The organism is Bacillus sp. 3255, assembly GCF_031456485.1.
Taxonomy (GTDB): Bacteria; Bacillota; Bacilli; order Paenibacillales; family NBRC-103111; genus Paenibacillus_E.
In genome coordinates, this window is record NZ_JAVDUS010000012.1 from 1 (window position 1) to 57,671 (window position 57,671).

Genomic DNA, 57,671 nt, shown 5'->3' on the forward strand with positions numbered 1-57,671 from the left:
GCGGCGGCTTGCCGCCGGGGAACGCCCGCTTAGCACCCGACCGCCCGCCGCCGTGGGCGCCGCCCGCTTGAGCGAGCAGCTGCGCAGCCGCTCCAGAGTGTCCGCGCCTGGCTAACGGACACAGATGCGCTTATTCGGCCGGAATGAGCCGAATTGGCATTCTGACGGACACCAGCGCTGTTATTTGGCTATTTTTGGGGCAGATTGTGCCCCAAAAATAGCCAAATAAGCGCGCCTGTGTCCGTTAGAATGGAGCGGCTGCGGACACGCCGCGAATAGCGTCCGCTGTTTCCGTTAGCAGCGGGAGCGGCGGCTTGCCGCCGGGGAACGCCCGCTTAGCACCCGACCGCCCGCCGCCGTGGGCGCCGCCCGCTTGAGCGAGCAGCTGCGCAGCCGCTCCATAGCCGCACCCAGCGGCCCGCCGCCGAGTACGCTCGCGAGGCAAGCAGCAGCTACTCGCCAACGGGCTCTTTGTTGACGAGCGGGAGCTGCTTCCGCAGCTTGCCGAATAGCACGATCGCAACCGGGTACACGACCCCGATGAGAAGGGCGAGCGGCAGATACGTCTGATTGTCCCACCTCTGCTCATAGGCGTTGCTGGGGTAGACGATGAACGAGATCACGGTAACGATGAGTCCGATCGGTACGGAGAGCGTTTTGTAGTCTCGCATTTGAAGAACATGACCCAGTCCCTTGATTGTGGCATAAAAAAACATCGACATTTTGAAGTAAATCGACACCAGCCACAGAAAGGCGACGACAACCTCGATGCGCTGCAGGAAGTGCCCGATGTTGATATGCTGAGCGAGCGCGTAACTAGGGAATTTTTGCATCGCTGTACTGTCGGCACCCAGCACCAGGATGCTAGACAAGACGAGCAGCACCATCATGATGCCGCTGATGACGACACCTGCGAAATAACCTGCTTTGACTTTGTGAACACTAGTGACTTGATGGATGAGGGGACCGATTGCAATGAATAAGGTGACATAGGTGAAGCTGGTTATTCGAAAAACGGATCTGGCAATAGGGAGGGGAGGTATTTCCCACACAGGCAAAAGATTGTTTAGCTCCATGTTGGGCACATTCATGGTCATGAACAGAATAAACAAGAGCACAATCCAGGGAAAGAAAATTTCTGCGGTCCTTAGAAAGACGACGATACCCGACTTTGCACCCAACACAACGACCGCCATAAACAAGACGTTAATCGCTTGAATCGGCGTCGTCGGCATGATTTGGGTTACAAGGAAATGACCCACATAAAAGACATCCTGCGCACCGAACAACAGGCATAATAGAGATATGCACAATGTTAAGAGCCTTCCCGGCCATTTGCCGAATACCCAATCGTTAATGCCGTATATGGAGGTCGCCGGATACTGTGTGGCAATCCAGGCATATAACGCGACAAGGATACTTCCTGCAGCAATACTGAACAGCTGCGGCATCCAGGCATCCTGCCTGGCGTCCGCAGCCACCGAAGCCGGTATAACCAGAATGGATGTGCCTATTGAAAACAGGATTACAATGATCATAAATTGACGCGGCGTAATCGTTTCTTTGTTCATGACAACACGTCCTTGTCTAGCTGTTATTCGTCATTTTCTTGCGTAAGTAACCGACCCCAATTAATAGCGCGGGATGAATGAAGCCGATACAGGTGGCTAGAGGAATCCACGTAAACTCATCCCAATGATGGCTGTATGCGACATTCGGGTACACCAACAGCGAAAGAACGGTGATGATGAGGCCTGTCGGCGTCGCAAAGGCTTTGTAGTTTTGAAGCCGAAACAGGGAGGCGATGCCTTGAAGCACGGCATTGAAGTACAGGGTCAATTTGAAATAGATCGAAATAAACCATAAGAAGGCAACGGTTACCTCGATCCGCTGCAGGAAGTTGCCGACGCTGATTTTTTTGGCAAGCGCATAGGTCGCATAGATTTGCCGCGAGGACTGATCGGGTCCCATTACGATGATGCTGAACAAAGTGATCAGCACGAGCACTACCCCGCTCGTTATCCCTCCGTAAGTGAATGCTTTGGAAAACCGAACGGGCAATTTCACTTGGTTGGTGATGAGGCAGAGGACAAAGGCAATCGGAAAATAAGAAAACACTACGATATAGTACGAAGAACGAGCGATGGACATCAGGCTTGCTTCGCCAATTGGGAGTAGGTTGATGACATCGGCTTGGGGGGTGACACAAATAAACAATAAAATCAGCAGCAAAACCATCCATGGAAAAAAGATTTCTGCGGTTCTCGCTAAAATAATGACGCCCAGCTTGGCCCCGATAATGACGAATGTAATCATGAGAATATGAATGGATTGGATCGGTGTCGTGGGCATGATTTGCGTGGTCATGAACGCGCCGATGTAGAATAGAACTTGAGCACTGATAACGGCCGCGATAAACACATACAGCAGCGTGAAGGCTTTCCCCAGCCACTTGCCGAAGACGGTTTCATTCATATCGAAAAGCGACTGGGCAGGGAACATCTTCGCCAACCTGACATACATGCGGATGAAAAGCAAGCCGATGGCGACGCCTGCGATGCCGGCGATCCAGGCATCCTGCTTCGATTCCATGGCTAAGAGCGAGGGGACGACGAGAACGGTCGTACCCACCGCAACCAAAAAGACTAAAATCATGAGCTGACGAGCCGTCAACGAATTCTCGTTATTCATGAGGGACTGCCTCCCTATGCCTTGCCTATTTTACTTCGTGATCAACCCGATTTGCAGTAAAAGTTTGGTGATTGGCATCATCAGAAAGGTAACCCAATCAGCCGGGTTGGGCAGTGTTTTATGCATGCCCTTCATGGTAGCAAGCACATTCCCGAGCAGCATGAGTGAGATGTAGATCCAGATCTCTTGCTTGCAGCCTTGCCTCCACAAGCGTGGAATCTCATAGCACGCAATGAGGGCGGTAATGACGAATACACAGATGCCGATTAACATAACCGTTACTCCTTTACATCATTTACAACGGAATCCCCTAATGTCCCCGTACCTCTAACTCTGGCAACGATCTTCAGGTGAGGGGTTAATTGTTTGAATACTTGCTCCCAATTGTCTTTGACCTTGTTCCAGTATCTGTAGTCGGCACGATGCACCGCTTCGCCGAAGCCGTATATATCGGTTCCTAACTGTTGGGTTTTTTTGATGGTGTGTTCCAGATTATCCTCCATCAGTTTCGTGATCTGCTGGTCCAAATACGCGATTGTTTCAACTTTGAGCAGGTCAATTTTGCACTCCACATCGGACACATTCCCTTCAGCCATGAGTTCGATAAATATTTCAGGCTTTTCGTTCGTTACTACAGCATGGACCTTGCTCTTGACCCGCGCGATATCGATGCCGATATTGCCGCCTTCCGGGCAGGGCACATGGATGGAAGAGCGCTTCGCTTGGTCCGTAATGACCGAGTATGCGCGGGACTCCTTCTCATTCAGCCATCCCACCAGCCGATCTCTCTTGAAGATGGCATTGCCGGAGTACTGCAGCCGCACTTTCGGCGTCGTATAGTTGATGTTCGCTTTGCCGGAGCCGGAGCTATACTCGCCGACGATCTGGATGCCGGAGATGACCGGGCTTCTGCCGGGGGTAACGATCGCTTTCGACAGCTGGTCGAGTTTGATCGTTACCGCTGATGTCCATTCCTTTTTGGCGGCTTCCAGAGAGTTGTAAATATAATTGGCAGGCACTTGTTCCAGCGGTGTCATGATGCTTAACAAGTCCTTCGCCGTAGTGTCCCTGGCAATGACAACATCGAAATCGGAGCGGAATTCGCTGCCTCTCATGAGATAGTCCATCGCTTCAACAATGCCTTGCTCAGCCAGCTCTTCCGAGATGGCAAGAATCCGGATGTGAGCGAAATAAATGTTCCGGGAAATGGAGGAGGTCAATCTTTTCACCGCTTCGTTCAAAGTGACGCCTTTGGAAGAATACACAATGATCGGAATGTTCGGGTTTCCCATCGCTTTGGTGACACTGCCCGGATTGACGATTTGAACGGTAAGCTCAAACTGATGATCGGTAATATCGATGCCTACGCCCTCGGCAATCGCAATATCGTTGAGCTCCCTCCGGCTCCAGCAGCCGCTTACCAACAGGACGATGACGAGTAAGCAAGCGATGATTCGCATCCTGGCTATCATTGGGATCGCTGCCCCCCCTTTAAGGTTTGAACCGAGTTCGTTTGGCTTTCTTCACAACGTTGTTAGCGCTGACCGTGCGGACACGGGAGAAAATAGACTGAAACGGCATTCTGAACAGGGCATCCGTTTGCTTATGCAATTCCATCGGCGCGAATGGGCTCAGATAGGGCACTCCGAACGATTGCAAGGAGTTCAGATGCAGGATGAGCCCGAGCAGGCCCGCGAGTATTCCGAAAAAGCCGAACGAAGCGGCCAGTGCCATAAGCGGAAATCGTAAAATGCGGATGGCGTTAGACAAGTCATAAGAAGGAAAGACGAAGCTGGAGATCGCCGTAATGGACACGACGATGACCATCGCGGCCGAAACGATGCCGGCATCGACCGCTGCCTGTCCGATAACCAGCGTTCCGACGAAAGACAGCGCCGACCCGATGCTTCGCGGCATGCGCAGCGCGGCTTCCCGCAGCACCTCGAACGTTATCTCCATCAGGAGAGCTTCGATGAAGGCGGGGAACGGGATACCCTCCCGCTGCGCCGCGAGGGAGATGAGGAGCTGGGTCGGCAGCATTTCCTGGTGAAACGTTGTGATGGCAACATAGAAAGATGGGGCTAATAGGGCAATAAGAAACCCGGCGTAACGAAGCACCCGGATTAAGGTAGAAATGTCCACGCGATGATAATAGTCTTCGGAAGCCTTCAGGAACGTTTCGAACAACGCAGGAGCAATCAGCACGAAGGGGGTTCCGTCGACCAGGATGGCAATTTTGCCTTGAATGAGTTCCAGGGCGACAACATCCGGGCGCTCCGAATTATAAACCGTCGGGAATGGTGTAATAACTTCATCTTGGATCAGTTCTTCGATATTGCTGCTCTCGAATATGCCGTCAATCTGAATTTGATTTAACCGGTTGCGGGCCTCGGCGATGAGGGACTTCGCAGCAATCCCGTTCACATACATCAGCACGACATCGGTCTGGGTCACCTTACCGACCTGAAATGTTTCCACCCACAAATTCGGATCCTTGATCTTTCGGCGAATAAGTGCGGTGTTCGTGCGGATGGACTCGGAGAAAGCCTCCCGCGGACCGCGGACAACCGTTTCTACGTTCGTTTCCGTTACGCCGCGGTCTTTCCAGCCTTTGGTGCTGGCGGCGATACCGCAGTCATAGCCGTTCATCAGAATGACCGAGTCGCCGGATAGAAGGTGATGGAGCAGCTTCTTCATGTCATACACTTGCTGGACTTCACCGATGGTGAGCGTGTGCAGCTCCAACAGCTCGAAGGGGCTCAGCCCAGGATCCGGATCCAGCTGATCGGACATCAATGACCGCATGATGAAATCATTCACGACGTTGCCATCGACAAGGCCGTCGGTATAGACGATGGCCACAGGCTCGGTCACGGCGCCGTAGGAGAACTCGCGGAATACGATATCCGTGCTGTTTCCGAGCGTCTGGCGGACGTAATCGATATTTTCGTGAATCGTCATGAATATTGGCATTGATGCCGGCGGTTCGGCAATTGTTTTGGTTAGCGGAAGCGGCGAATGTTTTTTGGAGCGCAGCCAATGTGCGAACATATGGTTTTTTCCCCAAGCTCTAGGATATTGTTCTAGTATCATTTCCTTAACTTTCCTGAGGTATGCGCGAAAAGTTCGGACGAATTTAACGTTGACGTTAACGTTATAAAGGAATATGATAATCGATGAGAAAGCATTATCCTTAATGAAGAGGAGCATAGAAAGATCATGCAACCTAACACACAGGTCAAATCCAGAGCAAAAATGTTGAATCAACCGAAAGCTGTCTGGGCCGTCGCTTTCGCGAGCATTATCGCCTTCATGGGACTTGGGCTTGTCGATCCAATCCTGCCTGCCATCGCTCATAAACTGAATGCTTCACAGAGCGATGTAACACTGCTCTTCACCAGTTATAATTTGGTCATGGCTGTCGCCATGCTCATAACTGGGGTCATTTCATCCAGACTTGGTTTGAAGGGAACGCTGCTGTTAGGGATTGTCATTATTGCCGTATTTTCCGCGCTTGGCGGAGGCTCCAATGGCATCTGGCAGCTCGTTTGGCTGCGCGGCGGTTGGGGACTTGGCAACGCGCTGTTCGTGGCGACTGCATTATCCGCTATCGTATCTTTATCAAGAACAGGTGTTGCGCAGTCCATTATTTTATTCGAAACGGCCATCGGACTTGGCATTTCCGTCGGACCGCTGCTAGGCGGCGAATTGGGATCGATTTCTTGGCGGGGGCCATTCTTCGGCGTTGCCAGTTTGATGGTCATTGCCTTTCTGTTCATTGCCCTCGTCATGCCGAAGGCAACCCCATCTTCGGCTGCACCAGTTAAGAAAACGTCAATAATGGAGCCTTTCCGCGCTTTGAAGCACCGCCCGCTGCGCATTTTCGGCATTACCGCACTTCTGTATAATTTCGGTTTTTTTACCTTGCTGGCCTATTCGCCGTTTCATATGGGTTTGGAAGAACACGGTTTGGGGTATGTATTTTTAGGATGGGGCTTACTGCTGGCGATCACTTCCATCTTCATGGCACCGAAGCTGCAGAAGCGCTACGGAACGGTTAAATCCATGTGCGTGCAGCTGACGCTGTTCGCGGCCACTTTGATCGCCATGGGGATCTGGACATCGACGAATGAGGTTATTATCGTTGCAGTTATTGCAGCGGGTGCCTTCCTCGGCAACAACAATACGCTGATCACGACGGCGGTTATGAATGCCGCTCCTGTCGAGCGTTCCACGGCATCCGCGGCATACAGCTTCCTTCGCTTCCTTGGGGCTGCGGCAGCACCGTGGCTGGCAGGGAAATTGGCGGAATGGTACAATCCGCACGTTCCATTCATCGTAGGCGGTTGTTTCGTGCTTCTTTCCGTCATTTTCGTGGGCATGAATCATAAGCATGTGAAGCACGTCGATCACGCGGAAGGGCACTAACTCAAAGTTCCCCGTCAATTTGCACTTTATATATAACGTTAACGTGAATGTGAGAATCAAAGGAGGAATCGTGTATGTATACAAACATTCTTGTTCCTATCGACGGTTCACAGCAATCCGACCGGGCGCTTCATCACGCCATCGGGTTAATCAAACAGCTGTCACCGCAGGCCAAATTGACCGTGCTTCATGTGCACCCGCAGATCACATTGAATGATCCGCCGATCAGCGTACCGCTCGTTGATGCGCTTGAAGAAGAAGGCCGGAAAATTATTGGGCTGGCTTCGGCGGCGATAGCGGCCAACGGCTTGGAGTTCGAGTGCGTTACACTGACCGGCGACCCGGCTGCCGTGATCTGCCATAAGGCAGATGGGGATCAGCACGATTTGATCGTGATGGGCAGCCGCGGCGTCGGGCTCGTATCGGAGATTCTTCTCGGCAGCGTGAGCCACAGCGTCATCAAGCATGTGCATTGCCCGGTATTGATTATCAAATAACAAAGGGTGTCCCAAGCCATACATTGGCTGGGACACCCTTTGTTATTTGAAGCGGCTGCGCCGCATTAGTCCGTGCGCGGAGCCTGGGAGGACTGGCGAACGACCAGTCGGGTGTCTACCCGGACCTTGGAGGTGGCCTCCACACCTTGTTCGATCGATTCGATGAGCAGATCGACCGCCAGCTGGGCCATCCTTTGCTTCTCGACATGAACGGTCGTCAGCTCCGGTGAAACGATGCGTGATTCCGAAATATTATCGAAGCCAACGACGGACACCTGCTCCGGAACGCGGATGCCGAGATCGTTCAACGTTTTCAATGCCGAGATGGCAATGTAGTCGCATTCGCAGAAAAAGGCCGTCGGAAGCGGGCGGTTCTCAGCCATGTAAGCTTGCAGCTGGCCTTTCAGATCCTCCTGAGAGGAGAGCATGGTTGGCGCCACGGCAAACGTATGCACAGGGTTGATATCCAATCCGCGCTCCTGCAAGGCTTCAAGAAACCCCGTTTTACGCTCCTCGAAATTTTGGATGCGCACATTGGAGGCGATATAGCCGATCTCCCGATGTCCATTTTCCCACAAATGAGTCCCCGCTTGGTAAGCACCCATGAAATTGTTAATGGCCACGAAATGAACCGGCAGCTTGTCGAAGCAGTTATCGAGCACGACCAGATGGGGTCCCAAGCGATGCGACAAATCTCCGATTTCCTCCGGCGTTAAGTTATTGCCGAGCAAAATGATGCCGTCGGTTTGACGATCCTCCGCCAGCAAACGTACCTCCCGCTCGAGATGTTCCCGGTCGACAGAGGAGAACAGCAGCGAATAGCCTTTCGAACGGCAGCGGTCCTCAATGAAATGAATCAGCTCCCGGAAGAAGGGCTGCTGATAATAAGATTCAAGCACGATTCCCGAGTTGGTGAACACCAAAAAAGATAGGGATTTAAGAGCAGTATCCGCAGCGGCTGCCCGGGGTTTGGGGGAATATCCGCTTTCCCTGGCGATCTCAAGCACGCGCTCACGCGTCTCCGTGCTAATGCCCGATTTGCCGCTAAGCGCAAGCGACACGGCCGATTTGGATACGCCCGCCAGCCTCGCTATATCTTCCATCTTCAAATTGAACAATCCCCATTCACTAAATTAGTTGAGTGAGTTTAGTTTATCGTGAATACGCAGCTCATGCAATAGGTGAATTGTAATTCGACTAAATCGTTTATAAAAAAATAACTAAACTTAATTAAAAAACGGCGTTGACGTCCTATTATAGGCATGTTAGATTAGATTTATTCATAAAATAACTAAACAAGACAAAAAATTAAGTGAAAAGTTTAGTCCTAGTTTTCGTCAATTGGACTAAAAGTTTACCTAAACAAAACAGGAGGCTTCCTCATGAAAAAACTTAAGCTGGGCTACGCGCCTACCCGCAGGTTCGTTTTCAGTGCAGAAGACGCATTTAAGTACAAAGTGCTGATCCGCGAGAAAATTCAGAGTTTCGGACTCGACATCGATATCGTCGATCTCGAAGGGATCAACTCGGAAGGTTTGCTCTATGACGATAATATCAATGCCGATCTGATCATCGACCGGTTCAAGCAGGAAGGTGTCGATGCGGTATTTTTCCCGCACTGCAACTTCGGCACCGAGGATACGGTTGCCCGCGTCGGCAAGGCGCTCGGCAAGCCGGTTCTGCTCTGGGGGCCGCGCGACGAGGCTCCGCTGGAAGACGGCATGCGGCTGCGCGACACGCAGTGCGGACTGTTCGCGACGGGCAAGGTGCTGCGGCGCTTTAACGTGCCTTTCTCTTATGTTACGAATACCCGGGTGAACGATCCCGTTTTTGAGCGCGGCTTCTCAAATTTCATTTCGGCAGCCAATGTCGTTCGCCAGTTCCGTTCGCTGCGTATTTTGCAAATCGGCCCAAGACCCGCATCCTTCTGGACGATGATGTGCAACGAGGGAGAACTGCTGGAACGCTTCGGCATCGAGCTGCATCCGATCACACTCGTTGATATTCAACGCGCTACCAAGCGTATTGAGAACGGCCAATCCTCGGAATTGGCGGAAGCGATCGACTACATCAAGGAGAAGCTGGACTGGTCCGAAGTGACGGAAGCCGATGTAAGGCGGATCGCTGCTTTGAAAGTGGCGATGAGGCAGTATGCGCAGCAGACAGGAAGCACGGCGATTGCGATTCAATGCTGGTCCTCGCTGCAGGATGCGATGGGCATCATGCCATGCTTGGCGAACGCGATCTTGACCGACGAGCAAATTCCGGTGACGTGCGAAACCGATATCCATGGCGCAATCACTTCGGTCATGGTGCAGGCCGCTGCGATGAACGAGGCGCCGACCTTCTTCGCCGATCTGACGGTGCGCCATCCTGACAATGCCAACGGCGAATTGCTGTTTCACTGCGGGAATTTCCCGGTATCTCTTTCCGTCGAGAATAAGCCGAAGCTGCGCAAGCATTTCTTGTTCGACGATCACTCCCCAGGCACGCATGAAGGGGAAATTCGCGGCGGCGGCATGACGCTGGCCCGGTTCGACGGCGATCATGGCGATTATCAGCTGTTTCTGGGGAAAGCCCAGGGCATTCAAGGGCCTTACACCCGCGGTTCGTACGTGTGGGTGGAAGTGAACGATTGGCCGCTATGGGAGGAGAAGCTGGTCAAAGGGCCTTATGTGCACCATTCGGTAGGCATTCATGCTAACGTTATTCCCGCTCTTTATGAGGCTTGTTCGTATATTCCGGGCTTGACCCCCGATCCCGTCGATCCGACAGAAAGCGAAATTCAGGCATGGCTGCGCGGCAAAGGCCTGTAAATAAGGAGGAGCTATGGAGATAAGAGCGCTGCAAGCGAAAGCGACGCAAATCAGGATGGATTTATTGCGAATGATTGCCGGGGCCAAGACCGGACACACGGGCGGCTCGCTCAGCAATACCGATATTTTAACGGCGCTGTACTACCGCGTGATGAACATCGATCCGGCCAACCCTAAAGCGGCGGACAGAGACCGGTTCATTCTAAGCAAGGGACATTCGGTCGAATCGCTCTGGTCGATTCTTGCGGACCGCGGTTTTTTCCCAAGAGAGGAGCTGGCATCGTTCAGCCAATTCGGTACGAAGCTGATCGGACACCCGAACAACAAGGTGCCGGGCATAGAAATGAACACAGGCGCGCTGGGGCATGGCTTGGCGGTGGCCGTGGGCATGGCCCTTGCCGCCAAGAAAGACGGCGCTTCCTACCGCACTTACTGCCTTATGGGTGACGGGGAGCAGGCCGAAGGCTCCGTATGGGAGGCCGCTATGGCGGGAGCTCACTACAAGCTGGATAATCTGATCGGGATTATCGATCGCAACCGCTTGCAGATCAGCGGTTCGACCGAAGAGGTGATGGGACTTGATCCGCTGGAGGACAAGTGGGCCGCATTCGGTTGGCACGTCGTTTCGATAGACGGCAACGACATGCAGGCGCTGGTCAAGACGTTCGAAGCGATTCCGGCCCATAGGGGCAAGCCGACGCTCGTGATGGCGAACACCGTCAAAGGCAAGGGCGTATCCTTTGCCGAGAACGTCCCGCATTGGCACCATCATGTGCCGAACCAAGCCGAGCTGGAGCAAGCGCTGGCCGAGCTCACCGCGCTGCAAAGCAGCTACGATCAGAAAGGACAGGTGAGCTGATATGAACACGATTCCGAATCGGCAGGTCATTTGTGAGACACTGCTGGAGCAAGCGCAGCATGACCGCTCGATTATGGTGCTTGCGAGCGATTCCAGAGGCTCTGCCGCCATGGCTCCATTCGCCAAGGCGTACCCGGAACAGTTCGTCGAGGTGGGCATCGCCGAGCAAAATATCGTCGGCATCTCCGCGGGGCTTGCCCACAGCGGCAAGAAGCCGTTCGTCACTTCGCCGGCGTGCTTTCTCAGCATGCGGAGCATCGAACAGATCAAAGTGGACGTCGCCTACTCGGCAACGAATGTGAAGCTTGTAGGCATTAGCGGGGGAGTCAGCTACGGCGCGCTCGGCATGTCCCATCATTCGGTACAGGATCTGGCCGTTATGCGGGCCATTCCGGGAATCGCCGTGCTGCTCCCGGCGGACCGGCACGAAACGAAGCGGATGACGGAGGCGCTGGTGAACTACGAAGGCGGCGCCTACGTTCGAATCGGCCGCAATGCGGTCGAAGATGTGTATGACTCGGACGATTATGAGTTCGTCATCGGCCAAGCGGTGCGCCTGCGCGAAGGCAGCGAGGTCACGATCATCGCCACAGGCGAGACGGTTCGCGTGGCGTTGGATGCGCATGAAGCCTTGAAGGAGGCGGGGGTGTCCTGCCGTGTGCTCAATATGCATACGATCAAACCGCTCGACGAGGCGGCCATTCTAAGCGCTGCCCGGGAAACCGGCCATCTGATTACCGTCGAAGAACATAGCATTCATGGGGGACTTGGCGCAGCCGTATCGGAAGTCGTCGTACAGCATTGCCCCGTTCCGATGCGGATCATCGGGATTCCGGATGAGCCGGCGATCGCCGGGAAGACGGCCGAAGTGTTCAACCATTACGGCATATCTGCCGGCAATTTGAAGCGCGTTGCGCTTGAGCTGCTGGGCAGGCGGGAGTCATGACGATGGAGAAAGGGTATCTGCTTGCCATCGATCAAAGTACGTCGGGCACGAAAGCGCTCGTGATCGATCGTACCGGGCAGATCGTTGCCCGAAGCTCCGCCGCGCACAGGCAAATATATCCGCGTCCCGGTTGGGTCGAGCATGATCCGGCAGAGATCTATGCCAATGTCAAACGCACTGCACTTGAGGCGATCGCTTCGGCCGGGATTGTTCCGGCCTCGGTTGCCGCGTTAACACTCACGAATCAGCGGGAAACGGCTGTCCTGTGGGACCGCACGACAGGCGATCCCGTGTATAACGCCATCGTGTGGCAGTGCCAGCGCACAGCCGACCTGTGTGCCGGCTACAAGCAGGCCGGCCACGAGGATTCCGTGCGCGCCGCAACGGGGCTGCTGCTGGATCCCTACTTCTCCGCGGCCAAGTGGGGGTGGATGCTGCAGCATGCGGAGGGAGCCGGCGAGAAGCTGGCGGCAGGGGAACTGCTCGCGGGAACGATCGACGCGTGGCTGCTCTGGAAGCTGACCGGCGGCAAAGTACACGCGACCGATTACACCAACGCCAGCCGTACATCGCTCTATAATATTCACACGTTGGAGTGGGATGGCGGGCTGTGCGATCTATTCGGCGTGCCTGCGGAGCTGCTGCCCGAAGTCAAAGCTTCCGATGAAATTTTCGGGTATACGGAAGATCCGGCGCTCTTCGGCGATTGCCGCGTACCGATCACAGGGGTGATCGGCGACTCGCAGGCGGCCTTGTTCGGCAATCAGTGCTATGAGACCGGCATGGCCAAAGCGACTTACGGCACTGGAACATCCGTGCTGATGAATGTAGGGGAGAAGCCGGTGGATTCCGCGAACGGGCTGGTAAGCGCGATCGCTTGGGGCATGGGAGGCAAAGTCACTTACGCGGTGGAAGCCGTTATCCGTACGTCCGGCGACAGCTTGAACTGGGTGCGGGACAATCTGGGCTTGTTCAGCTCGTTCGAGGAGATGGAGCAGCTGCTTGCGGGTATACCGGATAGCGAAGGCGTCTACTTGGTCCCGGCTTTCGTCGGGCTCGGCGCGCCGTATTGGGATTCGTACGCCAGAGCGTCCATCACCGGGATGAACCGGGGAACGACCAAAGCCCATATCATTCGGGCTGCCCTCGAGAGCATCGCTTATCAGGTATATGATGCGGTGAAGCTGATGGAGCGAGAAACCGGTGTCGAGCTCATGGAGCTGCGGGCAGACGGCGGTGCCTCCGGCAATGCGAGCCTGATGCAGTTCCAATCCGACCTGCTCGGCAGGGCGGTCGTGAAGTCCGAGGTGGCGGAGCTGTCCGCCATGGGCTCGGCTTATTTGGGCGGCGTCGGGATCGGCTTCTGGCCGTCACTTGGAAGCATCGGCGCCTCGGGCGGCCGCAGCTACCGGCATTACGTGCCGGCGATGAAAGAAGAAGCGCGGGCTGCTTATTGTGCAGGCTGGCATAAGGCAGTGGCATCTGTATTAGCTGACCCAGCGGAACGGCGTTAAACGGTATTTATTTGGAAATAAGTTCATTAGACACACAGACGACATGAGAATGCCTGCGAGATAAGGAAGCAAATCTTGATAAATCAAGGTTTGTTTCCTTATCTCGCAGGTTTTTTTGTCTTTTTTTTTATGTTCTTCTGCACCTGCTTTACCGGCTGCTCCAGCACGCTTCCGGCGAATGATGAATACGTCGAATATCAATCTCAGACACAATATAACGGCTGTTCGTGCATTCCCAACTGTAAACGCATACATTATGATTTGAATGATAGATCATCTCTTTGATAATAAAACAATGGAAAGGGTGTATCCATGGTGAGAACAATGTGGCCATCGATTTCTGCAGCAATTGCGTTAACGTTAGCCTTAACCGCTTGTACGCCGAATGTCGGAGAGCCTGCTTCTACAGCTGAGCAAACCGCTGCAGCCGGGAAAAAGTTAACCTTATGGGTGTTTGCAGAGCCTCATAAGCGTTTTTTTGAGGCCATCAAGGAAGAATTCAAGAAACGGCAGCCCGAAGTGACCGTGGATATTAATTTGATGGAAGGCACAGCGCTTGTCGATAAATACTTGGTTATTGCCAAGTCGGGCGGGGATGGCGCACCGGATCTTATCGATATCGAACAATCGCAGTTCCCTAAATTTATTCGCGGTGATATCCCCTTCGTGCCTTTGGACGATTATTTGAAAAGCAGCAACCTGACTGATGTGATGTCCAAAGGACGGCAAGCGTTATACACCATTAACGGCCAGCAGTACGGAATCGAGCATGCTGCAACCGCTTCTGCCCTTTATTATCGGAAAGATTTATTCGATAAAGCCGGAATTAACGTAGCGGAGCTAAAGACATGGGATCAATTTACGGAGCAAGCGAAGAAATTGATCGGCGATAAAAAATATATTTTCCCGGGAAACTCAACAACGAAAACCGGAGGGGACCAAACGTATTTCGAGTTGTTCATCAAGCAGGAGGGCGGAGACATCGTTACCAAAGACGGGCAGCCCGGATTTAATACGCCCGAAGGCCAGACCGCTTTGAAACGGATGTATGCATGGAAGAAGGACGGCATTATGGATAAAAATTATTACGACGGTCCGGCTTACTGGGATCAGTTCAAGAAAGGGAATTACATCGCTGCTTTCGGTCCGGATTGGTGGGTCAATCTGCTGGCGGATAACGCACCGGAGCTGGAAGGAAAGTGGGCGGCTGCGCCTATGCCTCTGGGCGGACCCAAGTCGGTTCCGACCACCGTATGGGGCGGAACCGGGTTGATGATTTCCAAGTATTCCCGAAATAAAGAATTGGCCTGGGAGTTTCTGAAGCTCGCCCAACTAACCCCGGAAAACTCGGTCAAACGATTCCAAATCGTTAACTTGTTCCCTGCGCTTCTAACTTCGGTTAACGAGAAGGGACTGCATGAGCAGAGTAAGTATACGAAGTACTTCAACGGTCAGGATCTGGGAGAGCTGTACGGGAAGCTGGTCGCTGTAGCTCCGAACCAGAACCAGGCGTGGTGGCGGACTTTGTTCGCGGATGCGTGGAATAAGTACCGGTATTTCGTCCTTTTTTCATTCACTTCTTCGTGTTTAGCTTGTATCCCACGCTGTATGGCTTCTGGCTCAGCCTATACCAGGGTGTCAGCAAGTTGACCTATGCAGGCTTCAAAAATTATACGCTCGTAATGAATGATGATGTTTTCTGGAAATCGATGTGGAACGGACTGAAGGCGACGGGGGGCAGCGTCTTTATCATCCTGCCGATTGCGCTGCTGGTTGCGCTGTTAATCAACCAGCCTTTCGTAGAACGGAAGAAGGGATGGTTTGCAACCTTCTTTTTTACGCCCAACATTACATCGGCTGTTGCGGTGGCGATCATTTTCGGATTTATTTTCAACAAATCCTTCGGCTTCCTGAATACACTGCTTGCTTTTGTCGGCATCAACCCGATCGGTTGGCTGGAAAACCCGAAGTGGACGCTGCCCGCTTTGATCATTTTGTTGACATGGCGGTATATGGGCATTAACATCCTCTACTTTCTGGCCGGCCTTCAAAACATTCCCCGGGAGCTTATCGAGGCAGCCAAAATTGACGGAGCCAATGCTTGCCAAAGAGTGTGTTATGTGACATTGCCGCTATTGCGACCTATCCTGACTTTTATCGTCTTTCAGGCAATTATCGGTTCGTTCACGATGTTCGCCGAGCCGTTCGTGCTGGCCGGACCCGGCCAGTCCGGGCCGGAGCAATCGCTGCTATTTCCGACCATGTACATATATCAGCAAGCCTTCCGGCTGCAAAGCTTCGGCTATTCGTCTGCCGTTGGGTATGTATTTACCGTTGTATTACTCATTGTTGGGCTTATTCAAATCAAGTTGTTTCAAGAAAAAAAGTAAAGGGGAGACCGCATTGACAGCAAACCGCATTCACCGCATCGTTGTGTACACTGCTTTGACTGCATTGAGCTTATTATTCAGTCTCCCTTTTCTCTATATGATCGGAATGTCGTTCAAAACCTATGATGATATCGTTGCTTCCCCGTTGAATCCGATTCCGTTCCATCCGACGCTAGACAACTTTATACTGCTGTTTGATAAAATTCCGTTCTGGACGCAATTTTTCAACGGCGTTTTTATTGCTGCAGCGGTTTCTGTTCTCTCTATGATAGGTAATGCATTGGTTGCATATGGCTTTTCCAGGTATGAGTTTAAAGGGAAACATATACTGTTTACGATCGTGATAGCAACAATTCTGATTCCGTCGCAGATGACACTGGTTCCGAGCTTCATTATGTTCAGACAGTGGGGCTGGTTGGATACGTTCTTTCCTCTCATTTTACCGGGGGCCATATCGGCGATTCATATTTTTCTCATCCGCCAAGTGATGACGGCAATCCCCTCCGAGCTGTATGAGAGCGCACGGGTGGACGGTTCTACGGAATGGCGGACGTTCCTGAGCATTGCAATTCCTTTGTCCATGAGCGGTATCGGCATTGTAGGGCTTCTCAACTTCATGAACTCGTGGAACGATTATTTGAGCCCGCTGATCTTTCTAACTTCCGAGCACAAAATGACCCTTTCAGTCGGCATCTCGACGATGAACAATCCTTATAAAGAGGATTATGCTACGCCGATTACGGGAGCATTTCTAATGGCGGTTCCCGTATTGGTTCTTCTGAGTATCGTCGGCAGGAAATATTTCATCAGCGGCGTGGCCGCAGGTGCGGTGAAAGGTTAACGATGAAAGCCCGGCAGTGCGCTGTATAAGCGCCGGCCGGGCTTTATCTGTCTGGCGGCAAGCCTATAGTTTCGGTTCTCCGGAGCGAAAGGGCTTGTTGTAGTGTTCCTTACGAATTTCACTAGGCGTCAGACCGGTATGGCGCTTGATGGTGCGGGCGAAATGGTAAGAGGTTTTGAAGCCGGACTGTTCGGCGATTTCACCGATGTTCAGGCCTGTACTGCGCAGCAATTCCAAGCCTTTTTTGACCCGGTACTGCCATAAATATTGGATTGGCGTGACCCCTTCATCGCGCTGGAACAGGCGGATGATATGCTCGGGCGTTTTGCCGGTAATCTTGGATAGATCGCTCAGGCTGAGCTCTTCGCCGAATCTTTCGTGAATCGCTTCCACAGCAAGAAGAACAGCCGGATGCTTCAGGTGATTCCGTCCCAAATGCTTGTGCTCTGTCGCATACAACCACACGGCGGAACGGCCGAGGGATTTCACGACTTCATCCGCCGGCGTGCATCCGTCGTTTTGCAGAGACATCATCATATTCGTCAACTGATTGAGCCGAGCCGTCAAGGGGATGTACAGGGGCAGCGACTCGAAGTAAGTCTCTGCATGCGCGGAAAGCGGCTCGGTCGTTACCGCGATCCATCGATGCCACGTGTCCCGTTTCTCATTGAAATGAAACAGCTCCTCGTGTCCCGGTTTGAGCAGAACAACGCTCTCGGGCGGAACCGAGTGGGGAACGCCGTCAATTTCTACCGTCATGGAGCCGCTATGCAGCAGGACAAGCTGCAAATCCATTTGGATGCGCGGTCCGTATTTCCCTCCGGGGCCATAAACCACACTGCCTGCGTAGGCGCTGGTTACAAACAAAAAAGGTGGAAGGACTTCCACCCTGGCATCTGTTCCCATACGTTCATTCCATCCCTCTCGGACAGCCTTTTCCTTCATTATACAAGGGGGATTTTCTTTTTCAAATCTTCTCTTTCGATTGTGGAGTCGTGACGAATATAATGGCATACGTAGGAACGTCTCCAACGTTCGGATCGGTTTCGCGTAGAGGAGTGAATCAGGTTGCTGTCAAATATCAAGACGTCCCCCTTATCCAAAATAACCGGAATTTCCTTCGTCAAATCGATGCCTTCCACCTCGTGGGTCCAAGCTTCGTGCTCTTGTAAATTTTTCACATCTCCATGCGGCAGAATGCCGAGCTTCTGAGAACCGGGAATGACATACAAGCAGCCATTCTCTTCATTCGTATATTCCATGGCGACCCAGGCGGCGGTCAGCGTATTCGGGTCATTCTTGATATAATAATAATCTTGATGCGCCGCTTGTCCGGGGGATCCGGGTTCTTTGTAAAAGTACATGCTTTGCACGCCGGACGCTTCATCGCCGAGAACTTGGGCCAACGCACCGCGCACAATCGGCAGCTTCATCATCTGCAGTGCGAAACCGTCATGCAGGTGAGGATTGAACAGCCGGACGGAGAAGCGGTCCTTGTCATCCACTGCGGCTCCGCCTTTTCTTGGCTTCGCCCACTCGGGCATCGCATCGGAGGAACGAATCGAATGAATGTGCGAATTAAAAGCATCGATCAGATCATCGCTGCACCCTTTGCTGATGATGAGATACCCGTCCTCGTGGTACTGTTTGATTTGTTCCGGCGTTAGCGGATTTAACCTTGCTGACTGCGCTTGAATATCCATACAAGAAGCCTCCTAGAATGAGTATTAAACTGATGTGAAGAGCTGTTTATTAACTTAATCGTAGTTGATTCAGAAGGGGATTGAAATGCACGGGCAATCAAAAGTTTGTATCTGCAATTGATAAATAAAATTCGGTTGGAAAACCTTCCGTATGAATGATACGCTAGTAGAACACGGTTGAAGGTATGAGAATGGACAAGTATGGAGATGGCACTAGTAACAGATATCAAGGAGGCAATCAGGTTGAAGCATTCACGTATAGCGGTTGTAGGCAGCTTGAATATGGATTTGGTCGTATCGATGAGGAAAATGCCGCGAATCGGAGAGACGGTCCACGGCGATGCGTTACATACGATTCCCGGCGGCAAAGGAGCCAATCAAGCCGTTGGCTGTGCGAAGCTGGGGGCACACGTATCTATGATCGGCGCTGTCGGTCAGGACGCCTTCGGCGACGTGCTGCTAGCACAGCTGGAGCAGCATGGTATCCATACGGAAGCCGTCGTGCGCATGGAAGGGACAACCGGGACGGCGACGATTATGCATACGCCGGAAGATAATTGCATCGTCGTCGTTCCGGGCGCGAACGGGCGCGTAACGCCGGAGCTTGTGACCCGGCACGCGGCTCTCATCCAAGAAGCCGATGTGCTTCTCGTGCAGCTGGAGATTCCGCTCGAAGCCGTGCAAGCGGCGCTGCAGATCGCACGTTCGGCCGGCGTCCCCGCGGTGCTTAACCCGGCTCCGGCGGTGAAGCTGCCCCAAGCGCTGCTGCAGCTCGCCGATTTCATCACGCCAAACGAGACGGAGTTCGAGCTGCTCAGCGGGGCTGCTTACGCAAGCGAGGACGAGCTGCAAGCGGGCATGCAGCGGTGGGAGGAAGCAGGGCCTAAGCTGCTCGTAACCCGCGGAGGCAAAGGGATCTCGCTGCTGCAAGACGGCAGGCTGCATACCGTAGCGGCGCCCAGCGTGCAGGTCGTGGATACGACCGGAGCGGGCGACGCCTTCAATGCCGCTTTCTGCGTCGCGTGGGCCGGCGGCCTCGCCGTATCGGATGCCGCACAGTTCGCGGTGAGGGCGGCTTCGCTGTCCGTTACTCGCTTCGGCGCTCAAGCGGGCATGCCCACTTTAGAAGAACTGAACGACTTGTAGCATGCCGGAAAGCTGCCGAGGATATCCTCGGCAGCTTTTTTTTGAACTGCGGCGGGGCGGGGCTCTCTCGTTGAGGGAGCCGAGCTTTTCTTGGTCAGCCGCAGGTCGTAACTGGAATTTCTCCCGTTATTCGCGAGAAAATTAGCCCAGTTGTACGAATAAAGGGAATTCCTCCTGTTAATTCATCCCCATTTCGCGTAAAGGCTGCGAGTACGGGCTGAATAACGGGAGGAATTCCTGTTATTCAGCCTTCGAGGATCCGCAAGGCTGTATTTAACAGGAGAAATTCCCGCTATGGGCGGGACTCTCGGTAGAGGCTTGGCTCTCTAGGAGGAGCCGAGCTTTCTTGCGGGCATTAAGCGTGATGGATTGGACGACTGACCGCTTTCTTCCGCCTCATTTTGCGAAATTGGCGATGCTTTTTGTGAAATCGTCAATGGCGGAGTCCGAAATTAACCATTCGTTTCTGCAATTTACGCATAGGTTTAGCGGCCGCCTTCCAGTAGGCTTAAGGAAGAGATGCATCTCACCCATAAACTTAATGGAGGGTCCATGAATGAAGAAAATGTTAGCTTCAACGATGACCGTCATCATGATGAGCTCGGTAATGATCGCCTGCTCCTCTCAGACGGCATCCACACCTGCGACGAAAGAAACGGGAGCGCCTGCGGCAGCAAGCGCGACGACGTACCCGATTAAAACGGATAAAACGCTGACCTATTGGGGCGAGCTGACGGGGAACTTGACGGGTGTAAAAACAGCGCATTCCGATGTGCCTTTCTTCCAGGAATGGCAGAAGAAAACAGGCGTGCCGCTGAAGTTTACGGCACCGGCGACGGGGCAGACGAAAGAGGCGCTTAACGTGATGCTGGCATCCGGCGATCTGCCGGATATGATCGAATACAACTTCCTGAGCGACTTCCCTGGAGGGCCTGAGAAAGCGATCAAGGACGGTTACATTCTGAAATTGAATGATCTGATCGATAAGTACGCGCCGAACTTGAAGAAATATTTGAAGGAACATCCGGAAATCGACAAAATGGTCAAAACGGACAGCGGCAGCTATTACGCGTTCCCGTTCATCCGCGGCGATGAGTATCTCCAGGTTTTCCAAGGCCCGATTATTCGGAAGGATTGGCTGGACGAGCTGGGATTGCCGGTACCGGAAACGATCGATGAGTGGACGGCTACGCTCAAAGCGTTCAAAGAGAAGAAAGGCGCTGCCGCACCGCTTTCCTTCATCTCCAAGCCGCGCTTCTTCAATGAATCGTATAACGGCGCCTTCCTCGGAGCTTTTGGCGTGAACCGCGGATTTTATTTGGAAAACGGGGAGATTAAGTTCGGCCCTGCGGAGAAAGGCTTCAAGGAGTATCTAAGCTTGTTCAACTCCTGGTACAAAGAGGGCTTGCTGGACAAAAATATCGCGACGGTCGATACGAAAGCGCTGGACGGCTCCTTCGCATCCGGCGGCACAGGAGCCAGCATCGGCAATGCGGGCGGCGGAATCGGCAAATGGCAGCCGCTCATCCAAGCCAAAGATCCGAAAGTGCAGCTGGTGGCAGCGCCGTATCCGGTGCTCAAGAAAGGCGACACCCCGAAATTCGGCCAGAAGGATAAGCCTTACTCCTCCGGCGGTATCGTGGCGATTACGTCCAAGGCCAAGGATCCGGAGCTGGCAGCCCGTTTGCTCGATTACGGCTACAGCGACGAAGGCCGCATGTTCTTCAACTTCGGTACGGAAGGCGTCTCCTACAACATGGAGAACGGCTATCCGAAGTATACCGATCTGCTGATGAAGAATCCGGACAAATTGGCGCCGGCACAAGCGATGTCGATGTATGTGCGGGGCAGCTACAACGGGCCGTTCATCCAGGATAAACGCTATGCGGAGCAGTTCTTCACCCTGCCGACGCAGCGAGAGGCCGTTAACATCTGGAAGAAGACGGATGTGGACAAATACAGTCTGCCGCCGCTCACGCCAACCCCTGAGGAAAGCTCCGAATACGCGAAAATTATGAATGACATCAACACACTGGTTGACGAAATGACGCTCAAAATCATTCTGGGCAATGAGCCTGTGAGCCAATACGAGAGTTACATTGCGAAAATGAAGTCGCTGAACCTCGATCGCGCCATCGCGATCCAGAAGGCGGCGCTTGACCGTTACAACAAGCGTTAAAGACAGACGGAGAGGGCTTGTATAAGCCCTCTCTCCTGATTATGAATTGGGGTGAGGATGAAGATGGAGAACACCAGAGGACTGGAAAGAGCCCAGCTTGCCGGTAAAAAAGTGACGGTTAACCGCTATGTTCGCGATTTCATGCTGAATAAATATTTGTATATCATGATGATACCCGTGCTGGCGTATTATTTCATTTTCCACTACGCACCGATGTACGGGGCTTTAATTGCCTTCAAAGAATATTCGCCAATGAAGGGGATACTCGGTAGTCCCTGGATCGGCTTTAAACATTTTCAGGACTTTTTCAGCTCCTATTATTTCTGGCGCATCCTGAAAAATACGGTCGTCATTTCGCTCTATTCCTTATTATTCGAGTTCCCGGCGCCGATCATCTTGGCACTCCTCATTAACGAGGTGCGGAGCAAAATGTTCAAGCGCGTTGCGCAAACGATCACGTACATGCCTTATTTTATTTCGATGGTCGTCATTTGCGGCATCATCACCGATTTCACGAATGCGGACGGCGTGATTAACAAAATTGCCATGCTGTTCGGCTATGACGGCCAAGCGATGCTGCAGAAGCCGGAGCTGTTCAGACCGATTTATATCCTCTCCGAAATATGGCAGCGCGTCGGCTGGGAGTCGATCATTTACATCGCTGCGCTGATGGGGATCGACCAGGAGCAGTACGAAGCGGCCCGAATGGACGGCGCCAGCCGTTGGAAGCAGATCGTTTACATTACACTGCCGGGCATTATGCCGACGATCGCGATCATGTTTATTTTGCGGATGGGGAATTTGCTGAACGTCGGATTCGAGAAAATTATATTGTTGTACAACCCCGTTACGTATGAAACGGCTGACGTGATCTCCTCTTTCGTTTACCGGAAAGGGCTTTTGGAATTCGGATGGAGCTACAGCTCGGCCGTAGGCTTGTTTAATTCGGTCATTAACCTGATTCTTCTAGTTTCCGCGAACTACATCAGCCGCAAAGTTAACGAAAGCAGCTTATGGTGAGGTGAAAGCAATGAAAAAACAGTTCTCTCTGCTCGAAAAATTGTTCGACGTCGCGATTTATTTGCTCCTGCTCGGGCTCGTCATCGTTACGCTGTACCCGCTGCTGTATGTTCTTTTCGCAAGCTTAAGCGACGCCGGCCGTTTGGTGGCCCACAAAGGCATTTTGCTGAAATCGCTCGGCTTCTCTCTGGAAGCGTACAAAGGCGTCATGAAAAACCCGGGCATTCTCATCGGCTACCGGAATACGATGTTTATCGTCGTGGCAGGCGTTGCGGTTAATTTGCTCATGACGGCGCTGGGCGCATATGTGCTGTCCCGGAAAAATGTCATCTGGAACAAAGCGTTCATGCTGATCATCGTCTTTACGATGTTTTTCCACGGCGGGCTGATTCCTCTGTATCTGGTCGTCAAAAATGTCGGACTGCTCGATTCCCTCTGGGCGACGATCATTCCTTTCGCCATGAGTACATTCAACCTGATCATCATGCGCACGGCTTTCATGTCCATCCCGGACAGCTTGGAGGAGTCGGCCAAAATGGACGGTGCGAATCATTTTACGATTTTGTTCCGGATCATTCTCCCGCTCTCGATGCCTGTTATCGCCGTCATGATCTTGTACTATGCGGTGGACAAATGGAACGGCTGGTTCTATGCCTCCGTCTTCATCAAGAGCCGTGACCTGTTCCCGCTGCAGCTGGTGCTGCGGGAGATCTTGATCGCCAACTCGACGGACAGCATGTCAGTGGGGGCGGACGCGGGCGACCGCCATCAGATCGGGGAAACGATCAAATATGCAACGATTATGGTGGCGACATTGCCGGTTCTCTGCATCTATCCTTTTGTTCAACGCTTCTTCGTCAAAGGGGTTATGGTCGGCTCATTGAAAGGGTAAAATCGGGCGATTTCGCTTGGAATAGAGCTTTTGTCAATTCGTTTTGCTTTTTTGAACATTCCTCCCCTTGCAGATCGCGGTATAATATAGGTAAGTGGAGTTAATCCCTGCAGACCTATATCGATCATTCAATGGGAGGAGATCCATATTAAACTCGGTTTTTTATGGCAAAAGCGCAAAAGTATTATTTTCACGTGGTTAATTTCTTACAGCGCTGTTTTGTTCATCCCGATGATGATGAGCTTAATTATTTATTCGCAATCCAGCAACGCGCTGAAAAGCGAAATTCACCGGGCGAACGATTCGCTGCTTAAGCAAGTGCGGTACACGATCGATACGCAAATCGATCTCATGAAACGATTGAATATGGAGATTACGTGGAACACGAAGCTCCAAACGTTGATGTATTCGAACGTTCGCGAAGGCGACGATCAATTTCTGGCTTTTCAGCTTGTCAAAGAGTTTCGCATGTACCAGACGTCCTATGCGACGGTTGACGAATTTTATGTGACCTGGGATCAGAACGGTTCGATTCTGAGACCCGGCAACATCCGGGATATGAAGACAGCGTGGGATACGATCCATAATACGGGGGCTATGCGTTACGAACAGTGGTTGGATACGATCAACAACGCAGCCAACAATCAGTTCCTGCTGCTGCCACACGCGGATTCGGCGGATCCTCAGACGTCCATCGCGTATATTGCCCACTTGCCTAAGGATTTGAACGGCAATCAGACGGGTACCGTCGTCGTAATGGCCGATATGGAACGGTTCCAGAAAGCCATGGAAACGATTTCGGGCTTCAGCGGCGGGCAAATTTTAATCCTTAACCATGACAATCAAGTGCTGCTCTCCAATTTGCCGGGCTCGGTGAATCCCGACCTGATCATGGAGCAGGTATTCGACCGGGATCACGTAGCGTACACGCCGGCGAAGAACGGGGAGTCGGAACTTTTCTATATGCAATCGGCCGTTTCCGATCTGAAGTATGTGCTGCTGATTCCTAGCCGCATTTATTGGGAGAAGGCGGAGTATGTCCGCAATTTCACATACGTCAGTATATTAATCTCGCTAATAGGCGCAGTCATTTTGACGTGGTTCTTCATGCGCCGCAATTATTCGCCGATCCAAAGGCTTGTGCAGTCGGTGTCGGACAAGAGTACGTCCGAAGCGCGGATCGACGGGAATGAATTGAGCTTCATTCAACGGGCGATATCCGACACGCGGAGCGAGAAAGAGAGGATGGCAATGCAGCTGCAGTCCCATCAGTACGTGCTGCGTTCCAATATGTTGGGCCGGCTGCTGAAAGGGAAGATCGACACGCTCATCTCTTATGAGGAGGCGTTCAAATCTTTTCATATGGAGCTCGTCTCCAACGAGTTTGCCGTTATCCTCTTCGCCGTCGAGAACAACGATAATCTATCCAACAATTTGCCCGGCATGGATCTGAATGAGCGCAGGAAGCTGATCCAGTTCATTATTACGAATGTCGTCGAGGAGCTCGTCGGACATCGTCATCATCATGGTTATATGGCTGAAGTGGATGAGATGATGGTCTGCCTGGTGAATTTCGCCGATAAGGACCCCGCCAAGCTGAAGGAAGATCTGGCATGGATTGCCGCCGAGGCTCAACGGTTCCTGCTGCGGTTCCACATGGATCTCACGATTTCGATCGGAGGCATTCATTCTTCGCTGTTTAATGTGGCTGAAGCTTATAGCGAGGCGCTGGATGCCATGGAGTACAAAATGGTTCGCGGCAAACGCGAAATCATTACGTACGACGAGATTCGCATCGATACGGCCGATAAGCTCCAACTCGGCTACTATTATCCGCTGCAGGTGGAGCAGCAGATCATCAATTTGATCAAGATCGGCGATTATGAGCAGGCTGCCGCCAGTATGAGCGAAATCATGGAGCGGAATTTCAATAAGCCGCTTGTCTCGTTGACGCTGGCCAGATGCTTGATTTTCAACCTTGTCGGGACGATGGTGAAGGCGATCAACGAGCTTGGGGACGGTGAAAGCCGCTTGCTGGGGGATAATCCGTTGTGGATGGACTCCATCATCGCGTGCGACACGATTCTCGAGATGCAGCAGGAGCTGCTCAGCTTGCTCAAGGAGGTATGTGCATTCGCCGCCGCCAAGGTGGAGACGAATCTGACCAAGGAGCGGGCAGAGACACTGCGGGAGCTGATCGCCAAAGTGATGGCATACATCGAGGAGCATTATCAGGATGCGAATCTGAATGTGAATACGATCGGCGAACGGTTCGAGCTCAAAGGCAGTTACGTTTCGAAGCTGTTCAAGGATCAGACCGGAGAAGGGCTGCTGGACTATATTACGAGATTCCGCATTCAGCAGGCGAAGCGGATGATCGGCTACAAGCAGGATTCGATTTCGGACATTGCCAAATGCGTCGGATATAATGAAGTGGCGACGTTCATTCGCGTTTTCAAGAAATATGAGGGCATCACGCCAGGCAAATATAAAGAAATGCACTGACAAGCACGCCGCCATGGTATTCCAGCTTACGGAGGTTCAACAGATGAGTTTACGACCACAATCAATCTTCCTGCTAGCGGTGATTTGCACTCTCGCATTGACATCCTGCTCGGCGGTATCGCCGTCCGCTACGCCGGAGCCGCCGGCAGCGACCAAGGCATCCGTGCCGCCTGATGCCGCCCGCCAAACGATGACCTACTGGGCCGAGCTTAATGGCAATGCAGCCAGCGTGAAGCCGAATACACAGGATGTCCCTTTCTTCCAGGAGTGGCAGAAGCGGACCGGCGTCCGGCTCAAATTCATCCAGCCTCCGGCCAATCAGGCCAAAGAAGCGATGAATGTGCTGCTGGCTTCCGGAGATTTGCCGGATATGATGGAGTTTGAGTGGGACAGCTTCCCGGGCGGGCCGGAGAAGGCCATTAAGGATGGCTATATTAGGCGGCTGAACGATTTGATTGACCAGCATGCGCCGAATTTGAAAAAGTTTTTGGCCGAGCATCCCGATATCGACAAGCAGGTGAAGACGGACAGCGGCAGCTACTATGTGTTCCCATTCATTCGGGGGGATGATCTGCTGCGCACGTACCAAGGACCGATCATTCGCAAGGATTGGCTGGACGAGCTCGGACTCGACACGCCGGAGACGATGGATGAATGGTATACCGTGCTGAAGGCGTTCAAGGAGAAGAAGGGTGTAGAGGCTCCTTTGACGTTCTTGGGCGTTCCCAATCCGTTGTTCGGCATTGAGGGCGGAGCTTTTGTAGGGGCTTACGGGGTCAAAAAAGGGTTCTACCTCGATAACGGACAAGTGAAGTTCGGGCCGATGGAGCAAGGGTACAAGCAGTTTCTGGCCACGATGCACCAATGGTACGCCGAGGGGCTGATCGATAAAAATATCGCCACCGTCGATACGAAAACGATGGACTCCAATATGATTAACGGCCGGAGCGGGGCGACGATCTGGAACGCCGGAGCGGGCATCGGCAAATGGCAGCCTCTTGTGGTGGAGAAAGAGAAGGATGCCTTGTTCGATGCGGCGCCTTATCCGGTGCTGAAGAAAGGCGACAAGCCGGAATTCGGCCAGCGCAGTTATGCGTACGTCGGAACAGGCGGAGTCGCGATCTCGACGAAGAGCAAGCACGCGGAAGAAGCGGTGAAGCTGCTCGATTACGGGTATGGCGAGGAGGGGCACATGCTGTTCAACTTCGGCATCGAAGGACTTAGCTACGTGATGAAGGACGGGTACCCAACCTATTCGGACGAAGTGCTGAAAAATCCCGATAAGCTGGCGCCTGCGCAGGCTTTGGCGATGTATACGCGAGCGAGCTACTTCGGGCCGTTCGTCCAGGACATCCGCTACATGGAGCAATATTATACGCTGCCGCAGCAGCGGTCGGCGATCATGGTCTGGACGGATACGAATGTGGACCGGCATATGATGCCGCAAATTCCGAAGACGGAGATGGAGAGCGCCGAGCTGTCGTCCATCATGAACGACGTGACGACGCTGGTTGACGAGATGTCGCTCAAAATGATTCTCGGCGTCGAGCCCGTGAACGCCTTCGACAGCTACGTAAGCAAGATTAAGGCTTCCAAAATTGATCGCGCTTTAGAGATTCAAAGACTGGCGATTGCCAGGTATGAGAAAAGGTAACCGGATCCTTAGCCCTGTCCGATGCAGGGTTAAGGGTTTTTGATTTTTTGCGGGTATATCGGCAGCTTCCCTGCTAGAGCATCCGCAGCTTCCTGCCAGAACATCCGCAGGCTTCTCTTCCACCCATTATTTTGGTAATATTTTCATAGAAACGTAAGGCTGAGGGAGGAATCGAAACGCATGCTTTCGGATCATGTTGCTAGAAGAACGCCGATTTCTGATAGATCCCATACACCAAGTCCAATGAAGTCTGCACGTCCAGGCAGCTTAGCGCTGGGAATGAATCCGTTCACTGCAACGGGAGTCCTTCAGCTTCAGAGAACGATTGGCAATAAGGCCGTAAGTCAAATCGTACAAAATAAACGGGATTCAGCAGTGAATGACCGAATCGTGCAATTGAAATGGTCGGGCGCAGGTTCCAGCTTAAAATGGGAAGGCGAATGGAATGCCCGGTTAATGCACAAGGAGCCGAAAGCGCCTGCCGAAGATGAACAGGATGCTGAAATGGTGGAAGAACCGCAAATGCCAAGCATTTTGAAGTGGGATGGCAAGCAGTATGTACCAAGCGCCGCTTCATTTAATTCGGATGTCTTTCCTGCGGCGAGTGACAAGGCTGCCGGGTATCTCGCAACTTTAAAGCAGTGGCATGGCTGGTCGATTCAGCACAATCTGACGGATTCCAAAGACATTTTGCCGCAAATTATCGATGTTATCGAAAGTAAGGAGGAAGGCGTTATGGTCATGACTGCCAATAATGGAAAGTTTCTGCGCGGGATTTCCTTGTATGAAGAAAACGGCACCACGGAAGGGTACCCTGAAATCGATGCTGATGACAGATATTGGTATGTCATGTTCTCTGCTGCGCACCCAGCTACCCAATTGCCCCGTGAGAAGCGAGGAGTCAATAATGACGGAGGCGTAGGAACTGCATTAAATGCAGCTTATGACGGGCTGATGGCCGGTACTGCCATGCCGATCTACCGGCATGCCGCGAACCCAACATCGTATTTGTCATTGTTGCGCGCCGGGTATACGGATGTGAATGCTGAATCCGACGGGTTTCAGGTGCCGCAGCTGTGACATGCTGTTGGGAGGAAACGCGGGTAGGGAAGTCAAAGGCGATCAAGGCGCCGGGACCAAGGCGACGAAGGAAACCAAGGAAACCAAGGAAACCAAGGAAACCAAGGAAACCCATAGGCGATCATTCCGAATTCACAACAAGTTGCATAAGGTGCACGGAGTCACTAGAAATCACTAGAAGTTGCATAAGACGTACGGAGTCACTTGAATTCACTAGAAGTTGTTTAAGGAGCACGGAGTCACTAGAATCACTAGAAGTTGCATAAGACGTACAGAGTCACTTGAAATCGCTAGAAGTTGTATATAAGACGCACGGAGTCACTCGAGTTCAATAAAAGTTGCAAAGGCCGCCAAAAGTCACTCATAGGAAAAGTAGCATCAGTTTGATTAACTGGAAATTCTCCCGTTATATTGACGATTTTTTGCCTCAGGAAGTTAATAACGGGAATTTCTCCTGCTAAAAATCTCAGATTTCGCAAACAGCAGCCACTTTTCGCAGATTTAACGGGAGAATATCCCGTTATCCTACCCGCGCGCTCATCAGCAGGGTAGATTAACGGGAGAACTTCCCGTTATGGACGCCCTACCCATGGCTTAACGCTGCTCTTTGTTCGGCATTTGCATTTTCACCGACCTCCATCTCAACTCATTCCTCGGAATGGCTGGGAACGGAGGTCTTTTTGACATCCCCGCATCATCCCATCCAACCATTCCACCCATCTATCGGTAAATATTCAACTTTTTCAGGAAAATACTCCACTCTCAGATAAAGCGTTTACAGCTAAGATGTAATCAGTACAACGATATCGAGGTGAGGGGCAGCAGTGACACATCCGCTCGTACAAATGGAAGGAATCTACAAAGGCTTCCCTGGCGTCCAGGCGCTTTCAGACTGTCAATTCGAGCTGGCGCCCGGAGAGGTCCACGCATTGGTAGGCGAGAATGGGGCAGGCAAGTCGACCCTAATGAAAATTTTGACCGGCATTTATCAGAAAGACGCGGGCCGCCTGCTCCTGAAAGGCCGGGAGGTGCACATCCCGCATACCAAAGCGGCGCAATCGCTCGGCGTTTCTATCATTCATCAAGAGCTCAATTTAATTCCCGATTTGACGATTGCGCAGAATATGTTTATCGGCCGGGAACCCCGCAGGAAGGTGCGAATGCTGCTGGATGAGAAGAAAATGAACGCGGATACGGTAGAGCTCCTGGAGCAGCTGAATCTGGATCTGGACCCGCGCATGAAAATTTCCGAGCTGAGCGTAGCCAAGCAGCAGATGATCGAGATCGCCAAGGCGTTGTCCTTCAAGTCCGACGTTCTCATCATGGATGAGCCTACCGCTGCCCTGACGGACGCCGAAATCGGCGAGTTGTTCCGCATGATTGCCAGGCTGCGCAGTTCAGGCGTTGGGATCGTCTACATCTCGCACCGCATGGAAGAGCTGCGTGTCATAAGCGACCGCATCACCGTCATGCGGGACGGCCGCTACATTGCCACGGTCAAAACGAAAGATACGTCCATGGACAGCGTCATCTCCATGATGGTAGGGCGGGAGCTTCAAGTTGAGAAGCGTAAGCCGGAGAAGCCCGGCCAAGCGAAGACGGTGCTTGAAGTGAGAGGGCTGAGCCGTGCCAAAGCGTTCGAAGGCATCCAATTCACGGTCCGAGCCGGAGAAATCGTCGGAGTTGCCGGATTAATGGGAGCGGGGCGCACTGAAGTGGCGAGAGCGATCTTCGGCGCAGACCGGCTGGATGCCGGCGAGATTTATGTGAACGGACAGCAGGTGCGCATTCGGGGCACCCACGACGCTGTGAAGCATGGAATCGGCTACTTATCGGAGGACCGTAAACGCTATGGCCTGCTAGTCGACATGGACGTCGGGGCGAATATGGCGCTGCCTTCCCTGACCAAGCTGATGCGATTCGGCTGGATGCGGGAAGGCGAAATCGAGCAAGTGTCGGCCAGTTATGTAGAAGCGTTGAAAATCAAAACGCCGGGCATCCGGCAAAAGGCCAAGTTTCTGTCCGGCGGCAATCAGCAGAAAATCGTCATTGGCAAGTGGTTGTACCGGGATTGTCAGCTGCTTATATTCGATGAGCCGACCCGAGGGATCGACGTCGGGGCGAAAGCGGAAATTTATGCGCTGCTGGAACAGCTGGCGCAGCAAGGCAAGGCGATTCTCATGATTTCTTCCGAGCTGCCGGAAATTTTGCGCCTGAGCCACCGGGTTCTCGTCATGTGCGAAGGCCGAATAACCGGTGAGCTGATTGGCGAGCAAGCGACCCAAGAAAATATTATGCGCCTAGCGACAAGCCGAAATTAAGAAGGGACGGTCCATTATGCAAGTAAGCAGTATGAAAAACCCGAAGCTGGCTTTCCGGAAGACGGCGGCTACTCAGAAATTGCTCGCTTTCGCCAGCTTGGCGATATTGGTGGTCATTTTCTCGGTATCCTCCAGCAATTTCCTGCAGTTCTCGAACATTGTCGGCATCCTTTTATCGACCGCTGTAATCGGTGTACTGGCCTTAGGCTCAACATTCGTAATTATTGCGGGAGGCATCGATCTTAGCGTCGGTACGGTGATGACGTTCGCTGCCGTTATGACGGGAGTCTTCATTACGAATTGGCACATGCCGATACCGGTCGGCATCGCAGCAGGGATTGCAGCCGGTCTCGTATGCGGTCTATTCAGCGGAATTGCGGTAGCGAAAATGAATATTCCCCCTTTCATCGCAACGCTCGCCATGATGATGATTACGAAAGGGTTGTCACTTGTCATTTCCCACGCCAAACCGATTTATTTCAACGAAACGCCGGCATTTCGCGAAATTGCCATGGGAACGGCGCTGGAGAAAGTGATTCCAGGCTTCGCGGTACCTAATGCGATCCTGATCTTCTTCGGACTGGCGATCATATCCAGCCTGCTGCTGACCAAGACGGTCATCGGCCGCTATAACTTCGCTCTCGGCAGCAACGAGGAGGCCACGCGATTATCCGGTGTGAACACGCAAAAGTGGAAAATCGCCATCTATGTGCTGACCGGCTTGTTTAGCGGCATCGCGGGCGTCATGATCGCCTCGCGTCTTGATTCGGCGCAGCCCGCACTCGGTATGGGCTATGAGCTGGAAGCGATTGCCGCGGTCGTTATCGGGGGCACCTCCTTAAGCGGCGGCCAAGGGTCCATTCTGGGAACGGTCATCGGCGCCTTAATTATGAGCGTAATGACCAACGGCCTAAGAATCTTATCCGTGCCGCAAGAATGGCAGACGGTGATCGTCGGAATTGTCGTCCTGCTCGCCGTCTACGCCGATATTATACGCCGGCGCAAAGCAGGCTGACCACTCGCCCAAGGTATTCATTCTTTCCAGGAATTTATATACCAATAAAATGATATGGGAGACGATGACATGATGAAGAAAATGAAAACAATGATTTTGGCAGCGACGGTATTCACGCTTACAGCTTCACTTCTGACAGCTTGCGGCTCCGGCGCACCGGCGAGTTCGAGCGCAGCGCCTGCCGTACAAACCTCATCCTCAGGCAGCGCCAAAGCCTATATTCCGGTGATCTCCAAAGGCTTTCAGCACCAGTTCTGGCAAGCTGTGAAGCAGGGTGCGGAGAAAGCGGCCAAGGAATTCGACGTGCAGATAACGTTCGAAGGACCGGAGACCGAATCGCAGGTGGATAAACAAATCGAGATGCTGCAAGCGGCTTTAGACAAAAAGCCGACGGCCATCGCTTTCGCCGCGCTGGACAGCAAAGCGTCCGTCTCGCTCCTGCAGAAAGCCAAATCGGCGAATATCCCGATCATCGGGTTCGACTCGGGCGTTGACAGTGATATTCCGGTGACGACGGCTGCGACGGATAACAAGAAGGCCGCAGCGCTAGCCGCCGACAAAATGGCGGAGAAGATCGGCGATGCCGGCGAAGTCGCGCTTGTCGTGCATGACCAAACGAGCCGCACGGGCGTTGACCGCCGAGACGGCTTCGTGGAGCAGATGAAAGCGAAGCACCCCAACATCAAGATCGTCGACATCCAGTACGGCGGCGGAGACCAACTGAAATCGACCGATTTGGCCAAAGCCATTATTCAGGGGCACCCTAATCTGAAAGGGATTTTCGGAGCGAACGAAGGTTCTGCGATCGGTGTCGTCAACGCGGTAACGGAACTCAAGAACGATAAAATCGTCATTATCGGTTACGACTCCGGCAAGGCGCAAATCGATGCGATCAAGAGCGGCAAAATGGCCGGCGCGATCACGCAGGACCCGATCGGCATCGGATATTGGTCCGTCAAAGCGGCTGTCATGGCAAGCAAAGGGGAGAAGGTTGAGAAAATGATCGATACCGGCTTCCATTGGTACGACAAATCGAATCTCGATTCGCCCGAAATCAAAGCGCTGCTGTACAATTAGTTACCACGCGGAAGGGGGCTGTTCCTTGACAGGGCAGCCTCTTTTTTGAGGGAATAAACAGGAAATGTAAGCGCTGTTATCGAAACTATGGAAAGCCGCTTATAGCAGGTATATTCGTTTCGTAACCCGAGGTGATCTCATGTATACAATAATCATCGTCGATGACGAGGAAGCGGTGCGGGAAAGTATTCGTGCAACCGTGAACTGGACGGACTGCGGGTTTGAGCTGATCGGCTCTTACGGGGATGGACGCGACGCGTGGGAGTCTCTGGAGCACCGGCGGCCGGACGTGATCATAACCGATATTTCCATGCCGCACATGGATGGACTTGCGCTGGCGGCTGCGGTTGCCGACCGGTACCGGGATATCGCCGTCGTCATCATGACCGGTTACGGTGAATTTGAATATGCGAAGCAAGCCGTGAAGCTGAAAGTGTACGATTATATCATGAAACCCGTCAGCCAGGAGGAGTTCACAAACATTCTGGCGCTTTTGCGGAAAGAGCTGGATGAGAAGAAGCTAAGAAATGCGGATATTTTCAGACTGCAAAGCCAGTTGAACTTGAGTTTGCCTTTACTGCGCGAACAATTCCTGGAACGCATGGTTTCGACGGAAGTGAAGCGAAGCGACATTCATGCGAAATTCGCTTTTTTTCAATTATCTCTGCCCGGTCCGTATTACGTGGCCTTATCGCTGGATGTAGAACAGTTTCAACATCCTTATGACGCCGGACGTAGTTCGGAAGCCGAGCTGCTGCGGTTTGCCGTTTATAATATTGTTCAAGAAATATTCGAATTGGAGCAAGGGGGCATCGTGTTTCGGACAAGGGATGAGAAGATCGGCATTCTCTTCTCCGGAGAACGCTCTTCGCTCATGTTGGCTGTTCAGAAGTATGCCCAGCAGGCTGCCGAATGCATCGAGAAATATGTGAGGCTGCCTGTATCGATCGGCATCGGCCGGCCCTATCTCCATCCGGAGGAGGTTGCCAAATCGTATTCCGAAGCGCTAACGGCACTGGATTACCGGTTTCTGGTCGGCAGAAACAAAATTATTTCCATTGAAGATATCGTGCATGGCAAAGGGCAGCTCCAGATTCATCACGCAGAATGGGAACGCAAGCTGATCGCAGCGCTGAAAACGGGAAGCCGGGAGATGTTCAGCCTGCTGCTGCAGGAATGGATGAACGAGCTGCGCGCCTCCCAATCGTCTGTGGACCGCTGCTATATTTATGTGCAGCGCTTCCTGGTCTCGATTATTCCGTTGTTCGAAGATTCCGGATTGGATGTTATGGCGTCCGGCGATTTGCTGGGTCAGGTCAGGGCGTATAAGACGCTGGACGAAGTCAAAGTGTGGCTGGAGACCTTGTGTGTGCAGTTGTTTGAACAAGTGACCCTGAAGATGGCGCAAGATGTCGATTCGTTGATGCATAGATCGGAAGTGTTCATTCTGGAAAATTACGCCAATGAAAATTTGACTTTAAACGACGCCGCTCAGCAAGCGTATATGAGTATGAATTATTTCAGCGGTCTTTTCAAACAAAAGAAGGGGATATCCTTCATCGAATATGTGACCCGGGTCAGGCTGGCCAAGGCGAAGGAGCTGCTTGTCGAAACGAACCTGAAAGCTTACGAAATCGCAGCGAAAGTCGGGTATGGCGATCCGCAGTACTTCAGCGTCATTTTCAAACGGCATCATGGCATGACACCCAAAGAATACAGAGCCTCCGTGAGAGGGGAACTCACTTGAAACCAAGGCGATTCTTCCGGTTTAAATCCATTCATACGAGCATCGCATCGGCCTTCTTCTGTCTGATCATCGGTACGACGCTTATTCTCAGCTATAACACGTACCGGCTGTCGTCGGATTCCGTGACGGATAATTCCGTCCAGTATACCAATGAGCTGATTAATCAGGTCGGGACGACGATCGAGACGTACATCGACAATATGAAAAGCATCTCCTCCTTGTTGACGAGCAACGGGCAGATCGGGCAATATTTGGCCATGCCGGACCCTCATGCCGCGAGTGGCCGGAGCTTGGTTGCCGCCATCGAGAATTCGCTGCACGTCATCGTTCAATCCCGCAACGATATTAGCGCAATCTTGTTCGTCGGCTCTAACGGCACCGTGATCGCCGACAGGTCTCACGGATCCGTGAAAAGCTACCCGGATTTGATTGCTCAAGATTGGTACACCAAAGCGAAGAACGGTTCGATCTATATTTCCTCGTCACAAGTCGAGCATGTGTACCCCGGCGAATATCCTTGGGTTATCTCCATGAGCCAAACCTTTCGTGGGGACGATAGCGCCGGAGCAACCGGGGTACTGCTGGTTGATTTGAACTACAGTATCATCAACGATTTGTTCAGCCGTATTCAGCTCGGCAAGCGAGGATATATTTTCATCGTTAATTCCGAAGGCGATCTCGTCTATCATCCGCAGCAGCAAATCATTCACACGAATTTGAAAAGCGAGCCGATCGACGCTATTCTGGCTTCGCAGGATGGACAGCTTGTGCTGCCCGATAGCGAACATAAGAAGATTTTGTCGATTCGAACGACAAATTTCGGGTGGAAAATCGTCGGTGTCACATACCCCGATGAGCTGGTCGGCAATAAGAAAAATATTCAGCTGTCCACTGCGTTGTGGGGGAGCATTTGTTTGATTGTCGCACTCGGTATCTCCATCGTGCTGTCCTATACGCTAAGCGGACCGATCAAGCGGCTGGAGGCGAACATGAAGCAGGTGGAGCAGGGCAATTTCGATATTCGGGCGGACATCGCCCAGGGGGATGAAATCGGCAAGCTGGCGCGGTCGTTCAATGTCATGATTATGAAAATCAAAGATCTGATGCAGCGGATTGTTCACGAGGAGGCGCTGCTCAGACAGAGCGAGATCAGAGCGCTGCAATCGCAAATTCATCCGCATTTTCTGTATAACACGCTGGAATCGATCATATGGATGGCCGAAACGAACAGGATGAAGCAGGTCGTCGGGATGACGATGGCATTATCGAAAATGCTGCGCTACAGCATCGGCAAGGGGGAGCAGGAGGTGCCCGTCTCCTTGGAACTGGAACATTTGTCCAATTATCTCACGATTCAATCCATGCGCTACACGGGGAAGTTCTCGTATGAGATTGAGGTTGACAGTGAGCTGTATGATTGCCGCATTGTGAGGATCGTTCTTCAACCGCTCGTTGAGAACGCGATCTACCATGGCATCAGGCGTATGGAAGAGCATGGGCACATCCGTATCGCCGGGAAGCTGGTTGACGGCGACATTCATATTACCGTAAGCGATAACGGTCTCGGTATGGATCAAGCCAAGGTGATGTCTCTGCTTAGCGGGACGAAGGAGCAAGGCTTGGGCGTGCGCAATGTGCATCACCGCATTCAGCTGTTTTACGGTCACGGCTACGGCTTGACTTTTGAGAGCGAGCCTGAAGAGGGGACGACGGTAACATTGCGAATTCCCCGTTCCGGAACGGGAGGGGTGGAGTCATGAAACGCTGGATTTTACCCGTCTTCGTTGGAATTGCAGCTATACTCCTCTATATCATTAGCTTGAATGCTGCAAGAGGGAACGACCGGCCGATCGTGTTCGTACCGAAGACGGTTGACAGAGGCATTGAATTTTGGCAGGTCGTCGAGCAAGGCGTTTGGGCCGCCGCCGCAGAGACGGGGACGGAGGTGAAGGTCGTCGGAACGGATGCGGAGAAGGATGTCGACGAGCAGATTCGAATATTGCGCGAGATGATCGCCTTGAAGCCAAAGGCTATCGTTCTGGCAGCCTTGGATTATGAGCGGACCGTGCCCGTCGCCCAGGAAATCGTACGGGCCGGCATCCCGCTCGTGACCGTCGACTCCGGCTTGAAGGGCGGTATATCCAAGTCTTTCATTGCAACAGACAACGCAGAAGCAGGGAGGAAGGCTGCTCATGCGCTCGTTCAAGCCCTCCCGGAGAAGGGCCAGGTTGCGATATTGAATTTCGTCAAAGGTTCCTCCACTTCAATCGAGCGGGAGAAAGGTCTCCGCGAAGTACTTCAGAAGGAGAACGGGATCAGGCTGCTGGATACGCTCTATAGCGAAGGTTCTTCGGATCGGGCTTATGCGATTACGAAAGCGCTGCTGACGGACTATCCGCAATTGAAAGCGATCGTTGGTTTGAACGAGCCGTCGACACTTGGCGCCGCCAAGGCGCTGCGCGACTTGAGGAAGCCCGGGGAGGTGAAGCTCATCGGTTTCGATAGCTCCTACGAAGAGATCGGCTTTCTCGAGGAGGAGATCATTCAAGCCATCGTCGTGCAGAAGCCGTTCAATATGGGCTACGTAGCGTTGAAAACGGCCGTACAGCTGAGTGCCGGCAAGAAAGCGGAGTTATGGATCGACACGGGCTCCGAGGTCATATGGAAAAGTAATATGTACAGCAAACAGAACCAGAAGCTGCTGTTTCCGATTGTGGATAAGCAGCCATAGCGTTGTGTAACTAGCTGGGGTGGACGGGAGTGTGACTTGGCTGACCCTAACGGACACAGTTACCGCTATTCAGTGAAAATAAGCGCTTTTGAGTCTCTAACGGACACAGTTGCCGTTATCAGTCCTGAATGATTAGCAATATGATTGAAAAAAACTGAATAGCGTTTCTCCTGTCCGTTAGATTTGAGGAACTGGGCAAGAAGAGACAATAGCGTCTCGTCTGTCCGCTAGATAATCTCATATCGAATCCGCCCGAAAAACCGCGAAACGAATCGCGGTTTTTCGCTGTTTATCGACACTAATTTCTTCCAAAAAAAGCTGTTGCATTTTAGAGGAATCCGCTGTACGATACCAACTATAAAGCGCTTACAAATGTAGGCGGCCATGATTAAATCGGTTTAACCAAATGATTCTTACGAGCGCAGAGGACAGCACTCTATCACGTGTAAATAATCGCTCATCGGATTTGTGCACGGTTAAACCGGTTTAACCGCTCCCCAGTGTCCTAACCGCATGTGAGATTAAGCGCTTCACTCATTTCCGGATTACAGGCTTATATCGTTGTTTGCAGCTGATTAAACCGGTTTAACTTCCCTCCTAGATAACTCAGAAGAAAGTTCAATTCCGTAAAGCCGTCATCCTAATTAAACCGGTTTAATACACGCTGTTCCTGTATGTGCAGTTGAACGCAGTCGAAACTAGTTGAACTATACCTAGGGGGTGAAGAGACCTGATTTCCGGCAGCATTCAGAAAGATGGAAATGTCAATTAAATTACGGAGGGGATAGGCTTGAACACGAAGAGGTTCTATGTCGGCTTGATGATGGTGTTGATTGCAGCCTTTTTTACAGCCTGTGAGAGCGCAAGCGAAACGAGTCCAACGGCCAGCCCGGCCGGCAAGGAGGCGACAACGGCTCCGGTAGCCTCGGCTCCCGTCAAAACGGACGGGTACAAAGAAGCGCCGATGCTAACCAAGCTGGTCAGCGCAGGCACGCTGAAACCTGTCGCCGAAAGGATGCCGGCGAAGGAAGACATTATGGTGGAAACGGTTACCCAAGAGATCGGCAAATACGGCGGCGACTGGAAAATGCCTTGGAGCGGGCCGAACGACCGCTGGGCCGTAGGTCAGCCGACGGAAGAGGCGCTATTCCGCTTCAACAAGGATGGCAGCACGATTGAGCCTAACGTGGCCAAAGGCTACGAAGTGAACAAGGATTCAACGGAATTCACGATACATTTGCGCAAAGGCATGAAGTGGTCGGACGGTATGCCGTTCACGGCCGACGACGTGCTGTTCTACTGGGAGCATATGCTGACCAAAGAGACGTTCGGCAAAAAAATATACGACGCCTATTACTCGGTTGATCCTGTCACAGGCGAAAAGGCTTTGGCGAAGGTCACCAAAGTGGACGACTACACCTTCAAAGTGACGCACAAGTATCCGAGCGTGCAATTCCTGGAGCGCGTTGCGATCGACAACAAGTGGTTCTTCGCGCCGGCGCACTTCCAGAAGACGATTCTTCCCGAATTTGTCGGCCAAGACAAAGCGCTGGAGATTGCGAAAAAGTGGGGCTACGAAGATGTCAAAACGTTCTTGGTCCAAACGGGCTACTATTACTGGGTCAATCCGCAAATCCCAACCTTGCGGGCGTGGGTAGCGAAGAACGATCCGAACAGCGATCAGTTTATTATGGAGCGCAATCCGTATTACTGGAAAGTTGACAAGGAAGGCAATCAGCTTCCTTACATGGACCGCATCGTGGCGACGAAGGTTCAAGATCCCGCCCAACGGATCCTGGGAACTCTTGCCGGAGACTATAACCTGCTCGATTTCGATTTCAAAGACTTCACCGTACTCAAGGAAAATGAGAAAAAGGCCGGCTTCCAAGTGCTGCCGTGGACGACACCGAATTGGTCGAGCGCGGGCATTCAGCTGAATCAAACGATCGCCGATCCGAATCTCCGCAAGCTGTTTCAAGATATTCGTTTCCGTGAGGCACTGTCCGTCGCCGTAGACCGGAAGGAAATTTCCGAAATCGTTACGAACGGGTTGGGCGCCCCGCAGCAGGCTTCCGTCCCTGAAGGACTTGTCGGCTACCAAGCAGGCTGGGCCGATCAATGGAGCAAATTCGATGTGAATCGGGCGAATCAGTTGTTAGATCAGATCGGGTTAACCCAGCGCGATAAAAATAATTTCCGCCTAAACACGGACGGCTCGGATCTCACGATTACAATCATCGAAGGCAGCACGAACACGGCGAGCTTCCTGGAGCTTGTGAAGAAGTATTACGAAGCCGTCGGCATTAAAGTCGATCTCAAAGTTGTGGATCAAGGGACTCATCAGGAAATGAAGTATGCCAATAAAATACCGGCCACGACAGAAAACATTTCCCTGGTCAACGTTGCCTTCCGCCCGGATACGCTCGTGCCGCTCCGCGTGCTTACGCCTTGGTACGGACATTACGGCTTGTATTCTTCATCCGGCGGCAAAGAAGGCGTGAAGCCGGAAGGCGACGTAGCGCTCATTCTGGACTATTGGAATAAAGTAAAAGCCTCCACCACCAAAGAAGATATTGTGAAATGGAGTAACGAAATCGTGAAGCTGCATCAGAAAAACCAATGGGTCATCGGCTATGCCGGCCCGACTCCGCGCCTCGTTGTCGTTTCCAACAAGATGGGCAACGTGCCCAAAGAACTCGTATATTCGGACGAATTCCGCAGCTTGGGCCACGGGCATCCGGCGCAATTTTTCATCAAACAGTAAAGCATCGTTGGCATGATGAAGCGGGGGGAGCACGCCTCCCCCTGTCTTCGAATGAAACGGAGAGGATTGGGTAGAGATGCTCCAATATATTTTGAGAAGAATTATCTTGGTTATCCCGGTCGTTTTCTTTATCTCGATGATCGTCTTCTATATCATTCAGCTTCCGCCAGGCGATTATGTCTCCACGTATGCGGCCAAAATGTCGGTGGCCGGCGACGTCATGACAGAGGAAAATATCGCCGAAATGAGAGCCAGCCTGAAATTGGATCAGCCCTGGTTTATCCAATATTTGGCCTGGATGAGCAATATGATTACGAAATTTGACTTCGGATATTCGTTCTCTTACAACAAGCCGGTGATGACTGTCATATCGCAGTACATGGGACTGACGATTATCGTCTCGTTGGTCACGATGGCTTTCACGTATGCGGTGGCGGTTCCGATCGGCATTTACTGTGCGGTGAAACAATATTCGATCGGTGACTATATATTCTCGGCCATCGGATTTCTCGGCATGGCGACGCCGCATTTCCTCATGGCGATTATTTTGATGTACTTGTCCTATGTGTATTTCGGCGATCCTTTGCTCGGCTTGTTCTCCAGTGAGTTCGTGAATGCCGCATGGTCGATGGACAAAGTGCTGGATCTGCTGAAGCACATGATCATTCCTGTCATCGTCATCGGCTTGGCTAATACGGCGGAGCTGATTCGCGTTATGCGGGGGCAGATGCTCGACGAACTGAACAAACCGAATGTCGTGACGGCGAGATCCAAAGGGGTGTCGGAAACGAAAATCTTGCTCAAGTACCCGACGCGAGCGGCGATGAATCCGATCGTCAGCACGATCGGCTGGTCGCTGACCTCGATTTTCACCGGATCGACGATTACCGCCATCGTGCTCAATCTGCCGATCCAAGGACCGGTGATGTACAATGCGCTGCTTGCACAGGATATGTATCTGGCCGGCACCTGGCTTCTGTTCATGGCGGTGTTGACCGTGCTTGGGACATTGATCTCGGATATTTTATTGGCATGGCTCGATCCAAAAATTCGCACAGAGTTCAGAGGTAATTGACCATGAGAACAATTCCTATTCCAGGCAAACAAGGTGTAGCGCCGCCGGCGGCAGCCCCCCGCAACGACCTTTCGCATAGCTCGCAATGGCGGCTCATGTACCGCCGGTTAAAGAGGCACAAGCTGGCCCGTATTTCCCTTGTCATCCTGGCCTGCTTCTATCTTGCGGCGATTTTCGCCCAATTTCTCGCGCCATACGGGTTGCAAAGCTATGACAGCAAGTATGTGAATGCGCCACCGGTGAAACTAAGCTTTCACGATGCGGAAGGCAAGTTTCACTTCAGACCGTTCGTGAACGAGCTCAAGAGCGGCCGGGATCCGGTGACGCTGCGCAAGATTTTCGTACAGGACGAGAAGGTTCGTCACCCGCTGCGATTTCTCGTGAAAGGCGAGAGCTATACATTCCTAGGCTTGTTCAAAACCGACATTCATTTATTCGGCGTCGATGCGCCCGGCCGCATTTTTCTATTCGGCACCGACGGAATGGGCAGAGACCTGTTATCGCGTGTGCTGCTCGGCAGTCAGATTTCACTGAGCATACCGCTCATCGGAGTCGCCATCTCCTTCGTTCTTGGCTTATTCATCGGCGGCGTATCCGGTTATTTCGGCGGCTGGATCGATTCGGTCATTCAGCGGGCGATTGAAATTATTCGCTCGTTCCCGACGCTGCCGCTATGGATGGCCTTGTCGGCGGCGATTCCGGCCAGGATCCCCGTCGTGACCATGTATCTCTACATCGTCATCATTTTCGCATTCATCGGCTGGACGGAGTTGGCGAGGGTAGCACGGGGGAAATTCATTTCCTTGAAAAATGAGGAATACGTGCTTGCCGCCAAAATAGCCGGTGTGAGCGATGCCAAGATCATTATCAGGCACTTATTGCCCGGATTTATTTCCTACTTGGTCGTGGCCACGACGTTAGCGATCCCCGGCATGATTCTGGGCGAGACGGCGATGAGCTTCTTGGGCCTCGGCATCCGCTCGCCGGCGACCAGTTGGGGCGTGCTGCTGCAGGAAGCCCAGCAAATCGAGAACGTGGCCCTCTATCCTTGGAAACTGATCCCGTTGGGCTTCGTCATCGTAACCGTATTGACGTTCAACTTTCTTGGCGACGGATTGCGCGATGCGGCGGATCCTTACAAGAAATAATCCAATCTAGCGCAAAGCGAGGGGAAAGTATGGCATCGCAAGCTTCCGTTTCACTACCCGATCGCCCTCTTCTGTCGGTTCAAGACCTCAAGATTCGCATTCAGATGGATAACGGCGAGATGAAGGCCGTGGATGGCGTCGATTTCCAAATCCGCAAGGGCCAAACGCTGGGGCTCGTCGGCGAATCCGGCTGCGGCAAAAGCTTAACAAGCCGGGCCATCATTTCGATTAATCCCAAAGAGTGCGAGACGACAGGGAAGATTGTGTATCACTCTGAATCGGAGAAAAATTTGAATGAGCTCGACTTGCTGTCGCTGCATCCGCGAAGCAAGCAAATTCGCTCCATTCGCGGAAGGAAAATCGCGATGATTTTCCAAGAACCCATGACGGCATTCTCCCCTATGTATACGATCGGGAATCAGATCATGGAATCGATCCTGATTCATCGCACGAAGAATAAAAAGGAAGCCAAGCGCATTGCGCTCGAAATGCTCGGCAAAGTCGGCATCTCCGACCAAGAGAAACGCTTCGATCAATATCCGCACGAATTCTCCGGCGGGATGCGTCAGCGGGCGATGATCTCGATGGCCTTGTCGTGCAACCCGGAGCTGCTTATCGCCGATGAGCCGACGACAGCGCTGGACGTGACGATTCAGGCTCAAGTGCTGGAGCTGATGAAGCAGCTCCAGCGGGAGTTCGGCATGGCCATCCTGCTCGTCACCCACGATCTCGGAATTATTGCGGAAATGTGCGACGAAGTGGCCGTCATGTATCTCGGGAAAATCGTGGAACAGGCTCCCGTGAAGGAAATATTCAACAATCCGAAGCATCCGTATACGCAAGGGCTGCTCAAATCGATGCCTAAGTTGTCCACCGACCGGCGCTCAAGACTGGAATCCATCGACGGAACGGTGCCTGTGGCGACGAACATGCCTCCGATGTGCGGTTTCTACGACCGCTGCCAACAAAGGATCGATGGCGTTTGCAATGCGCAAGCCGTACCGAAAACGGCTATTTCGGAGAACCATATGGTTCGCTGCTTTCTTTACAAGCATGAGGGCGGGGGAGAATAAGGATGGCCAAATCGATCTTGAAAGTCGACCGGTTAAATAAGGATTTCCAGGTGAAATCCCAAAACAAATTGTTCAGCAAACCAACCTCGGTCCGTGTGCTAAGCAATGTTTCCTTCGAGCTTATGGAGGGAGAGACGCTCAGTATCGTCGGCGAATCCGGCTGCGGGAAAACGACCTTAGGCCGGTGCATCGTCAGGGGCATGGACGCCACTTCCGGTTCGGTCTACTACCATCCCGAAACCGGGGAGCAGGTCGATTTCCTCGGATTGAGAGGCAAGGAGTTCAAGAAGTACCGCAAAGATATTCAAATGATTTTCCAAGACCCGTTCTCTTCGCTTAGTCCGAGAATGAGTGTTTATGATATTATTGCCGAGCCGCTGCTGGCGAATTTCAAGCTTTCCAAGTCGGAGCTGGATGAGAAAATTACGCAGATCGCGCAGCAAACAGGACTTAACGCAAGCTATCTCGACCGGTATCCGCATGCGTTCTCCGGCGGGCAGCGGCAGCGGATCGCCATCGCCAGATCGCTCATCTCCCAGCCGAGGCTTATTGTTTGCGATGAAGCGGTATCGGCGCTCGACGTCTCGATCAAAGCACAAATCATTAATCTGCTGAAAGACTTGCAGGAGCAGCTGCAGATCACCTACATCTTTATTTCCCATGATTTGTCCATCGTGCAGAACATTTCCGACCGAGTAGCGGTGATGCATTTGGGCAAAATCGTTGAGCTCGCGCCAGTGGATGCGCTGTTTGACGATCCTTTGCATCCGTACACGGAGGCGCTGCTGTCGGCGGTGCCAGAGCCGGATCCCAATGTGAAGAAGGAGCGGATCATTCTGGAGGGTGAGGTCCCGAATCCGGCGAATCCGCCGAGCGGGTGCCATTTCCATCCCAGATGCAGGTATAAAACCGATAAATGCATGCGGGAGGAGCCGGAATTGCAGGCAATCACAGAGGAACATTATGCCGCATGCCATTATGCGAGCCAATTAGTGCTGAGAGGTGTAACCCATGAGTCATGACAAAGAGTTGAACCCTAATGCCAAGAAGCTGATCGTTTTGCTGGACTGTGGAGATACGATTATCGATGAAGGGACGGAGATTCGGGATGACCACGATATCGTCATTCGGGCGAACGTGATTCCCGGCGCGGATGTGATGGTCAAAACGCTGGCTGAGCGGGGGTATACGCTGGCTATCGTTGCGGACGGGAACGCGCAGTCGTTCAAAAACATTTTGACGCAAAACGGCCTGTATGACTATTTCACGACCATGGTGTACTCCGAAACGGTGAAAGCTTACAAGCCGAGTCCCCGCATGTTCAAGGCGGCGATTGGCGCGTTGGATCTAACCTTGGAAGACATTCCGCGAATGATCATGGTGGGCAATAACTTGAGCCGGGATGTGAAGGGGGCGAATCAATTGGGCATCACGAGCGTTTTCCTGAGCTGGACGCCGCGTTATCCGAAGCTGCATGCGGATGAGAGCGAAATCCCCCGATACACGATCAACGATCCGCTTGAGCTTATCGACCTGGTTGAGGAACTCAATGCGAAGCTGGCATAACCGGAACGTTAGTTGAAGGGATGTTTAGGTGGCTATGGCAAAAATCGATGATGTCGCCAAACTGGCGAAAGTCTCGAAAGGGACCGTGTCCAATGTGTTCAGCCAGAAAAGACCGACCAGCAACGAGGTCAAGGAGCGTGTACTGAGTGTGTCCAGGCAGTTGAATTATGTGCCTAACCATATCGCACGCAGCCTGGTAACGAAAAAGACGATGGCGATCGGGCTCACGATCCCGCATGGCAGCTTCCTTTTCAGCGCCTTCCATACACAGTTCATTAACGGCGTTATCCTCGAAGCCTCCTACTACGGGTACCGGGTGCTGCTCGATATGATTCCGCAGATGAAGGTCCAGACCCCGTTCCTGTCGAGCTACCCGATCGACGGGGCTGTCGTTATGCAGCCCGTGACCGATGATGAGCGAATTGCACTGCTGGATAGCGAACAAATTCCATTCGTTACCGTTGGACGGGTGATGAACGCGACGGTTCGTGACGTTTACAGCGTGGACAACGATAATCGGGAAGTCATTTATTCAATATGCGAATACTTGATCGGCCGTGGGCACCGCCACATCATGTTTCTGAATGCCAATGAGCGCATGACCGTCTCGATCGATCGCATAAGGGGCTTCATGCAAGCGATGAACGATTACCGGCTGCAGGTGGAACCGCATATGATCCATCATAAGCCGGATATGAGTTCAAACGAATACATGGATTACGGGTATGAGGAGACGATGAGCGTCATCGGCGAATCCAAGAAGCGCGTAACCGCCATCATTGCGGATGACGACCGTACGGCGTTCAGCGTGCTCAACGCGCTCAAAGATTTGCGGCTCCGCGTGCCGGAAGATATCTCGCTGTTCGTCATATGCGGCGATATGTCCATGATGGTGCAGGCGAATCCGCCGCTCACGAGCATGGACTTGCTCCCTTCGGAATTGGGCGCGGAGTCCGTTCGGCTGCTGATGAGCCAACTGGGCGTACGGCCGGGGAACACTCCCCGCAATGTCATCATCGCCAGTAAAATCATCGAGCGACATTCCTGCCAGACGATTGATCAGGAAGATTAGAGCGTAACGGGAGGGAAGGAAGATGCAGAAAGAGGTATGGAACGTAGGCATTATCGGACTTGGGGGAATCGGCGACTATCACATGAATCAGTTGTCCAAAGTTCCCCGCACGCAAGTGGCTGCGATCTGCGACGTGAACGAGCAGGCGGTCCGGACAACGGGCGATCGTTTGAATTTGCCGGATGAAGCAAGGTTCACCGATTACAGGGGGTTGATCGACGATCCGCGAGTAGACGTTATTTTGTCCGGAGTATCCAATAAGTATCATTACGATATTCTGAAATATGCGATTGAACGCGGAAAGCCGATCTTCTCCGAGAAGCCTTTTACACGTACGATCGAAGAAGCGAATGAACTGGCGGAATTGTATGAGGGCAATCCCATTCCATGCATGATCGGATTCTCGTACCGTTACCGCCCCTGCTTCCAGTACGTCAAACAGCTTGTGGACCAAGGAGCCTTAGGTCCGATCCGCCATATGGCCGCACACTATTTGCAAGAAGAAAACGCCCCGATGTTCGATAAAGGCTACACATGGCGGTTCAACAAAGAAATGGCGGGATCCGGCATATTAGCCGACATCGGCTCGCATATGGTGGATGCGGCACGCTTCTTCGTCGGGGAATTCCAGCAGGTCAGCGGGCTGATGAGCACGTTCATCGATCACAGGAAGGACCCACGGACAGGGGAACTCACGGCTGTGGATGTCGACGATTTCACGGGGTTCCAGTGTGTGCTGGAAGGCGGCGTGATGGGCTCTTTCTATACGCATAAGAATGCGATCGGTACGAAAAACCAATTTCAAGTTACGCTGTTCGGGGATCTAGGCACGGTCAGCATCTGTGTGGAACAGCCGAATGAGGTCCATTTGACTTTAAGAGAGGGCGAGAAGCTGACCCTCACCGAGAAAGTCATTCACTTGGATGAGCAAGAGATGAAGCCGATGCTGCAGGATTTCATCGATTATTTGGAGCAGGCGCCGTCCTCGCTGCTGCCCGTGTTTGCCGACGGTTACCGGAACCAGCGGGTGCTGCAAGCGATTATTGATTCCGCGCAGGATGGGGTTACGCGAAGCTTATAGATGACGATAAGGGAGTGGGCATGATGATCAAAGTAACGATCTGGAATGAGTTCCTGCAAGAGCAGCGCAAAGAGGAGGTTGCCCGGATTTATCCCAAAGGAATGCACGGCGCCATTGCCGACGGCATCGGGCAAGCGGGCTTCGACATTCGCACAGCGACGTTCCAGGAGCCCGAGCATGGGTTGACGCAGGAGGTTCTGGACGGGACCGACGTTCTTATTTATTGGGGGCATGTCGATCATCAAGGGTTTCAGGATCACGTCGTGGACCGGATTTGCGCCCGCGTGCATGAAGGGATGGGGCTGGTCGTGCTGCATTCCGGCCATCATTCCAAGCTGTTCCGCAAGCTGATGGGCACTTCCTGCGACCTGCTGTGGAGAGAAGCGGATGAGAAGGAGCGCTTGTGGGTCGTAGACCCTTCGCACCCGATCGTAGCCGGAATCGGACCTTATATCGATCTGGCCGAAGAAGAAATGTACGGCGAGCATTTCGATATCCCGGTGCCGGATGAGCTCATCTTCGTCAGCTGGTTCGAAGGCGGTGAAGTGTTCCGCAGCGGCTGCACGTACCGCCGTGGACAGGGACGCATTTTCTATTTCCGCCCGGGTCATGAGACATACCCTACCTATCACAACAAAGATGTGCACCGGGTGATCGCCAATGCGGTCGAATGGACGGCTCCGGTCCGTCGGGAGAAAACGTTCTACGGGCATCATGCCCCTCTGGAGGCGATCAAGAAGTAGACGGTTCGGCGATAGCTAAAGAACTCAGGGGGACTGTCGATTACTTGTGGGAGACCACAAAATGTATGCGAAAAATCATACATAATGAGCGGCACATACCAAGAATCAGTCGATTCTATTCGGAATTTCATATACAAAACGTGATTTGAGCCCTAATTCTGTATATATATTCGAAAAATCACATACATTCTCTGCATGTGTCCGTTTACGTTAAAACTGCGCACAGTTAATCGACAGCCTCACAGGGGCCCTTTTTCGATGATTAAGGGCCTCTTTGGAATGGCAACGGAGTTATTTGCCGATTGTGGGCCCGGCCAGGCTCCGCAATCGGCAAATTTTATTTCCGCTGATAATGGGATTGGCGTTCCATAGGGCGACCGATGGGCATGTAGACCGCGCCTTCTATATCCATTAAGCGCGAGACGACGTCGCCCGGCAGCTGATTGCGGCCATCGAGCACCAGCGGACGCCGCATCAGATGCAGCAGGTACGGCCAATCCAGCTCGGCGAACTGCGGCCACTCCGTCATGATCATGACGGCATCCGCCCCGGCGGCTGCGGCGTATGGGGAATCGACCACGTCGACGTTGGCCTTGGCAACTTGACGAATGACGGGATCGTAGGCGCGCACTTCGATGCCATGCCGCTTGCATTGCGCGAGCAGGGTGAGGAACGGTGCGTCCCTGACATCATTCGTCTGGGGCTTGAACGAGATGCCTAATACGCACAGTCTCTTCCCCATGGGGCTATCCCATAGGGAAATCAGCTTGGCGATCAGTCGCGGGATGCGCTGATCGTTGATTTTGGCGGTTGCCTCCAGCAGGGGGAGCGAGCTGCCGACAAGCTTCCCGGAGGTCAGCAGGGATTTCAAATCTTTGGAAAAGCAGGAACCGCCATAGCCCACGCCAGCTTGAAGGAACTCCGGCCCGATCCGCCGGTCCGCGCCTACCCCGTGCATGACGTCCCGAATATCGGCGCCATATCCTTCACAGACGTCGGACATCATGTTGGCGAACGATATTTTCATCGCCAGAAAGGCGTTGGACGCATATTTGACCAGTTCGGCACTTCGTCTGTCGCAGACATAGACAGGCGCTTCGATCCCTTCATACAGCTCCCGGAGCTGAGCCTCGGCATGCGCCGACTTGCAGCCGAGCACGATTCTGTCGGGCTCTATGAAGTCGCGGACTGCGCTGCCCTGGCGCAGGAATTCCGGATTGAAGGCGACTTCCGTACGCAGTCCGGCCGCATGGAGGCTCTCCTCCAGCTCGTCGCAGGTGCCGACCGGCACGGTGCTCTTCACGATGACCAGCGGAGGGCACACGCCGGACTGCATCAGATGTGCAAGCACCTCATACACGTAGCTCAGATTCGTATGACCATCCTCGCGGGTAGGTGTGCCGACGGCGATCATCAAGGCGTCGGTGTCCGCCAAGGCCGCAAGCAAGTCGGTCTCGAAGTGCAGCCTGCCACTGGCACAGCACGCCTCAAGCTCCGTCTCCAGCTGAGGTTCCCATACATGCAGGTTCCTCTCCATTAATCCGCGAATAATGGACTCCCGGTCGACCGCAATGACTTCATGGCCCAGTTTGGCCAAACATACGGCAGCCACCAACCCGACATATCCCGTTCCCACAATCGTTAAGCGCATGGCAGTTCCTCCCTCCTAAGCGGTATAGAATCCCGGTTTGCTTCCGATGCGCCGGGCATCGATCATTTGTGCGTAGTCCTGAAGCAAGCCGTCGAAAATAGCTTCCCATGAGCGGCCCAAAGCAAATGTTCTGGCAGCTTGCCGGTAACCGGCCAGCTGCTCGGAGCCGTCGACGCAGGCCTCGATAGCGCGAATGAACGATTCGGGCTCACGGGGCGTACAGAGCATGCCCGTACGTCCGGTCGCAACCATATCGCGAACGCCGCCGCTGTTCGCGCCGATGACAGGGAGTCCCGATGCCATCGCCTCTTGAACGACATTGCCGAACGTCTCGGTGCTGGAAGGGAAGACGAAGAGATCCGAGGAAGCGTAGATTTCGGCCAGTTCCTCGCCCTGCTTGTATCCGGCGAAGGTGACATTGCCGGGAGCCTGCTCGCGCAGCTCGGGGAGCTGCGGACCGTCGCCGACGACGAGCCAATGAACGCGTGACTTCAAGGAGTCCGGCATCTCGCGCATGACGGCGCTTAGCGTATCGATATCTTTCTCAGGGGCGATGCGCCCTACATAGAGGAGAAGGAACGGAGCGGTTATGCCGTACTTCGCGCGGATGGCATCGCTTCTCCGCTCCGGGGTGTACAAGCTGCAATCCACGCCTCGCGACCATAGCAGCAAGTTGGCGAAGCCTTGCGATTGCAGGTCCCGGATCGTATCGGCGGATGGAGCGAAGATAGCGTCGCAGGACTGATGAAACCACTTCATATAGGACCAGTAGAAGGGGATGGCGCGTTTCATGCGATAATAAACCAAATATCGGTCGAAATGGGTATGGTAGGAAGCGACGTGTGAGATGCGGTGCTTGCGGGCATAGTGCAGACCGCATAAGCCGATATTGAACGGGGTGGCCAAGTGGATGAGGTGAGGACGGAATCGGTCAAGCTCGCTGCGAAGCGACAGCAGATTGGGCAGGGCGATCCGGCATTCCGGGTACAGAAAGAATGGGACAGACGGAACGGGGCGGATTAATTCGGAGTAAGCCATTTCATCGGTGCACTTCGGCGTGAAGACAAGATGTTCGATGCCACGGCGGTGCAGATGGTCAGTGAGCCGTCCTAGCGTTAGGGCAACGCCATTCATTTGAGGAACATAGGTATCGGTAAACAACGCAAGGCGCATAGGGATCCCTCCTGTCGTTCCTGGATACGTCAAGCGTAGCACCGTTTTATTCGTGGAACGTTAACCTGGTGTTAATTAATTTTAAAAACGGTATCCCGATTTTGTCGAAAATCAATTTCAATAGGCTTTCAGAAATCGACATACGGATTGAGAGATTTGGAATATGATAGAGAGGCAGGCAGAGTTCACTCGTTAAGGAGGAGATCGTTGTGGGCAAAATACAAATATCCTCAAAAGGGATCGAAAAAACGCTGCGTAAATTTGATTATTTGCAGGCCATTTCAGAATATATTTGGAACGGGTTTGACGCGCAGGCGACCGAAGTGGACATCACGCTTCATCCGAATGTGCTCGGCGGCATCGATTATATCGTCATTGCCGATAACGGCTATGGCATTGACAGGAGGGAGCTGGAGCGGAAGTTTACGCCGTTCTATGAATCGGAGAAAGGGATCGATCCGGAGAGGCGGACCCGAACGACTTCGGCCATGCACGGGAAGAACGGGATCGGACGCTTGACCTTTCATCGGTTCGCTACCGATGCGATTTGGAGAACGACCTATGAGGACGGTTTCCTCAAGAATACGTATACGATTCATATTGCCGGCAATCGGTTGGACATCTACCAAGTAACCCAAGCGGAGCTGACGGATGATGATCCGGGGACAACCGTTACGTTTCATAATATAATGAAAGATTTCGTTCCAGAGGAATTGCTCGCTTTCCTGTGCAAAGAGTTCGGCTGGTTCCTGGAGCTGCATGCGGACAAGGGCTTCGCCTTGCGCGTGAATGGCGAACCGTTGAATTACGCGGACCTGATCGGGGAGAAAGAATGCTTTACGCTGGTTGATCCCGGCACTCAAACCGTCTTCAAAATCAAATACGTTCGCTGGCAGGACCGGATCAATCAGGAATATTCGAAATTGTATTTCATCGATTCTCACCGGGACGAGAAGCACAAGCAGCCGACAACTTTTAATAATAAAGGAGACTCGTTCTATCATAGCGTTTATATTCAAAGCAAGCTCTTCGATTACTTCGACTTCGAAAGCGAAGACCAGAGCGGTCAGGTGGAGGCGGCTTTCGGTGTCAGCAGGAAAAGCGACGCCTTTCAATTCCTGCTGGAAGAAATCAATGCGTTCATTAAGCTGAAAAGAAGACCTTATTTGCAAATATTATCCGATCATGTGCTTCAGGAATTCGCCGAAGCCAAGGCGTTTCCGGCATTTACGGACAAGCCGGAGGACACCGTGAGGAAAGCGGAGCTGGAAGCCGCCATCCGAGATTTGTGCCAGCATGAACCCCGTGTGTTCACCCGGCTGAATCCGGAGCAGAAGAAGCTGCTGGCTCACCTGCTTCATTTGGCGATGGGGGCTTGCGACCGGGAGCGTTTGCTCGCCGCTTTATAATCAAAGAAGCTATCCCGTTGCCGGGATAGCTTCTTTGGATTATGACCGCTGCCGGTTCCGGTATTGGGACGGCGCAATGCCGAAATAAAGCGTGAACTGCTTGCTGAAGTGATGAATGGAAGAGTATCCGAAGTCTTCGGCGATGTCGGTAACCGAGCGATTGCTCTCGCGCAAGGCTGCGGCGGCTTGTTTCATGACCACGGAAGTCCAATACGCTTTGGGTGACATGCCGGTCGCTTGCTTGAACAGCTGGTGAAACTGCGTTTTCTTCAGCCTGCTCATCTGCAGCCAGGTTTCGTACGATCCGGCATTCTTGTTGATGGCGTCAAGCAGCGGCTTGATGCGGAAGTCAACGAACGGTGCATGATGATTGAATTGTACGATCTCCAGCAGCCAAGCATGCAGCAGACTCTTGGCGATTGCACCGGAGTAAGAGGCGTCGCTTTGGTACTTCTCCACGACTCGGACGAACAAGTCCGTTATCGGGCTTTGATGCTGCAAATGGAGCAGGCTCGGCAAGCTGTCAAGCTCGTCATTGGGCACGATGACCGTAAGCAGACTGGTGTCGAAGTCGGCATCTTTCCAAACGAGATGCCGTTGGGCGGCTTCCGGGTTGGCCTGCCATAGGTCGCAGTATATATTGTATGTCGAAAGGGGACTAAGGGCGTCGGAATGAAAGGCATGCTTCATGGTCGGAGGGAAATATAGGAGATCGCCTTTCGCGACCGGGAAGCTGCCGGAAGGTACGGTAACGGTACCTTTGCCGCCGGATACGAGGTGGAACGCATAGCAGTAGCCGATCCGTCCCGATTCGCTGCCGTTTCTCTCATTTGGGAAGCGATAATGATGAGCCACCCGAATGGACGGCTTGATTTCGGTTAAATGCCTTGCAGACACGGAACATCCCTCCATACATAGCCGTTAGTGTTACTATACTTGATCTCCTGCTGCTTGAAAAGAAGTTGCCGGAAGATTTGATCAATCTTTGAACCTCCGGCTAAATACCGTTGCTTCCTCAGGTGCTACATTTATATTGTGTAGAATAACGCTAAGGAGGAATGATTGTGATGTCAGCCCAACATTCAGGCGGAAGTTTAAGTAAAGAGCAGTTCGATTTCTATCAGTCGGAAGGGTACCTCGTTTTGCCGAATTTACTACAGGAAGATGATATGGCCCCGGCGATCGAAGCGATGACGGCCAAGGTGTCTGCGATCGCGAACGAACTCTTGCAGGCAGGCTTAATTACGGATACGCTCGAAGACAGACCGTTCAAGTACCGGTTAGCAGAGCTTTTTCAAGATTTAACGCCGGAGCATTTCCTGAATTACGGCAGAAGCTGGAGAGACCGGATCCCCGGTTACTTCCATCTCATGAGCAATCCCAAAATACTGGATGCGGTGGAATCGCTCATCGGCGGCGAGCTGTTCTCCAACCCGGTCTACAATACGAGACCGAAAATTCCGAAAGTCGCCGCCGGCGCCGTCCCGTGGCATCAGGACAAATCGTACTGGCCGGATGCGAACTCCAATCCCGTAATTACGGTATGGATACCGCTTGTCGACGCCAATGAATTGAACGGATGCTTGCATATTAAGCCACGCACGCATCGTAAGCGCTTACTGAAGTGGCACCGGGAATCGGAGACTGGCACGGGTTATACGGCTTTACATGAAAGCCAGCTGGGCAAAACCGAAACCGTCGTGCTGCCCGTGACGGCAGGAAGCGCGATCTTGTTCAATGACCGCTGCTTGCATATGTCCACACCGAACAGGTCGGATGAGGTGCGATGGAGCGTGGATCTCCGCTATCAGCCTACCGATCAGGACCCGATGCCGCAGCATGGCGCAGGCTTCCTGGCTCGCAGCTACAAATACCCGGAACGGGTAGCGACGCTGGAGGACTGGCTGAACAATCGCATGGAACATACGCCGGAGCAGCCGGTCCCTAATTCGGCTATTTAGTGAACGCGTACTGAAATAAAGTTCAAGGAGCAGGCTCCCCGTGAGCGGCTCCTTTTCGTGTTTTCTTTCAAAAGGAAAGGAAAATGAAGAGAAATATAGAATTGATACTTAACAGCTAGTGTGATGGATAGGGTGGGAGTATCAGCATGGATAAAAGGATAGAGAGAGAAGTATTGCAAACGGATTGGATGCACCAAATCAATCAGCTATTTGAGGTCTGCTTTTACCACACAAATGCAAGTGTTGCCATAACCGGTTTGGATCATCGCGTGTTGAAGGTAAATCAAGCGTATGAACATATGTACGGTTGGACTAACAGCGAAATATACGGAAAACAGCTGATCGCTGTCCCTAGCGATGAGGCCGAACGCGTCAAAAGCATTCATCTGCGCGTTGCCCAAGGGGATTGCGCACAATGCTATGAAACGTTAATGCTGCGAAAAAACGGCGATGCGTTTCATGCGAGTATCACCGTTTCTCCACTGAAGGATGCGGCAGGCACGATTTTTGCCTTAGCGGTAGTGGCTAGAGATATATCGGAACGGAAGCGGAAGGACGAGAAGTTGAGGAAAAGCGAGGAACGGTACCGGAATTTGGTCGAGCTGTCCCCGGAACCGATTATCGTGTACGGCGAGTCCGTTATCACCTACGTGAATCCGGCGGCGCTGAAGCTGGTGGGGGCAGAAGCGCCGGAGCAGCTGCTTGGCAGTATCGCTTTGGATTTCATCCATCCGGATGAGCGTGAAGAGATGCAGGCGCAGATTGAACTGATTCTCAGAGAACGGCATTTTAGCGATGTGATGGAGAAAAGGCTGCTGCGGCTCGATCAGCAAGTGATCGATGTGGAGATCCGGGCTGTCCCTATCGAATATTTGGGCAAGTCATCCATTCAGCTGCTGTGCCGGGACATTACCCATAAGAAAGTGATGGAGAGCATCGTTCGTGAGCGGGACGAAGAGTATAGGCGCATGATGATGCTGCTTCCGGAACCGATTGTCGTTCATCAGGAGGGCATTATTTGTTATGTCAACGATATCGGCATGAAATTGCTGGGGGCGCAAGCGCCGGATGAGCTGATCGGGAAATCCGTTTACGATTTTGTGCACCCGGATCATTATGAAAGGGTGACACGCCGGATCAAAGAAGTTGTCTTGATGGATAATTTCATCCCTTTCATTGAAGTGAACCTCCTCGGATTGCATGGCGAGCATATTGAGGTAGAAGCTTCGTCGGTCGTATTGCATTCTTATCTGGACCGGCCAGTCATTCAAACCGTGCTGCGCGATATTACGGAGCGCAAGGTCGCCGAAGAGATGCTCCGGCAATCGGAGAAGCTGTCAGTCGTCGGTCAGCTGGCGGCGGGCATTGCGCATGAAATTCGCAATCCGCTTACATCGCTTGTCGGCTTTTTGCAGCTGATCAAAAGTGCGGCGCCTACTAAAGTTGTTGAATATGCGGATATTATGTTGGTCGAATTAAACCGGATTAACACGATCGTCAATGAGTTTATGCTAATTGCGAAGCCGCAAAGCAGCCGATTTGCTCATAAAAGCGTTTGTGACATTCTGGAAAATGTCATTTCTTTGCTGGAACCTCAAGCATTGCTGCATAATGTGAATATTCATTTCGTTTATAGTCGGAATTCGGCGTATTTGGTGAACAGCGATGAGGGCCAATTAAAGCAAGTTTTTATCAATTTGATCAAAAATTCCGTTGAGGCGATGCCGGCAGGCGGCAGCATTCGAGTCGTTCTGCAACCGCTCGGTCATAGCCGGCTAACCGTCAAAATTATCGATACCGGCGCTGGAATTCCAGATGAGCTTCTGCCCCGGTTGGGAGATCCTTTCTTCACCACGAAGGAGGAGGGAACGGGCTTGGGACTTATGGTTTGCTATCGCATTATCGAGGCCCATCAAGGGACGATGAAGATTCTCAGTAAGCTGGATGCCGGGACCACCGTCGAAATCGAGCTGCCAAGAATCTAGTATATTCTACGATTACAACGTTTCAATTCTTTGAAAAAAAATTTCATAAATTCGTTGAATTACGTCGACAAACTTTTACAAACTTCTGCGGCATCCTCGTATATAATGGGGTTACTAACGAAAAAGAACAGAATTGGTGTGAAAATGGCGATGGAGTTACTTCTGAAAAAAATTGAAGCTTTGCGACTAAAAATGATCCAGGAGGCTGAATTGCACGGATGCTTCACTCATGAGAAGGTCGTCGCGATCAGCCAGCAATTGGATGAATACATCGTCAGGTATTACGTGATGAAATGAACGGACAAGGGATCGGCTCCGAGAGCTCGACTCTGACCGATTGACGATTATTCAACGAGGTGATAAGATGAAGTTATTCCGAGTGGAGAGCTCGGTTTTGACTGTATCATTTCACCTACCGTATGGACGGAGGCAATCCTGGCTTGGACTGCCTCCTTTTTGCGTTGTATGACTTCCGAGACAGGCTGGCACATGTTGGAATGAATGCAGGAAAACGACGATGACAGGGAGATGAAGGGATGAGTATTGGACAAAGACGTTTAGGCAGAACCGGTTTGCGGGTATCGGAAATAAGCTTGGGCACGATGGCGTTCGGCAGATGGATCGGGGAGAAGGAGTCGGCCGAAGTGCTGGATGCGGCGTTGGATGCGGGGATTACCCTCATCGATACGGCGGATGTGTACGGCTCCGGCATGGACACGAACAACCCGCTTGCCACCGGTGAGTCCGAGACGATTCTCGGCAGCTTGCTGGGGGCGCGCCGTCATGATATCGTGCTGGCTACCAAAGTGCATGGCCGCGTAGGGCTGGGGCCCAACGATGCCGGGCAAAGCCGCTACCATATTCATCGGGCGGTAGAGAACAGCCTGCGCAGGCTGAAGACCGACTATATCGATTTGT

The 57,671-nt window shown here is 52.6% G+C and carries 49 protein-coding genes (1 of these 49 running past the window's edge); 36 read left to right on the top strand and 13 right to left on the bottom strand.

Going from position 1 to position 57,671, the window contains the following annotated elements:
• Window positions 1–244 precede the first annotated feature (244 nt).
• From J2X61_RS18425 to J2X61_RS18450, 6 genes are read right to left on the bottom strand one after another with little or no spacing between them, the layout of a single operon-like run.
• Complete coding sequence (locus tag J2X61_RS18425; protein WP_310189627.1) at window positions 245–445, bottom strand: hypothetical protein; 201 nt, start codon at window positions 443–445, stop codon at window positions 245–247.
• 7 nt (window positions 446–452) lie between these two features.
• A complete protein-coding gene (locus J2X61_RS18430) occupies window positions 453–1,571 on the bottom strand; it encodes a GerAB/ArcD/ProY family transporter (protein WP_310189631.1) in 1,119 nt (372 codons plus the stop codon).
• A gap of 16 nt (window positions 1,572–1,587) precedes the next feature.
• Window positions 1,588–2,691: a GerAB/ArcD/ProY family transporter gene (locus tag J2X61_RS18435; protein ID WP_274469705.1), complete on the bottom strand. Its 1,104-nt coding sequence runs from the start codon at window positions 2,689–2,691 to the stop codon at window positions 1,588–1,590.
• A gap of 30 nt (window positions 2,692–2,721) precedes the next feature.
• Entirely contained in the window at window positions 2,722–2,964 is a 243-nt protein-coding gene (locus J2X61_RS18440) for a hypothetical protein (protein WP_310189634.1), read from the bottom strand.
• A 5-nt stretch (window positions 2,965–2,969) separates the two neighbouring features.
• A complete protein-coding gene (locus J2X61_RS18445) occupies window positions 2,970–4,163 on the bottom strand; it encodes a Ger(x)C family spore germination protein (RefSeq protein WP_274469702.1) in 1,194 nt (397 codons plus the stop codon).
• Window positions 4,164–4,182: 19 nt separating this feature from the next.
• On the bottom strand, window positions 4,183–5,652 hold the full coding sequence (locus tag J2X61_RS18450; protein ID WP_310189637.1) for a spore germination protein: 1,470 nt from the start codon (window positions 5,650–5,652) through the stop codon (window positions 4,183–4,185).
• A gap of 258 nt (window positions 5,653–5,910) precedes the next feature.
• Here J2X61_RS18450 and J2X61_RS18455 point away from each other — a divergent pair, with 258 nt between their 5' ends.
• Both J2X61_RS18455 and J2X61_RS18460 read left to right on the top strand, forming a co-directional pair.
• Window positions 5,911–7,119, top strand: a complete 1,209-nt coding sequence (locus tag J2X61_RS18455) for an MFS transporter (RefSeq protein WP_310189638.1) — start codon at window positions 5,911–5,913, stop codon at window positions 7,117–7,119.
• Window positions 7,120–7,193: 74 nt separating this feature from the next.
• Window positions 7,194–7,616, top strand: coding sequence for a universal stress protein (locus tag J2X61_RS18460; protein ID WP_310189640.1), 423 nt, complete (start codon window positions 7,194–7,196; stop codon window positions 7,614–7,616).
• Window positions 7,617–7,681: 65 nt separating this feature from the next.
• Here J2X61_RS18460 and J2X61_RS18465 read toward each other — a convergent pair whose 3' ends face one another.
• Window positions 7,682–8,725, bottom strand: a complete 1,044-nt coding sequence (locus tag J2X61_RS18465; protein ID WP_310189641.1) for a LacI family DNA-binding transcriptional regulator — start codon at window positions 8,723–8,725, stop codon at window positions 7,682–7,684.
• Between the two features lie 273 nt (window positions 8,726–8,998).
• On the opposite strand from J2X61_RS18465, the gene J2X61_RS18470 reads away from it, so the two are divergent.
• Genes J2X61_RS18470 through glpK form a run of 4 tightly spaced genes read left to right on the top strand, consistent with a single transcriptional unit; the run spans window position 8,999 to window position 13,751 of the window.
• Window positions 8,999–10,432, top strand: a complete 1,434-nt coding sequence (locus J2X61_RS18470; RefSeq protein WP_274469697.1) for an L-fucose/L-arabinose isomerase family protein — start codon at window positions 8,999–9,001, stop codon at window positions 10,430–10,432.
• A 13-nt stretch (window positions 10,433–10,445) separates the two neighbouring features.
• Complete coding sequence (locus J2X61_RS18475) at window positions 10,446–11,291, top strand: transketolase (protein WP_274469696.1); 846 nt, start codon at window positions 10,446–10,448, stop codon at window positions 11,289–11,291.
• A 1-nt stretch (window position 11,292) separates the two neighbouring features.
• Entirely contained in the window at window positions 11,293–12,237 is a 945-nt protein-coding gene (locus J2X61_RS18480; protein WP_274469695.1) for a transketolase family protein, read from the top strand.
• A gap of 2 nt (window positions 12,238–12,239) precedes the next feature.
• Window positions 12,240–13,751, top strand: a complete 1,512-nt coding sequence (glpK, locus tag J2X61_RS18485) for a glycerol kinase GlpK (protein ID WP_274469694.1) — start codon at window positions 12,240–12,242, stop codon at window positions 13,749–13,751.
• Here the strand turns inward: glpK and J2X61_RS18490 are convergent.
• Window positions 13,725–13,952: a hypothetical protein gene (locus J2X61_RS18490; RefSeq protein WP_310189644.1), complete on the bottom strand. Its 228-nt coding sequence runs from the start codon at window positions 13,950–13,952 to the stop codon at window positions 13,725–13,727. The genes glpK and J2X61_RS18490 overlap by 27 nt on opposite strands.
• Before the next feature lie 123 nt (window positions 13,953–14,075).
• Here J2X61_RS18490 and J2X61_RS18495 point away from each other — a divergent pair, with 123 nt between their 5' ends.
• Genes J2X61_RS18495 through J2X61_RS18505 form a run of 3 tightly spaced genes read left to right on the top strand, consistent with a single transcriptional unit; the run spans window position 14,076 to window position 16,982 of the window.
• On the top strand, window positions 14,076–15,401 hold the full coding sequence (locus J2X61_RS18495) for an ABC transporter substrate-binding protein (RefSeq protein ID WP_310189923.1): 1,326 nt from the start codon (window positions 14,076–14,078) through the stop codon (window positions 15,399–15,401).
• A complete protein-coding gene (locus J2X61_RS18500) occupies window positions 15,398–16,141 on the top strand; it encodes a carbohydrate ABC transporter permease (protein ID WP_310189647.1) in 744 nt (247 codons plus the stop codon). Before J2X61_RS18495 ends, J2X61_RS18500 begins: the two co-directional genes overlap by 4 nt.
• A 13-nt stretch (window positions 16,142–16,154) precedes the next feature.
• Entirely contained in the window at window positions 16,155–16,982 is an 828-nt protein-coding gene (locus tag J2X61_RS18505; RefSeq protein ID WP_274469691.1) for a carbohydrate ABC transporter permease, read from the top strand.
• 63 nt (window positions 16,983–17,045) lie between these two features.
• Here the strand turns inward: J2X61_RS18505 and J2X61_RS18510 are convergent, their stop codons facing one another.
• Window positions 17,046–17,849, bottom strand: a complete 804-nt coding sequence (locus J2X61_RS18510) for an AraC family transcriptional regulator (RefSeq protein ID WP_310189650.1) — start codon at window positions 17,847–17,849, stop codon at window positions 17,046–17,048.
• Window positions 17,850–17,926: 77 nt separating this feature from the next.
• Window positions 17,927–18,685, bottom strand: a complete 759-nt coding sequence (locus J2X61_RS18515) for a phytanoyl-CoA dioxygenase family protein (protein ID WP_274469689.1) — start codon at window positions 18,683–18,685, stop codon at window positions 17,927–17,929.
• 243 nt (window positions 18,686–18,928) lie between these two features.
• Between J2X61_RS18515 and rbsK the strand changes: the two genes are divergently transcribed.
• The 22 genes from rbsK to J2X61_RS18625 all read left to right on the top strand — a co-directional run bounded on the left by rbsK (window position 18,929) and on the right by J2X61_RS18625 (window position 48,574).
• Window positions 18,929–19,831, top strand: coding sequence for a ribokinase (gene rbsK / locus J2X61_RS18520; RefSeq protein WP_274469688.1), 903 nt, complete (start codon window positions 18,929–18,931; stop codon window positions 19,829–19,831).
• Between the two features lie 556 nt (window positions 19,832–20,387).
• The gene (locus tag J2X61_RS18525; protein ID WP_310189652.1) at window positions 20,388–22,010 is read left to right on the top strand and encodes an extracellular solute-binding protein; all 1,623 of its coding nucleotides are present in this window, start codon (window positions 20,388–20,390) and stop codon (window positions 22,008–22,010) included.
• A 63-nt stretch (window positions 22,011–22,073) separates the two neighbouring features.
• The gene (locus J2X61_RS18530; protein ID WP_379239942.1) at window positions 22,074–23,030 is read left to right on the top strand and encodes an ABC transporter permease; all 957 of its coding nucleotides are present in this window, start codon (window positions 22,074–22,076) and stop codon (window positions 23,028–23,030) included.
• A 10-nt stretch (window positions 23,031–23,040) separates the two neighbouring features.
• The gene (locus J2X61_RS18535) at window positions 23,041–23,922 is read left to right on the top strand and encodes a carbohydrate ABC transporter permease (RefSeq protein ID WP_310189654.1); all 882 of its coding nucleotides are present in this window, start codon (window positions 23,041–23,043) and stop codon (window positions 23,920–23,922) included.
• A gap of 237 nt (window positions 23,923–24,159) precedes the next feature.
• Window positions 24,160–26,427 (top strand): helix-turn-helix domain-containing protein, encoded by a 2,268-nt coding sequence (locus tag J2X61_RS18540; RefSeq protein ID WP_310189656.1) that lies wholly within the window; start codon window positions 24,160–24,162, stop codon window positions 26,425–26,427.
• Between the two features lie 43 nt (window positions 26,428–26,470).
• Window positions 26,471–28,081, top strand: coding sequence for an extracellular solute-binding protein (locus tag J2X61_RS18545; RefSeq protein WP_310189659.1), 1,611 nt, complete (start codon window positions 26,471–26,473; stop codon window positions 28,079–28,081).
• A 243-nt stretch (window positions 28,082–28,324) separates the two neighbouring features.
• On the top strand, window positions 28,325–29,161 hold the full coding sequence (locus tag J2X61_RS18550; protein ID WP_310189662.1) for a hypothetical protein: 837 nt from the start codon (window positions 28,325–28,327) through the stop codon (window positions 29,159–29,161).
• Between the two features lie 824 nt (window positions 29,162–29,985).
• Window positions 29,986–31,482 carry a sugar ABC transporter ATP-binding protein gene (locus tag J2X61_RS18555; protein WP_274469681.1) on the top strand — a complete coding sequence of 499 codons (1,497 nt, stop codon included), beginning with the start codon at window positions 29,986–29,988 and terminating at the stop codon, window positions 31,480–31,482.
• A 16-nt stretch (window positions 31,483–31,498) separates the two neighbouring features.
• The gene (locus tag J2X61_RS18560) at window positions 31,499–32,497 is read left to right on the top strand and encodes an ABC transporter permease (RefSeq protein ID WP_274469680.1); all 999 of its coding nucleotides are present in this window, start codon (window positions 31,499–31,501) and stop codon (window positions 32,495–32,497) included.
• A gap of 72 nt (window positions 32,498–32,569) precedes the next feature.
• Window positions 32,570–33,574 carry an ABC transporter substrate-binding protein gene (locus J2X61_RS18565; protein WP_274470866.1) on the top strand — a complete coding sequence of 335 codons (1,005 nt, stop codon included), beginning with the start codon at window positions 32,570–32,572 and terminating at the stop codon, window positions 33,572–33,574.
• Between the two features lie 139 nt (window positions 33,575–33,713).
• The gene (locus tag J2X61_RS18570) at window positions 33,714–35,321 is read left to right on the top strand and encodes a response regulator (RefSeq protein ID WP_274469679.1); all 1,608 of its coding nucleotides are present in this window, start codon (window positions 33,714–33,716) and stop codon (window positions 35,319–35,321) included.
• Window positions 35,318–37,081 carry a sensor histidine kinase gene (locus J2X61_RS18575; protein WP_310189665.1) on the top strand — a complete coding sequence of 588 codons (1,764 nt, stop codon included), beginning with the start codon at window positions 35,318–35,320 and terminating at the stop codon, window positions 37,079–37,081. Before J2X61_RS18570 ends, J2X61_RS18575 begins: the two co-directional genes overlap by 4 nt.
• Window positions 37,078–38,052, top strand: coding sequence for a substrate-binding domain-containing protein (locus J2X61_RS18580; RefSeq protein WP_274469677.1), 975 nt, complete (start codon window positions 37,078–37,080; stop codon window positions 38,050–38,052). Before J2X61_RS18575 ends, J2X61_RS18580 begins: the two co-directional genes overlap by 4 nt.
• Before the next feature lie 790 nt (window positions 38,053–38,842).
• On the top strand, window positions 38,843–40,816 hold the full coding sequence (locus J2X61_RS18585; protein ID WP_274469676.1) for an ABC transporter substrate-binding protein: 1,974 nt from the start codon (window positions 38,843–38,845) through the stop codon (window positions 40,814–40,816).
• A gap of 76 nt (window positions 40,817–40,892) precedes the next feature.
• The gene (locus J2X61_RS18590) at window positions 40,893–41,891 is read left to right on the top strand and encodes an ABC transporter permease (protein WP_274469675.1); all 999 of its coding nucleotides are present in this window, start codon (window positions 40,893–40,895) and stop codon (window positions 41,889–41,891) included.
• 2 nt (window positions 41,892–41,893) lie between these two features.
• Window positions 41,894–43,039: an ABC transporter permease gene (locus J2X61_RS18595; protein ID WP_274469673.1), complete on the top strand. Its 1,146-nt coding sequence runs from the start codon at window positions 41,894–41,896 to the stop codon at window positions 43,037–43,039.
• 29 nt (window positions 43,040–43,068) lie between these two features.
• Window positions 43,069–44,112 carry an ABC transporter ATP-binding protein gene (locus J2X61_RS18600; protein ID WP_310189673.1) on the top strand — a complete coding sequence of 348 codons (1,044 nt, stop codon included), beginning with the start codon at window positions 43,069–43,071 and terminating at the stop codon, window positions 44,110–44,112.
• Window positions 44,113–44,114: 2 nt separating this feature from the next.
• Complete coding sequence (locus tag J2X61_RS18605; RefSeq protein WP_274469671.1) at window positions 44,115–45,134, top strand: ABC transporter ATP-binding protein; 1,020 nt, start codon at window positions 44,115–44,117, stop codon at window positions 45,132–45,134.
• The gene (locus tag J2X61_RS18610) at window positions 45,124–45,678 is read left to right on the top strand and encodes an HAD family hydrolase (protein ID WP_274469670.1); all 555 of its coding nucleotides are present in this window, start codon (window positions 45,124–45,126) and stop codon (window positions 45,676–45,678) included. Before J2X61_RS18605 ends, J2X61_RS18610 begins: the two co-directional genes overlap by 11 nt.
• A gap of 34 nt (window positions 45,679–45,712) precedes the next feature.
• Entirely contained in the window at window positions 45,713–46,750 is a 1,038-nt protein-coding gene (locus J2X61_RS18615; RefSeq protein ID WP_310189677.1) for a LacI family DNA-binding transcriptional regulator, read from the top strand.
• 22 nt (window positions 46,751–46,772) lie between these two features.
• Window positions 46,773–47,831, top strand: coding sequence for a Gfo/Idh/MocA family protein (locus J2X61_RS18620; RefSeq protein ID WP_310189680.1), 1,059 nt, complete (start codon window positions 46,773–46,775; stop codon window positions 47,829–47,831).
• A 23-nt stretch (window positions 47,832–47,854) separates the two neighbouring features.
• Window positions 47,855–48,574: a ThuA domain-containing protein gene (locus tag J2X61_RS18625; protein WP_274470864.1), complete on the top strand. Its 720-nt coding sequence runs from the start codon at window positions 47,855–47,857 to the stop codon at window positions 48,572–48,574.
• Window positions 48,575–48,911: 337 nt separating this feature from the next.
• Here J2X61_RS18625 and J2X61_RS18630 read toward each other — a convergent pair whose 3' ends face one another.
• Both J2X61_RS18630 and J2X61_RS18635 read right to left on the bottom strand, forming a co-directional pair.
• A complete protein-coding gene (locus J2X61_RS18630) occupies window positions 48,912–50,225 on the bottom strand; it encodes a UDP-glucose dehydrogenase family protein (protein WP_310189683.1) in 1,314 nt (437 codons plus the stop codon).
• 15 nt (window positions 50,226–50,240) lie between these two features.
• Window positions 50,241–51,398 carry a glycosyltransferase family 4 protein gene (locus tag J2X61_RS18635; protein ID WP_274469666.1) on the bottom strand — a complete coding sequence of 386 codons (1,158 nt, stop codon included), beginning with the start codon at window positions 51,396–51,398 and terminating at the stop codon, window positions 50,241–50,243.
• A 209-nt stretch (window positions 51,399–51,607) separates the two neighbouring features.
• Between J2X61_RS18635 and J2X61_RS18640 the strand changes: the two genes are divergently transcribed.
• A complete protein-coding gene (locus J2X61_RS18640) occupies window positions 51,608–52,807 on the top strand; it encodes an ATP-binding protein (RefSeq protein ID WP_274469665.1) in 1,200 nt (399 codons plus the stop codon).
• A 39-nt stretch (window positions 52,808–52,846) separates the two neighbouring features.
• Here the strand turns inward: J2X61_RS18640 and J2X61_RS18645 are convergent, their stop codons facing one another.
• The gene (locus J2X61_RS18645) at window positions 52,847–53,704 is read right to left on the bottom strand and encodes an AraC family transcriptional regulator (RefSeq protein WP_310189687.1); all 858 of its coding nucleotides are present in this window, start codon (window positions 53,702–53,704) and stop codon (window positions 52,847–52,849) included.
• 170 nt (window positions 53,705–53,874) lie between these two features.
• On the opposite strand from J2X61_RS18645, the gene J2X61_RS18650 reads away from it, so the two are divergent.
• From J2X61_RS18650 to J2X61_RS18665, 4 genes are all read left to right on the top strand, one after another.
• On the top strand, window positions 53,875–54,768 hold the full coding sequence (locus J2X61_RS18650) for a phytanoyl-CoA dioxygenase family protein (protein ID WP_310189690.1): 894 nt from the start codon (window positions 53,875–53,877) through the stop codon (window positions 54,766–54,768).
• A gap of 146 nt (window positions 54,769–54,914) precedes the next feature.
• Entirely contained in the window at window positions 54,915–56,753 is a 1,839-nt protein-coding gene (locus J2X61_RS18655; protein WP_310189692.1) for a PAS domain S-box protein, read from the top strand.
• Window positions 56,754–56,897: 144 nt separating this feature from the next.
• Complete coding sequence (locus J2X61_RS18660; RefSeq protein WP_310189696.1) at window positions 56,898–57,050, top strand: aspartyl-phosphate phosphatase Spo0E family protein; 153 nt, start codon at window positions 56,898–56,900, stop codon at window positions 57,048–57,050.
• A gap of 239 nt (window positions 57,051–57,289) precedes the next feature.
• Window positions 57,290–57,671 carry the 5' portion of an aldo/keto reductase gene (locus tag J2X61_RS18665; protein WP_274469660.1) on the top strand. Its footprint extends 620 nt past the window's final position, so only the first 382 of its 1,002 coding nucleotides appear in the window; it begins with the start codon at window positions 57,290–57,292; the stop codon falls past the right edge of the window.

What these genes read in the sequence shown, in the direction of transcription:
- J2X61_RS18430 (WP_310189631.1), bottom strand. Translation starts at nt 1,571, where the DNA reads ATGAACAAAGAAACGATTACGCCGCGTCAATTTATGATCATTGTAATC.
- J2X61_RS18435 (WP_274469705.1), bottom strand. Translation starts at nt 2,691, where the DNA reads ATGAATAACGAGAATTCGTTGACGGCTCGTCAGCTCATGATTTTAGTC.
- J2X61_RS18440 (WP_310189634.1), bottom strand. Translation starts at nt 2,964, where the DNA reads ATGTTAATCGGCATCTGTGTATTCGTCATTACCGCCCTCATTGCGTGC.
- J2X61_RS18445 (WP_274469702.1), bottom strand. Translation starts at nt 4,163, where the DNA reads ATGATAGCCAGGATGCGAATCATCGCTTGCTTACTCGTCATCGTCCTG.
- J2X61_RS18450 (WP_310189637.1), bottom strand. Translation starts at nt 5,652, where the DNA reads ATGACGATTCACGAAAATATCGATTACGTCCGCCAGACGCTCGGAAAC.
- J2X61_RS18455 (WP_310189638.1), top strand. Translation starts at nt 5,911, where the DNA reads ATGCAACCTAACACACAGGTCAAATCCAGAGCAAAAATGTTGAATCAA.
- J2X61_RS18460 (WP_310189640.1), top strand. Translation starts at nt 7,194, where the DNA reads ATGTATACAAACATTCTTGTTCCTATCGACGGTTCACAGCAATCCGAC.
- J2X61_RS18470 (WP_274469697.1), top strand. Translation starts at nt 8,999, where the DNA reads ATGAAAAAACTTAAGCTGGGCTACGCGCCTACCCGCAGGTTCGTTTTC.
- J2X61_RS18475 (WP_274469696.1), top strand. Translation starts at nt 10,446, where the DNA reads ATGGAGATAAGAGCGCTGCAAGCGAAAGCGACGCAAATCAGGATGGAT.
- J2X61_RS18480 (WP_274469695.1), top strand. Translation starts at nt 11,293, where the DNA reads ATGAACACGATTCCGAATCGGCAGGTCATTTGTGAGACACTGCTGGAG.
- glpK (WP_274469694.1), top strand. Translation starts at nt 12,240, where the DNA reads ATGGAGAAAGGGTATCTGCTTGCCATCGATCAAAGTACGTCGGGCACG.
- J2X61_RS18495 (WP_310189923.1), top strand. Translation starts at nt 14,076, where the DNA reads ATGTGGCCATCGATTTCTGCAGCAATTGCGTTAACGTTAGCCTTAACC.
- J2X61_RS18515 (WP_274469689.1), bottom strand. Translation starts at nt 18,685, where the DNA reads ATGGATATTCAAGCGCAGTCAGCAAGGTTAAATCCGCTAACGCCGGAA.
- J2X61_RS18525 (WP_310189652.1), top strand. Translation starts at nt 20,388, where the DNA reads ATGAAGAAAATGTTAGCTTCAACGATGACCGTCATCATGATGAGCTCG.
- J2X61_RS18530 (WP_379239942.1), top strand. Translation starts at nt 22,074, where the DNA reads ATGGAGAACACCAGAGGACTGGAAAGAGCCCAGCTTGCCGGTAAAAAA.
- J2X61_RS18535 (WP_310189654.1), top strand. Translation starts at nt 23,041, where the DNA reads ATGAAAAAACAGTTCTCTCTGCTCGAAAAATTGTTCGACGTCGCGATT.
- J2X61_RS18540 (WP_310189656.1), top strand. Translation starts at nt 24,160, where the DNA reads ATGAGCTTAATTATTTATTCGCAATCCAGCAACGCGCTGAAAAGCGAA.
- J2X61_RS18545 (WP_310189659.1), top strand. Translation starts at nt 26,471, where the DNA reads ATGAGTTTACGACCACAATCAATCTTCCTGCTAGCGGTGATTTGCACT.
- J2X61_RS18550 (WP_310189662.1), top strand. Translation starts at nt 28,325, where the DNA reads ATGAAGTCTGCACGTCCAGGCAGCTTAGCGCTGGGAATGAATCCGTTC.
- J2X61_RS18560 (WP_274469680.1), top strand. Translation starts at nt 31,499, where the DNA reads ATGCAAGTAAGCAGTATGAAAAACCCGAAGCTGGCTTTCCGGAAGACG.
- J2X61_RS18565 (WP_274470866.1), top strand. Translation starts at nt 32,570, where the DNA reads ATGAAGAAAATGAAAACAATGATTTTGGCAGCGACGGTATTCACGCTT.
- J2X61_RS18570 (WP_274469679.1), top strand. Translation starts at nt 33,714, where the DNA reads ATGTATACAATAATCATCGTCGATGACGAGGAAGCGGTGCGGGAAAGT.
- J2X61_RS18580 (WP_274469677.1), top strand. Translation starts at nt 37,078, where the DNA reads ATGAAACGCTGGATTTTACCCGTCTTCGTTGGAATTGCAGCTATACTC.
- J2X61_RS18590 (WP_274469675.1), top strand. Translation starts at nt 40,893, where the DNA reads ATGCTCCAATATATTTTGAGAAGAATTATCTTGGTTATCCCGGTCGTT.
- J2X61_RS18595 (WP_274469673.1), top strand. Translation starts at nt 41,894, where the DNA reads ATGAGAACAATTCCTATTCCAGGCAAACAAGGTGTAGCGCCGCCGGCG.
- J2X61_RS18600 (WP_310189673.1), top strand. Translation starts at nt 43,069, where the DNA reads ATGGCATCGCAAGCTTCCGTTTCACTACCCGATCGCCCTCTTCTGTCG.
- J2X61_RS18605 (WP_274469671.1), top strand. Translation starts at nt 44,115, where the DNA reads ATGGCCAAATCGATCTTGAAAGTCGACCGGTTAAATAAGGATTTCCAG.
- J2X61_RS18610 (WP_274469670.1), top strand. Translation starts at nt 45,124, where the DNA reads ATGAGTCATGACAAAGAGTTGAACCCTAATGCCAAGAAGCTGATCGTT.
- J2X61_RS18615 (WP_310189677.1), top strand. Translation starts at nt 45,713, where the DNA reads ATGGCAAAAATCGATGATGTCGCCAAACTGGCGAAAGTCTCGAAAGGG.
- J2X61_RS18620 (WP_310189680.1), top strand. Translation starts at nt 46,773, where the DNA reads ATGCAGAAAGAGGTATGGAACGTAGGCATTATCGGACTTGGGGGAATC.
- J2X61_RS18625 (WP_274470864.1), top strand. Translation starts at nt 47,855, where the DNA reads ATGATCAAAGTAACGATCTGGAATGAGTTCCTGCAAGAGCAGCGCAAA.
- J2X61_RS18630 (WP_310189683.1), bottom strand. Translation starts at nt 50,225, where the DNA reads ATGCGCTTAACGATTGTGGGAACGGGATATGTCGGGTTGGTGGCTGCC.
- J2X61_RS18635 (WP_274469666.1), bottom strand. Translation starts at nt 51,398, where the DNA reads ATGCGCCTTGCGTTGTTTACCGATACCTATGTTCCTCAAATGAATGGC.
- J2X61_RS18650 (WP_310189690.1), top strand. Translation starts at nt 53,875, where the DNA reads ATGTCAGCCCAACATTCAGGCGGAAGTTTAAGTAAAGAGCAGTTCGAT.
- J2X61_RS18655 (WP_310189692.1), top strand. Translation starts at nt 54,915, where the DNA reads ATGGATAAAAGGATAGAGAGAGAAGTATTGCAAACGGATTGGATGCAC.
- J2X61_RS18660 (WP_310189696.1), top strand. Translation starts at nt 56,898, where the DNA reads ATGGCGATGGAGTTACTTCTGAAAAAAATTGAAGCTTTGCGACTAAAA.